Raw genomic sequence first — 57,671 nt, forward strand, 5'->3', positions numbered from 1 at the left:
ACCTCCTCTCTTTAAAATAAAAAAAGACGACAGAATTATTGCTTTCTATCGTCTACGGTTGTCTTATATTTATTTTTCTTCAAATTGATTTTATTGTATAGTTTAATAATTCTAATAATCCAATAACATATATACCTAATTTAGGTAATCCAAATGGACTAAATAAAAATGCTAATATTAGTGCTTCAATTACAATTTGCTTGTCTCCTTGAAAAATGCTAGCTATTCCAATTATAAAAATCAAAGTAGAAACTACGCTTAACAACGCAGTACTCAAACTTAATATGAAGGTTAAAAAAGCTATGAGCAAACTCAACACTAATCTTATCGGTAATAAAATTATTCTAATTATCCATCTCATACATACTCCTAAAAATTAAACTGGGATTCATAACAAACCCCAGTTTCATAATTAGCGTGTCCTTTAATATAATTTTGATCCTGCTGGAATATTATCATCCAACATTATTAAGTTAAGTTTTTCTTCTCCGTCATACTCACAAATTGCAGATATAATCATACCTTCTGAGTCGATTCCCATCATCTTACGAGGAGGAAGATTACAAATTGCAAGTAGTGTCTTTCCAATTAAGCTCTCTGCGCTGTAATATTCCTTAATACCAGATAAAATAACTCTTTCTTTTTCAGAACCATCATCTAATGTAAATTTCAATAGTTTTTTTGATTTTGGGACTTCTTCGCAGTTCTTAACTTTTACAACTCTAAAATCAGATTTTGAGAATGTATCAAAATCAACCATATCTTCAAATAATGGCTCTACTTTTACTTTTGAAAAGTCGATTTTTTCTGTCGTAAGTTTGTCGTAAGTTTCGTAAGTTTCTTTTGACGAATCCCTATTTTCTGCCTTTTCTAAGCCTATTGGCTTCATTGTTGGGAATAAAATTACGTCCCTGATTGAAACTTCGCCAGTTAAGAACATAATAAGTCTGTCGACACCGATACCAAGTCCGCCTGTTGGTGGGAGGCCAACTTCAATTGCGTTTAAGAAGTCTTCATCCATTGGATGAGCTTCGTCATCGCCAAGATTCTTGGCTTCCATTTGCGCTGTAAATCTGGCGCGTTGGTCGATTGGGTCGTTGAGTTCAGTAAAGGCGTTTGCAATTTCCTTGGTGGCCATAAATGCTTCAAACCTTTGTGTGTAGCGTGGGTCTGCTGGGTCGCGTTTGGCCAGTGGACTTACCTCTACTGGATGGTGGGTGACAAAGGTTGGTTGGATCATGTGGTCTTCGCAGAATTCTTCAAAGAATTCATTGATGATATTGCCCCTGTCCATCTTGGATGGTTCGAGTTCTAGGCCTTTTTCCTTGGCAATTGCAATTGCTTCTTCGTCTGTTTTTATTTCTTCAAAGTCGACGCCAGCATATTCTTTGATGGCTTCAACCATTGTAATTCTTCTCCATGGTGGAGTTACGTCAAGTTTTAGTCCATCGAATTCAAGTATTTGTGTGCCCAAAACATTTTGTGCAATGGTGGAGACCATATTTTCTGTGATGTCCATCATGTCCTTGTAATCTGCATAGGCAGCGTAGAGTTCGATAGCTGTGTACTCTGGGTTGTGGGTTTGGTCCATACCTTCGTTTCTAAACATCTTGCCCATTTCGTATACGCGGTCAAAACCACCGACAATCAATCTCTTTAGGTAGAGTTCGTTGGCAATTCTCAAATACATATCGATGTCAAGTGTGTTGTGGTGGGTGATAAATGGTCTTGCATTTGCACCACCTGCGATTGTATTTAGGGTTGGAGTTTCAACTTCTAGGAAGTCTCTATCGTCCAAATATTTTCTTATTTCTTTTAAGATTTTATTTCTCTTGATAAAGGTCTCTTTGATTTCTGGATTTACAATCAAATCCACATATCTTTGACGGTATCTGAGGTCTGGGTCCTTGAGGCCGTGGAATTTTTCCGGTAGGATTTGCAAGGATTTTGTCAAAATAACAAATTCTTCGCAGCGTACGGAAATTTCTCCCATCTTGGTCTTGAAAACTTCGCCCTTGATGCCGATGATGTCACCGATGTCAAGGAGTTTTACTTCTTCATAATCGTCTCCCAAATTGTTTTGGCTTACAAAGGATTGGATTGTCCCAGTTGAATCTAGGATGTCAAGGAAGGTAACCTTTCCGTGACCACGCTTGCCCATTACCCTGCCGGCGATTGATACGTATTTACCTTCATAGTCATCAAAATTATCTAAGATATCTTTGGCAAAGTGGGTCCTGTCGTAATTTGTAATTTCGTATGGATTTTTATCCATGTCTTTTAGTTTCTGTAATTTTTCCCGCCTCATCTGAAGCATTTCGTTTAATTCTTGTTCCATGATACCTCCTATGATTTTCTGATGCTTTTGATAGTGTATTTAATAATTCCGTCTGGAGCGTGAACTTCTACTATATCTTTTCTTCTCTTGCCAAGAAGGGCTGCTCCAAGTGGACTCTCGTTTGAAATTTTACCATTAAGCGGATCGCTTTCTGCTGAACCAACAATGGTGTAGATTTCTTCTTCGTCTTCGCCTTCTTCGATTATGGTTACCGTTGTACCAACATTTACTTTTTCGGTTGTGATTTCATGATCTTCTACTACAACAGCTTCTCTGATTAAATTTTCCAGCTTAACTATACGCTCTTCCAGTTGGGCTTGTTCGTTTTTGGCTTGGTCGTATTCAGCGTTTTCACTTAGGTCTCCAAAGCCAAGTGCAACTTTGATCCTGGCTGAAACTTCCTTGCGGCCAACTGTTTTTAATTCTTCGAGCTCTTCTTCAAGCTTGGTCAATCCATCTTTTGTTAAAAATACTTCTTTTTTAGTCATTTGTTCTAACCTCTTTTTCTATATTTTTAAAAAGTCTGTCTATAGTCTCGTTCATCTTGTCGATACTGTTAATCTCAGATAGACTTTTTCTTATCTTGGTTGCCTCTGGTCGATTGTTCAAATATTTTATCAAATGCTTTTTAAAATCGTTCAAAGCAACTCGTTCGGAAAAATCTTCCGTCATGTATTTAAAATGTTTCTTTATTATATCATATTTATCGTAATTAATCTTGTCCGGGGAAAAATAATTGTGAATATCTGCAAAAATAAAGGGGTTCCCAATAGCAAAACGTCCAATGGAAATGCCGTCAATATCATCCGACTCCAGTAGCTCTATCGCCCTTTCAAAGGAATCTATGTCGCCGTTTCCAATTACGGGAATATTGAGCTTGTCCCTGATTTCAAATATCTTTTCCCAATCGGCCTGGCCAGTATAGTGCATTTCACGAGTCCGCCCGTGGACGGTCAAGAAATCTGCGCCTGCATCTTCAATCCGCTGGGCGATTTCGATTGCATTGGATGAATTTCTTACCCCCAAACGCATCTTGGCAGAAACTGGCTTGTTGGAATATTTTTTGCAGGTCTTAATTATAGCCGCCAAGGTGTCCAGGTCATTTAATAATGCAGACCCGTCTTGATTTTTAAAAATCTTGGGCGCTGGGCAACCGAAGTTTAAATCAATCCAGAGAAAATCTTCCCTTGGGTTTAAATATCTCTCGATTGCGATTTGAAAGGCCTCTGGCTCGTGGCCAAAAAGTTGGATGCCAGTCCTGCCCACTGATTTTGAAATCTCAAGGGTCCTCTGGCTGTCATAATACAAGGCCTTGGCGCTTACCATTTCCGTTACCGCGTATGGGAGGCTGAGTTCAAAAGCGATTTTCCTAAAGGGAAAGTCAGTATATCCGGCCATGGGCGCCAGAAAAACTGGCAGCCTATCCCCTATGCTTAGCGTTCTTGTCATAGATCTTCCTTAGGCCCCATAGGGTCAGCTCGTCGTCGACTAAATCAATTACCTCAGTCTTTGAGGCGATGACCTTGGCCAAGCCTCCAGTTGCAATTACCTTAGCATCTATATTTTCTTCGGCCTTTAAGTGCTTAACTATATAATCAACCTGGCCAATAGCCCCGTACATAAGACCGGCCCTGATGGCGTCAACTGTATTTCTATTTAAAAAACTTTCCGGTACAGTAAGGTCAACTTTTGGCAGCTTGGCAGCCTTCATAAAAAGCGCCTCCGCACTTATGCCTATGCCCGGGCTTATAATGCCGCCCAGATAATTGGATTTTTCATCCACCACGCAATAGGTGGTCGCCGTTCCGAAGTCGATAATAATGAGCGGCGCACCATATTTGTCGATTCCACCAACTGCATTTACAATCCTGTCTGCCCCAACTTCTTTTGGGTCATCGTAGAGGACGTTGAGTCCAGTTTTTGTCCCTGGGCCAACTACAATCGGCTCAAGGCCTGTTAGCATTTTAACGGCCTCGATCATATTGTCAGTTACCATTGGCACAACTGAAGACAAAATCGCCCCTTGGATTTTCGTCACGTCCACGCCCCTAAGAGTAAAGATCTGGTCAATGAAAAGTGCAATCTCATCCACAGTTTTTTTACTATCAGATGAGATCCTGATGCTAACCTTTAGGTCATAGCCTTCGTATATTCCTAAAACTGTATTTGTGTTACCTATATCTATTGTTAAAATCATGATTGTTTTCTACTTAAAATTCCCCCTGTAATTAGTCCGGCAATAATTGCCTCAGGTATACCATTTAAAAATACCACTGAAATTATATAGTACAAGACACCCTTGCGGTCCATATTTTTGATGCCCATCATCTTATCTGAGTAGATTAAATAGATTGAGCCCATGACCATTGCCGTATGGCAAATTGTAGCTATAACTGCCGAGACGAAGCCCGGTGTAATTATATTTTCCTTTTTGATTGTCATAATCCAAATCATGACAATGAGCACGAGTGAGATTAATCCAATTACAATTCCCAGAGTCTTCCCATCTTTAAAAGCCTTTACAAGCGAGTAGATAATTTCGATTAGTAAAACTGAACTGATAATGCTGGTGATCCTAATCATTTGCTTGTGAGATTTTTCCTTCAAAGCCTTGTAAAGAAAATAAGCGATTAGTGGAAAAATTATCCTTGGTAGAACGCTTATGAGTGGGTTTTGAAAAGCAAAGCTCAAAACCGTTGGCTTGGTGTAGTTGGTCCAGAGGGAGTAAAGCCCAAAGGACAGGCCTAAAAATGTACCAACATAAGGTCCGTAAAGGATAGCCCCAATAATTACTGGGATGTGTAGGGTCGTTGCTCTAATTGGTCCAAATGGTATAAAACCTAACTGTGTCATTCCGAGAACCAAAATCCATGCTAAGAGGATTGCGGATACAACCAGTTTTTTTGTGTTATTCATAATTTAAACTCCTAAAATACTTCTAATTTTTCGTCTTCGAAGTCCTTGGGATCATAGTTCCCGCTGTAAATTGCTTCGAATTCATTCTTGTATACTGTTTCCTTGTCGATAAGGGCGCCTGCAAGTCTTTCAAGCGCATCGTCGTGGTCTCTCAAGATCTCCTTGGCCTTATCGTAACAATAATTAACTATGGCCCGCATTTCAGTGTCGATGTCTTTTAAAATTTCTTCGGAATACGCTTTGGTGTGACCAATAGTGTTTCCTATGAAGGATTGACCTTCGTCATCTGAATAATTGAGGGTCCCAATCTTTTGGCTCATGCCGTATTTTGCAACCATGGCATGGGCAATTTTTGTAACTCTTTCTATATCGTTTGAAGCGCCTGTTGAAATATCGTTTAGCTTCATATCTTCTGCAGCTCGTCCACCCAGGAGCATGATCATCATGTCAATCATCTTGGACCTGGTGTAAAAGCTGGTTTCTTCGTCAGGAACTGTATAGGTAAAGCCACCCGCATCTCCACGCGGTACAATTGTAACCATGTGAACAGGGTCGGTATGCTTCAAGGTCCGACCAATAATCGCGTGACCTGCTTCGTGATAAGAAACTAATTTCTTTTCTTCTTCAGTCACAACTGCCGATTTCTTTTCTGGTCCTGCCAATACCTTTACACTGGCCTCTTCTAACATATCTTTATTGATAGTCGTCCGCCCTAGTCTGGCAGATAAAAGAGCCGCTTCATTTATAAGATTTTCCAGGTCTGCAGGTGAAAAACCTGAAGTCCTCCTGGCTATATTATTTAAATCAACATCCTCACCCATGGGCTTGTCCTTGGAGTGGATTTTTAAAATTTCCTCCCGACCCCTTAGGTCTGGTAGACCGATTGTAATCTTGCGGTCAAATCTGCCCGGCCTTAAGAGTGCGTCGTCCAAAATATCTGGCCGGTTGGTTGCTGCCATTATAATAATGCTTTCGTTCTTTTCAAAACCGTCCATCTCAACTAGGAGCTGGTTCAAAGTTTGCTCGCGTTCATCATGGCCACCGCCAAGACCTGTCCCACGCTTCCTGCCCACTGCATCAATTTCGTCAATAAAAATTATGCAAGGGGCATTGGCCTTGGCCTCATTGAATAAATCGCGGACACGGCTGGCACCAACGCCGACAAACATTTCCAAAAACTCCGACCCACTTATGGTAAAGAATGGAACACCCGCTTCACCTGCAACAGCCCTTGAAATATAAGTCTTACCTGTTCCCGGTGGGCCGACTAACAAAACGCCCTTGGGAATCCTAGCTCCGACCTTGGCAAACTTGCCTGGGTTTTGTAAATAATCCACAACCTCATATAGCTCTGTCTTTTCTTCTTCCAGACCAGCCACGTCTTTAAAGGTAACTGGCTTAGAATTAGTTGGCTCAAATCTTTTGGCCCTTGACTTTGCAAATTGCTGGGCGTCTTTGTTTTGACTGCCAATCTGTTTGAAGATTAGATTAAAGATAAATATAAATCCAACCATCATTATAATATAGGGAACTATGGATGCCAGGAGTCCAGATTCTTGAACGCTGTGGGCATCGAAGACCGTATTTTTTGCATCGACTTGTGGACCTATATGTTTATTGTAAAAGTCCGCCTGCAAGGTTGCCGGTAAAATCGCCCCATAGGCCTTGTCCGCCTTGTCAGTCAAAGTTAATTTATCACCACTTATAGTTGCGACCTTGACCTGGCCCGCGTCCAAAAGTTCGCCTGCCTTGGTCAGCTCAATCTTCTCTTGGTTTTTGCCCATTAAAAGTGGCCAGAGGCTGGAGAGAATGAACACAGTCATTATTATTATAAAAAATGGCGATAGTCTTAATCTCCTCATATTTTATAAATCTCCTCCTTTAAGCTGGCTATATATGGGAGATTTCTATAGCTCTCCGCATAATCAAGTCCATAGCCAACTATGAAATCATTTGGCGCAATGAAGCCAACATAATCCAGCTGGACATCAGTTTTTCTTGCTTCTTTTTTATCCAAAAAGGTTGCAAACTTAACTGAATTTGCCCCACGCCTGGACAAATTGTCTTGCAAGTATTTTAAAGTGTAGCCAGTGTCTACAATGTCTTCGACTACAAGTACGTCCCTGCCTTCAACTGAAAAGTCCAGGTCTTTTAAAATCCTAACTTCACCAGTCGACTTAGAACTTGCCCCATAACTTGATAAGCTCATAAAATCAACCAATACTGGCAAATTAATTTGTCTGACTAGGTCTGCCATAAAGATAAAAGAGCCTTTTAAAATGCCGATTACCATTAAATCTTTATCCATAAAGTCGTGAGTAATTTCTGATCCCATTTCTTTTACTTTTTTTGAAATTTCTTCTTCAGTAAAGAGCATTTCTTTAATCGCCTTGTTCATAATACCTCCTTAAGTAAATTGTGTTTTTTGTATGGTCATCAGTGGCCACTCGTTTTGATAGCCACAGGTCTTGAACATATATAATTCCCGCCTCATCGCATGCAATGACCATGGAGTCACGCTTATACTTGGGAATTTTTTCATCTATTAATATTTCCTTGAGCTTTTTGGTCCGCCCACCCCTGGTCTCAAAAACATCTCCGGGCAAGCGTTTTCTAAATTTAATTTCTCCCTGGACTTTATCTCCATCGAGGGCAAGATTATCTTCGTCAAAATCTTTTGTCAGCTCGAATTTGCATTCGCAAGCATAGTCTTCATTCAAAGTGAAAATCAAATTATCATAGGATTTTATAATATAGATGCCAGAAAAACTGGTTCGCTTTTCGCCATCGCTAAAAATTATCTGGTCAATCTCCCTTAAATGATAAGAGTAGATGTCCTGCTGGTTGGGATTTAGTTTTTTTATTATGGCCATGTAAAGATCAGCCCGTGTATAAGGAAAAAGCTCTAGCATCTTTGAAATGGAAATGCTGATTGCATTATCACTAACATCCGCATCCTTCAAAAAATATCCAACCAGACCCTCTATCAAAAGCCTAGAGGCTTTTAAGTTTGCAATCGCAAGCTCTGCCCTGGCCTTAAAATCGGGCAAGATTTCCTCCAGCTGAGGAATTTTATTTATCCGCATGTCATTTCTGCTGACATCATCTATAAAATTGGTCTCATCAATGCAGTAGGGAATTTCATGGTCATCCAAATATTTTAAAATTTCGTCTTTGCTTATATTTAAAAGTGGCCTAAAAAATATCCCATCTCGGACTTTTATACCTGCAAGACCATTTAAACCAGCTCCTCTTTCAAAGTTCATAAGGACGGTTTCAATGTCGTCGTCCAAATGGTGGCCGGTTATAACTGTTGTCGTGCCGATTTCCTCGGCCAGTTTTTTTAGGTCTCCATATCTTTTGATGCGGCCAGCCTCTTCAGTGCCAAAGCCTTTCTCTTTTGCAGTTGTGGCAATATCTGTAGTCTCCAAATGAAGGATGATGTCATTGTCTGCACAGAGGCCTTTGACAAAGTTTTCGTCGTGGTCAGCACTTTCACGCAGCTGGTGGTTTAAATGATAGGCGTGAATTTCAAAATTAAAATCAGCCTGCAAGGCCTTTAAGACTTTTAAAACAAAAATAGAGTCAGGGCCACCCGACAGGGCAACCAAGACTTTCTTTTCATTTTTGAAGATCTCATCTTGACAAAAGCAAGTGAAATATTCTCCTATATTATTTTTTCGGTTTACCAGAACCTCTTCGTCTGGATGTTCTTTGATTAATGGATTGAATTTTTTCATTTGATTCCTTGACAAACTTAGACATTAGTTTTTCAAAGGCAGAGTCTTCGGGGCCCTTTTCAATAAATTTCGGTGCCGGTGGTTCCTCCAAGGCCTTCATAGAAAGTGCAATCTTGCCGTCTTCATTGCTGATAACCTTGGCCTTGACCAGGTCTCCAACCTTGACAAAGTCGTTTATATTTTCAACAAATTCATTTGACAGCTCAGATATGTGAACCAAGCCACTTTCATCGCCCTCCAAGTCTACAAAGCAACCGAAGTTTGAAACCCCGTTTACCTTACCCTCAATAATGTCTCCTACTTTTAATACCATAATTCCTCCCGTTTATCAGGCTTATTGTACAACATATGCCGTTAAAAGTCAATGAATCAAGGACTTTGCAAGACTTTTAAAATAAAAAAGACGACTAAAATTTAGCCGCCTAAAATTATTAATGATTTTGAATTTCATTATCACTTGGGAAATTTTTCCCAGCAGATAATTCATTTACAATAAAATCAATTTGTGACTTGGTCAAAGCCCCCTTGAAAACGCCAAGAGCCTGGCCATTTTTTGTGAAAACTGAATGAGGAACGGTCTTTACACTATAAGCCGCAACTATATCATAGCCTGAAGTCGCCTTAAAAACTGGGAGCTTCCAGCCATTTGCGTCGAATAGCCTCTTGACCTCAGATAAATCTTGGTCCAATGAAACTGCAATCACGTCCACGTCTGCCCTCTTGTTTGCCTCAGCCAAGTCTGACATTTCGCTTACGCAATATGAGCAAGAGCTTTGGAAAAAATTATAAATTTGAATCTTGTCCTTTATAAGTCTGCCAAGGCTTATATTATTTTCTGACCCGTCAATCATATCTACAGTAAACTTTGGCATGGTAGAACCGATTGCAAAATTGCTGGCAAAATTATATGAGCCTTCGCTAGGATTTATTAAATCTCCAGCAAGGGATATATAATTTTTATCTTTGCTATCATTGCCGTCATTTATAATAGGCTTTTGATCTTTGTTGTCATCTACAAGTAAGTCAATATTTTCTCCTGACCCAGTTGCCAGTAAAATTGCCCCAGTAGCTTCGTCCCAATCAACACCAAGGCCAATTAAACTGCCCAATTGTCTGAGCTGCAAATAATTGTTTTCATTTATCAGAACAGTTTCAATTTGCTTAGCTTGACCATTTAAAAGTAAATTAATATTGCCCTTTTGCCCAGTGATCTTGCCTCCCGTAAGTGGAGATAAATCTCCGGCGAGTTTTTGATAAGGGCTGCCAGTTATCACAATTACATTACCAGTTGCCTCGTCCCAGTCCACATTAAACTGTGAACCAGTTCCGTTTAAAAGGGCTGCCATGTCCCTTAATTTAACATAGTTTCTTTCATTTATAAGATAAGAACCGACCTTGACCTCTTGGCCGTTCAACAAAACCTTTTGAAAAGTCCTCTCGCCCGTCACATTTTCAGCAAAAATATTAGCCGAAAAAATTATTAAGCAAGCGATTAGAATAATAAATCTCTTTTTCATAAAATCCTCCTGCCCTAATTATACCATAGATAAAAAAACTTGCCAAGAAAAAAGCCCGATTAAAATCGAGCTAGTATCTAATCCTAAAAGTCTTGTGAGATTATCTCGCTATTTTTATGATAATTTCATATTCTATCGCTTAAATGCAAAATCTCCCATCAATAAACTATATTGTCTACTTTAGGGAGATTGTTAGTTTAACTACATTTGTCTAAAAATAGAAAATATCCTCAAATTTCTTTTCTAAAGCAATACAAAGTATCAAAGCTAACTTAGCGGTTGGGTTAAATTGACCGGTTTCTATTGAACTAATTGTATTTCTTGAAACGCCCACCTCGTCAGCTAACTGCTGTTGTGAATAGCCTTTCTCTTTTCTAACTTCCTTCAAATAATTTTTGAGAACTAGTTTATCATCCATGATTTATCACTACTTCAATGTTATAAGGTTAGCTGCAAATAAGGCAATCCCTATGATTGACATAAGCATGCCCATTAACAGCTGCTTTTTTTCTTTCAATTTTGCATATTTTACAAGTTCTTTAGTTGCTTCAATACTAAAATAAATACTTAGTATTCCATAATTATAGGAATTGAAGAAAAAGGCCTCAACTCCAAATAAAATGGCGGCAACAGCTAAACCAATTTGGCTAGAAACTTCGCCCGCTTTTTGTAAAATATCAACCATCATCTCATCGTTATGTTTATACTCCTCACGACTTCTTGCTAGAACTTCATCTCTGTTCATATTCATTCTCCTTTCTAATTTTTGCCAAGTTTACTTGGTATTTTTATTATAACATCTGCCAAGTAAACTTGTCAATAGTTTTGAATAAATATTTCAGCTTTTATATGATTTTCTTTAATACTTCCTTTGAACCCATCTTTATCCCTAATAAAATCGAGCTAATACCTAATCCTAAAAGTCTTATAAAAGTTTTTCCTTAAAACTATAAATTTCTTAAATAAATATTGTGGAGAGCCTTTGCATTTGCAAGGCTCTCCGTATTTTAGTATAATATGTTTACACAATTATAAATTTTTTTACACTTGAAGAATAACAAAGAACCTATATAGTTTTTAGCAAAAAGGAGTGATTTATTTTGCATCTACTTAATCATTTTAAAAACGATTCCAAAAGAAGTTTTAAGGATTGCTTAAGACTAATAATGTTTATATTTATTAACCACTATACTCTGTTCCTCTCCGTTTTTTGGTATGAACTTAATTTTAACCCTTATAATAAAGAAATATCCTGGTATTATGATGGTATGGAGGGCATTTGTAATTGGATCTTTTACTTCCAATTTTTAATTTATTTTCCAGGTTTTTTTGATCTCATAATTTTAAATCTTCTCTTCTATAAGACCTATATTCCAAACGGATATTTCGTCATTCATTGCATTATCTTGTTTTTTTCTCATTATTTATATTTCACAAAAGGTCTCGGCTGGCCCAATGATATTCAAATATATTTATTCACCGCCTATTTGTTTGAGTTCCTTATTTTCACTTATTTTAAAAACAAATCTTATCGACAAAAATTACAAATACAATTTGATAATGAATCACAAGCAAATCCTTGGACATAATCAGAAAGTCTTTTTTAGCTTAAGAAAAAAGCCCGATTAAAATCGAGCTAGTATCTAATCCTAAAAGTCTTGTGGAATTTTCTCCTTAAAACTATAAAGGCCAAGAGGGTTAGAATAAATATTCCCCCAACTGGATAAATAACCTTGGCCATATCCATTGAAGACATAAAGGATATACCAATGATTGTCATCATAATTCCTTGAATTGCCTTGTAAACAGGGCTCTTGTTTGACAGATCCGAGCTATAGGGGCAGAGTACATAATATATAATTATCTCCATAAGCTCCCTAGTTAACAGAATCATCGCATAGACAGCAAGGGTTAAGGGGATTTGTTTGAAATCAAAATCAACCTTATTTATCAGTCCAATCAAGCCAACAAAGACTATGGCCAGCAAGAAATTTGGTAAAACCATCTTGGCAATATATCTTATCCTTCTGGAGATGGATTTTTTTATGGCCTCACTATCATAAAGATTGTGGTACATAAGCGGCATATCAATATTTCTAAAGCACATCTGCAAATAAGTCCCTGCCATTGCAGAGGACAGAACCATTACAATGCCAAAGGTCTGCAGGCCGGCAAAGCCCTTGTTGCCAGCAGATATCCCCAGTTTAAAAAGTATGATATAAACCAAGGCTGTAAAAATCATTCCATTGGTCTTGGAGAAAAATTGTTTCTTTAAAATATCTTTAAACCTTGTCTCAAAGGCCTTTTCAATGTAAGCTTGTGAAGGCAGGTCCACATTTTCCTCTAAAAATTTAATATTGTCCTCAGTACTTATGCCAGCGAGCTCTCTGTAGTCTTCACTCATACTATTGGTGATTACAAAGCCAACCGAAAAAATATTGGACGAGCCTATCAGGGTTTTTATTTGGTTGTAGGATTTAAATTTGTAAAAGTAAATTATCCCTGCAAGTGAAATTATTAAAGATGCAAGAGACAAAATGTAATAAAAATTATTGGTCAGCTTAATTTCCAGTTTAAAATATACCAGCAAAAAGGCTAATACATAAAGGATAAACTTGTAAATCGTCCTTATCAACTTTTTTATCAATTTATCATGCTTTAAAAGATAGGATATATTTATTAGGTTTGAAATATAAGAGCAGGCCGTCATAAAAATAAAAATGCAAATGGCGACCAGGTAATTTTTAAAAATCAAATAAGAGATTATAAGGTGAACCAGGTTTTCCATTATAATGCCTTCTCTAATCTTTTGCCTATAAAAAATCCTTGGATCTACACCCATTATTCCCATAAACATATAGGCGTTTTTTGCATCAGACAAGAATGAAGGATTTGCAAAAGCCTGGGTCAGGCAAAAGATTATCAGATAAACAAGGACCCTCAGATCATACATAAAACTTATATCATTTACGCCCAAGAATTTATTTATCCCAACTACGATTACATAATAGGGCATTATCATCCTTAAAAATAAGGAAAAGGCAAAATGGATTAACGCTCCCAGGAAACTTAGCTTTGACTTTAAATTTTCCTTGGCAATTAACTTCTTAAAGCCCAGGTGTTTGAGGCCAGGAATCCTAGAAAGTATATACAAAAAAGCATTGAAATTTATAATGGACATTAATTTTGAAAATTTTATAGCCATTAGATCACTTCCATTAAATACTTTTCAAATTCAATTGGAGAATTGAAATCATTCCTGCACTTGTTTAAAAGACCGTCTTTTAAAATTGCCACTTCGTCGCTAACATCAGTTGCCAGCTGGACAATATGAGTCGACATTATAATAATATGGTCGTTTTTCATGGCAATCATCATCTCTTTTATATCGTGGCTAACGATTATATCAAGTGAGCTCAGTGGCTCGTCAAGTAAGATAATAAGCGGCTTTTTGATAAAGGCACACATCATTTGTATCTTGTTTTTCATACCAAAAGAATATTCTTTGATCAGCCTGTGCTTGTCTGCATCTTCAAAGTTAAATCTTACGAACAATTCATCTATATCAAAATCTTTTACCTTATTAAAATCCACAAAAGCCCTGATAAATTCATAGCCAGTTAAAAATTCTGGCAAGACTGGAGCTGCCGAAACCAGGTATACATCGTCATGGGCAATCGGTCGAAGCTTTCCATTTTCATCCACCAAAATTTCCCCACCATCAATTTTTTCTTGAAAGCTAATGCAGTTAAAGAGAGTTGTCTTGCCCGTCCCGTTCCTGCCGATTACACTGTATATAAAGCCCTTGTCAAAAGTGTAATCAATATCTTTAAGTACTTCCTTATCTCCAAAGGATTTTTTTAAATTTTTAACGATTAATTTCATAGATCCTCCTCATTTTTTGGACACCTTTTTATATGGCAGGCGTCACATAGCATTTGATTGCTGCAACCGTCCTCGTAAAACATATAGTCAACAAGGCCAAGGTTTATGGCGAATTGAATAAGCTGACGATTATTGCTTACACCAATTTTTTCATAAATTTTTGCCATATATTTTTTAATAGTATGCTTGGAATAACCAAGGTCCTCGGCTATTTTCTCCAAGCTCTCTCCGCGTATATACCTGATAATAATTTTGTATTCGGCCTTGTTAATCTTAACCAAAGGCTCATTCCTATCATCAGGCACTTCCTCCAAAGTATCCTTAATTCCAGCAAATAAATTGCCCTTGAACTTTGAAAGCCAGAGGTATTTTGTGGTCTTGTAATACTTGCAAAGCAGATTTAATCTAGGCTCATAATCCAGGCTTATTACCAGTAAATTTTTCTTGTCCTTATAGGAAGCAAAGAATTTCTTTATCTCATCCTCCGTCATCAGGTCTCTTGAGTACAAAAATATATCAAAGTCATCAGAAAAATCATCTTCATAGCCTTTAGCCTCAGACAAAATATAATCATAAAATAAATCTATCAGCCTATCGGTCTTTGCAATAATATTTATTTGTCCACAAAGCTTTTTCTTTTTCAAAATACCACTCCTAAGTTCGAACTAACCGCTTTCTATATATAGAGTATATAATAAAACAATAAAAAAACATACCCTTTTGGGTATATTTTAAAAATTAAATCATATTTAAATGTAACTTAAATATAAAAATATAAGTTGCGGAAACTAAGCTCAATCTAATCACCTCTTCTTATATTTAGTTGCCCTACCATCTCCTATCTGTTGGATTAATCCTTTATCTTTTAATTCTTTGAGTGCTCTTTCAATTGTTCTTTGTGAAATATCTGGACATAAAATTACTATATCTGATTTTGATAGGGGCTCTAAAGAGTTTTCAAAGACCTTCATAACCCTTTCTGCAGATGTCAATGTTCTTTCTCCAATAAGCTTAAATCTTTGATCGCACTCGCTATAGGCCTTATAAATAACCAAAAGCATATATCTAATAAAAGGGATTTCATCATTTGTTCCCTCATGCCAACCCTTACTCGAAGCCTGTAATTCATCATAATAGATATCCTTACTTTCCTCGATAATCATTTCCAAGGATATATATTTGCCTACAAAAAATCCATGTTGATATAAAAGCAATAATGTAAGAAGTCTGGACATTCTCCCATTGCCATCTGAGAATGGATGAATACATAGGAAATCATGGATTACAGTTGGAATTAACAATAAAGGAGGTACTTGCATTTCAACCGCCTCATTATACGCTTCAATCATTGCATATATATATTTCTCTGTTTCAAAAGCAGACACAGGTTGAAATCTAACTTTTTTCTCACCAAAGGCATTTGTCTCAACTATGCTGTTATCCATAGTCTTAAATTTCCCCTTGTGGCTTTCTCCGGAATAAGAATAGAGCTTATTGTGCAAGGTTAAAATATTGTTTCTTGTAAAATCTATATTTTCATAATTATCATGGATTGAATCTAAAACTTGTCTATAGCCATATATTTCTTCTTCATTCCTATTTCTTGGCTGACTTTTTTTGTTCATCAGCTCTTCAAGCCTTGTGTCATTGATAGAAATACCTTCTATGGCATTAGAAGACTTAGTGGATTGAATCTTTGCGACTTCAACCATTTTTTCTAGGATATCAGAAAAATTAACTACATATAATTCTTGCTTACCTTTAAATTCATATATACCTGCTATCAGCTGATAGATGTTCGTAGATAAATTTAAATCCATTAACTTTTTATAAGAAAATTCCCTCATATATTCCTCCTTTCTCGCCATTATACCATAAATGGCGTAGATAATTCAAGACTGGCGAGATTAATCTCGCCATTTTTTAGGATTTGGCGTAGATAAAATAAAATTGGCGAGATTGTTTTTTTATCCGAACAATAGCAAGGCTATCGGAATAATATTTTGCTTTTAGCGGAACAACAGAAATGAGATTTTATTTTAAAATAAAAATCCCACCTGGTCTCGGTGAGATTTCTAATGAATTATGACTATTTGACTGGTGTCAGCCTACATATTTTTTAAATCTTTGGTTAAAACATTTCTGAGTAAGAAAATTAAAACGATTGTGATAGCTAATTCAACAGCTAAAAATGTTCCGTTGTAACCGGCTGAATATGCCCAAACATTTTGTCCTTCTGGTGCATATGAGCCGAAGAAAATTACCCCTGTTAAAGTGTGGCAAATAAATCTGGCAAAAACACCCAAAACTGTTCCATAAATTACAGGCATTACATCGTTATTTTCAAAAAATTTCTTGGAAAATAATCCTGCTAGACCTAAGAATCCAAAGGCTGCTGGGTAGTCTAATATAGCTTGAACTGGATGATAAATGCTTCCGCCAATGGCCATATCCAAAAGTCCATAAGCAATACCCACTATAATTCCCTTGCCTGCTCCATGACGGATAGCAAAGAAAATTAAAGGAATCATTTGTCCGGCAGTAACGCTGCCGCCTTGTGGCATTGAAAATAATTTGATTCTGCCAAGTACAAAGGCAAGTGCCAAGCACAAACCTGCTTCAACTAGTGTTCTTGTGTTCCAACTTCTATTCATAAAAAAATACCTCCTTCACACATGCTTAAGAGGTACAATAAAAATACAACTTCCCTCCGCCAGCATTACCTGGATCAGGTTTAGGGTTTAATCTCAGCCCAATCGGGCACCCCTAGTGCAAATATATAATACAACAAGAGTGTCTATTTGTCAAATCATATATTAAAAATGTGTAGCATATATCACCACAAATTTTAGTATAAAGTCTAATTTATTTCCCACGCACAAATTTGTGTGATTATTATTTTACAATAAATTAATTTTTATATAAATAGGTTGAATTTCACCTATTTTGTGGTATAATTTTAGTAGGAGGTAGATTTTATGAAAATTAATACAAATTCTCTGGTATCCATTACTGAGGCAAACCAAAATTTTTCCAAGGTTACCCGTCTGGTTGATGAAAAAGGCTCTGCCGTTATTTTAAAAAATAACCATCCAAAATATATTATTCTTGATTACAATCAATTTGATTCTTTAAAAATTGCTGATGATGAAGATATAAATAGGATTTCCAAGCGACTTATAGAAAAAAATAAAAAAGCTTATGAGGAGTTAGCTAAATGATACGATTAAGTAAAAGTCAAATCATTTCCCTCCATAAGTCTTTAATTGAAGAATTTGGGGGAGAGTATGGGATAAGAGACGACAATCTATTAGATCTCTCTATTAACTCTCCCTTTCAAACATTTGATGGTAAAGAGCTTTATCTTGGACCTATTAATCAAATAGTTCATCTTACATACTCTCTAATTAAAAATCATCCCTTTATTGATGGCAATAAAAGAATAGGAGCCCATCTTATGCTTATTCTACTAGAGCTTAATGGATATTATTTAGAATATAGCCAAGAGGAATTAATTGAAATTATTTTGTCGGTTGCAGCATCAACAAAATCGGAAGAAGCCTTATTAAAATGGGTCAAAAACCACATCTTATAAGGTATATTTTTACAATAGTTTTGTTTCAATAGAAAATATTATGTATTATTTTTTAAAAATTTCCAATTTTTATTTCGAACAATTACAGCGCATCTAATAAGATACAAAAATACAGGAGCATATGATATGCTCCTGTATTTTTTAAATATATTGTTTACTTAAAGAATATATTATCACTAGATATACTTTTACTACTACGATTTACTTCTTCTTCCCACATGTTTTCTACATTTGAAATATCTTCCTTAGTAAATTCTTTACGACATATTTTGTGAAAATCTATTTTTTTCTTCACATCATTCACTTGATATATTTCTCTAGAGTAATCAAATAAATTATCATAATCCACTAAATGAATATCTAGGTTCAAATATTTTCCATAATCTACATCTAACCTGACTAATGTTGAAAACAACCTTATATCTGAGTCCGTTATGCCATCTCCAAAAATAAAACGCTTTGAACTTAATCTTTCTTCAAGATTTTCCATCCCATACTTAAATATATCATAGGCTTTATTATATTGTTCTTTATTTCTAGCAAAGCACATCTTATAAATGCCATTATTTATATTCTCATATAACCAAACACCCATTCTTTTTATTTCTTTCTCTAAACTATCTGGTAACAAGCTTGGAGCATCATGCTTATGAAAAGGCTTAAATTCTCTCTCCAAATAATATCCCATGTTTTCATAGTCATTATTAGCTATAATTTGCCTTTTATAATCATATAATACTGGTACTGCAGGCCTGCCTATAAAATTACTATCACTCCTATAATAAAGCTCACCGATAAATCTTGCCTTGCTTTCCGAGTTAATATTATTAGGAGAATTAACACATTCCCAGCCTACAGGTAAATCTAGGGAAGTCCAATCGACTACTTCTTCTTTGATAGCCTTATCAAGACCCAGCAATGAGTAAATAATAGCTATTCTATTAGACCAAGCGCAGTCTTTCGCCCAAAAAAGAGTGTATCGATCTTTCTCAATTGGATTACTATATTTTTTCCCAAAAGCTTCTCTAAACCATGGTATTTGTCTTTGATAAGCACCATTTTCATCTATTTCATAATCATCAACTGCTGGTCTTATGGATATTTTTCTACCTTCAAATTCAATATAATTCATATTCCCTCTATCATTATTTTACTTGAAATTTAGTTAAAAATTGCTTTAATCTCTCTGATTTAGGATTAGTAAAAATCTCCTCTGGATCTCCTTCTTCTATAATTTCTCCAGCATCTAAAAAGATAACCTTATCAGCAATATGCTTTGCAAAATTCATTTCATGTGTAGCTATAATCATTGTTGTATCTTTTTGTGCCAAATCATAAAGAAGTTTCAATACTTCTCCTACCAATTCAGGATCTAACGAAGACGTAGGCTCATCTATAAGCATAACTTCAGAATTGACCGCCATTGCCCTTGCAATCCCAATACGTTGTTGTTGCCCACCAGATAATTGTACTGGATAATTATCTTTTTTGTCCTCAAGGCCGATAGATTTTAAAATCTGTAGTGCCTTTTCTCGAGCTTCATTTTTTTTCATTCCCTGAACTGAAACCATTGGTTCCATAATATTTTCCAATGCGGTTTTATTTAAAAATAAGCAGTAGTTCTGAAACACCATTGAAGTATATGATCTAATTCTATACATTTCTTTTTTGGTTGCACTTGCACAATCCACACTAAAATTATCAATTTCAATTCTTCCGCTATCGGCTTTTTCTAGAAAGTTAATACATCTTAATAATGTAGATTTCCCTGAGCCAGAAGGCCCTATAAGTGCAATAACTTTACCCTTTTCTAATGTTAAGGATAAATCTTTTAGTACAGGAAAATCTCCAAAACTTTTATATAAGTTTTCTATTACAATCATAATTGCTTCTCCTATTTATAATTCAAATTTAATCTTTCCTCAAGCTTCTTTTGGCCGTAAGAAAGAATAGAAATGATTATCCAGTAAATAATTATAGCAACTGTATATCCCTCTAAAAATCTATAGACTTTTGATGTAGCTAGGCTAACTGCCGCCATCATATCCTTATAACCTATCATAAAGCCAATTGATGTAGATTTGAAAATTCCTATAAAATGATTTGATAACCCAGGAGCTGCAACTCTGGCTGCTTGAGGTATTATTATCCTTTTAATAACCTTTAAGGGTGGCATACCAATAGATAATCCTGCTTCATATTGTGATCTACTTACAGAGTTTAAAGCAGCCCTTATATCCTCAGACATAAATGCAGCGTAATTTAAGCTCATACATATAACTAAAGCTTGAAACTGATTTAATGATTTTATAGTGCTAGATACCTGAGCTAGACCATAATAAAACCAGAAAAGTTGTGCAACAAACGGGGTACCTCTAAAAAAAGATACATACACAGACGTAATGCCATATAACCCTTTTATTTTATACTGTCTAATAATAGCAACTAACAAGGCTAGAATCAAAGAGCAAAAAATCGTCACAACTGCTAGCTTTAATGTTTCTGGTAAGAATTTTAATATTTTAGGAAATAGTTCAAAAAATAAATTAATATCAAAACGATCCATAGATTATCTATTTTGCCATTGGATCAAATCCAAACCATTTAATAGCAGTCTTACTTAAAAATCCTTCTTCCTTTAATTCTTTTAAAACTTTGTTAGTTTCTTCACAGAGCATTGTTCCTCTTTCATCTTTATGGAATGGATATGCTGCATCCTCTGTATATACTGGATCTCCAACTCCTTTTATTTTTAATCCTGATTTTTCTTTTACGTCATTGATATGCATTGATGACATTAGTGATGCGTCAATTCTTCCTAAAGCAACGTCTGTGTGAACAGCTGTGCTAACATCATACTCAACGTATTCAATCTTATTATCGGGATCAAATTCATCTTTAAAAGCATATGCTATATCATTTGTAAGTAATCCTAATTTTTTCCCATAAACATCCTTTATTCCGTGAATTGTATCATTATCTTCTGCTACAACAACTCTATATGGTACATAAAAGTACACATCACTAAAATTATATGTTTTTTTACGTTCGTCAGTAACCCCAATTTGGTCTGCAACTGTATCTACACGACGTGCCTCTAATAATTCTAATATTCCTGGAAAACCTGCAATTTCCCATTGAATTTCCCATCCATTTCTTCTAGCTATCTCATTCCAAACATCAATTTCGTAGCCTTGAAGTTCTCCAGTTTCTTCATTAGTTTCAGAAAAGAAAGTATGGTTGCCAGTTGTAGAAATTTTAATAACTTCTTTTTCCCCATCTTCTTTCTTTTCGCCTTCAACATCTTTTGTTTCTTCCTTTGATACTTTTTCACTTACTTCTTCGTTTGATTTTGATGAATTAGCATCTTTATCATTTTTTGTTTTGCAGCCTACAAATGCTAAGCCCATTATTAATACTAATATCATTAAAATCTGTCCTTTGAAAATTCTTTTCATAATTTCCTCCTATTTTTTACTTAAGGTTGCTAAACCTCTAATATAGAATATATCACTCTTTATAAATAATATCCAATTAAAAATATCTATAATAAAATATTTATTATAGATATTTTTAATAGCTATATATTATCATTTATTCATTTTAAATTCCCCCATAAAAAACACAGGAGACTTGAGCTCCTGTGTTTTTCTTATCTTTATTTTTCTTTTGGAGGAGCGACAGCTGGACCAGTTCTTAAGGTTTCCATAGCTGCGTCTCTTTCTTTTTGTCTTCTAATGGAGTGCAAGATAAGTGTTATTGTAACAACTGCGTATGATACGAATGTTCTTAGATATTCACCGATCATTGCGTTTCCTGTGATATTTGCTCCTGCAGTAGGCATTACTATAAACATGAGGTGGAAGAGGATTGTACCTGTCAAGGCGTTTGTAATTGTTGCCTTGGATACACTTGCACCACCGATTAATAGAGCTGCTGCTGAATATAGAGCAACTTGGTCAGCACCGTTATAGGTGTTTAAGTTACCGATATTTTGTAGGTAAATGATTTGTCCAAAAGCTGCCATAACTGTTGACATAACGACTGCTTTCTTTCTGATTTTATCTACGTTAATACCTGCGTCTTCTGCTACTTTCATGTCTTGGCCAACGGCTTTCATGTCTTGGCCTAGTTTAGTTTTTCTAAACCAAACTATAAAGAGACATACTAGAGCAATTATTATCAGGGTTAGAATTGGGATTTGAATTCCCATTATAGAAATATCTGTGCCCAAAATTCTATCAAAGAAATAGTCTGTGGCCTTTTGTGATGTAAGGTCAATAGCGTTTCTTACACCATATCCACGAGATAGGATGATGTTTGGATCTTTAAATGGAATTATGCCACCAAAGATATAAAGAACTATAAATTGGTAAACACCTGTCATAAAGAACCCGAGCATCATAGATGTAATCATTTCTCTATCTTTTGCTCTGTTTAAAACTGCCCCTGCAAACATTCCTAGAATCCAAGCGATAGGTGTGGAAATTACAGCAGCAAGTAAGATTGCTGGTAGTCCAGTCATGCCCCAGTCTTGGATAAAGATGATTGCAATTTGTCCTGCCATGGCCCCCAAGGTCATACCGAAGTTAATACCAAGTCCAGCCATAATTGGTAGGAGAAGTGATAAAACTAGAAATGCGTTTCTGGCAAATCTGGTTAGTACTTGTCCGATCAAGAACTGTGCGGTAAATCCACTGTAGTAAATGGCGATCGCACAGATTATTATAAACATAACAGGGACTGTAAATTCATTGATAAGGCTAAATTTTTTCTTTTCTTTCATTATTTAACCTCCTTCCTTGTTAGAGCGTATACAATGAGTCCGTTTGATATGATAAGTCTTAGGACTTCTGATATATCAACTTTAATAGCTTGGTTGATGACGGTTGGTGTCATTGTTAAAATTGCTTGGAACAAAAGTGTTCCGATAATTACGTTCTTAACAGTGGCTTTATTTATAGAGGCACCACCAAGTAATATTGCAGCTACGCTCGGGAAAGCAAAGGCAAGTGGAGCGTTGTACATTTGAATAAATCCAAATGCTTGTTCATAGATAACCATACCTACAGCACCTAGTGCACAGGAGAGGATAACGGAAATTGTTCTATGTTTGTTTACATCGATACCAGCTGCTTTTGCGTATTTTGGGTTTGAACCTACAGCTGTAATTGCTGAACCTTTTTTGGTTTTAAAATATAGGTAAACCAAGTAAGCAAATAAAGCAAATACTATAATCATTCCAATTGGTACAAGAGTTTTAGTTCCAAGCTCTGCATCTGATGTGACTTCAAAACCTAGGATTCTTGAAATAGCCTTGTCCCAATATGCTTTTAGAGCAATTGTGGTACGCAAGCCTTCGCCCTTGAAACCCATAACCATTTCTGGATTTGAAAATGGAAGGATTACCCACATTATATTCATGAGAGCAACAAATGAAAAGCCAACATAAGTTGCAACTATCATTTCGTCGCCTTTTACCTTGTTTAAAATAAAGCTATATCCCCAACCAAAGATGGCTCCAAAAATCATACCTAGTAGTAAAGCTACTGTAGCACCTGGAAGTCCTTTTAGGTTGAATTGTACTGATATAGCAGCGCCTAACATACCGCCAATAAGGCCAACAGGTAAACCAAAGTTTAATCCGCAGCCCGATTGGATCATAGGGATCATGGCTAGAACCATAACGGCATTCATACCAAATCTGTTGATAACATTTATAAATGCATCTGTAAGATTTACACCTATAAAGCCCCCGACTATAAATAATGCTACTATAAATAGCAGAATTATAAATCTTGGAAGGCCGAATTCTCTAAAAAAATTACGCATCTATAACCTCCTTCGGATTTGTTCCCGCCATCATAAGTCCAAAATATTCTACTGGATCGTCTGGTTTTAATTCACCAAAGACCTTGCCTTCAAATATTACTAGGATCCTATCTGCTATACTCCTGAGCTCTTCAAGTTCACTACTTACAATGCAAATTGTAGTGCCGTAGTCTTCATTGTAACCGCGCAGGGCATCTAAAACTAATTTCTTGGCTCCAACGTCAATACCCCTGGTAGGTTCACTGACGAACAAAAATTCTGGTTCAACTGCAAAGGCCTTGGCCAAGCAAACTTTTTGTTGGTTACCACCACTTAGGTTTCTAGCTTTTTCGTGTGGGCCTTGAGTCCTGATTTCTAGATTTTCAATGTATTGGTTGGCGACATCTGTAAGTGCCTTATCATCTCTAAATACAACTGGACCGATCTTCTTAGTGAATTTATCGTGGACTTGCATGGCGTCAAAGCCAATATTCCAATCGATGCCTTCATCCAATAATAGTCCCATGCCACGTCTATCTTCACTTACAAAAGCAATATGCTTTTTAAGAGTTGAACGAGTATCTTTTAAATTCAGTGGCTCGCCATTATAAATAACTTCTCCACCTGATGGATACAAGCCCATAATTCCATTTGGAATACCCAGCTTGCCTTGGCCAGCTAGACCACAGAAGCCTAGGATTTCACCTTTTTTAACTTCAAAGCTAACATCGCGAACGGTTTCACCAGGCATATCTACATAAAGATTTTTAACAGTCATAGCTGCCTCATCACCTATTTCACGATAGCTTCTTTCTTCTTTTTTACCAGTCATATCGCGGCCAACCATCCAGCTGGCAATGTCTACGATATTTAGATCTTGGTTTGGTGTGTCCTTGACGATTTCACCGTCACGGAGTACGACGATCTTATCGCATACGTCTACAACTTCGCGAAGTCTGTGGGAAATAAATATAATAGCAATACCCTTGGCAGCCAAATTTTTCATGGCTTTAATAAGTATATCTGCTTCGCTTTCTGTTAGAACAGCGGTTGGTTCGTCCATAATAATCAGCTTAACATTGTCTTTGGAAAGTTCTCTTGCGATTTCTATAAATTGCTTGTGGCCAACAGGCATATCCATAACCTTGGATTCAACTGGAATTTCAAGTCCAAGCATATCGATGGCCTTTTTGGCGCTTTCGTTCATAGAATCATATTTTAAAGTTTCCAATTTCTTACCAAACAATTTGCTAAAAAAGTTTGGCTTAGTAATTTCACGGTTTAAAAGAATATTTTCTGTAGCTGTAAAGCCAGGAATAAGTGAAAATTCTTGGTGAACCATACCTAGACCTGCCTTTAGAGCGTCGTATGGGTCTTTAAAGTTTACAACCTCTTCATCTATTAAAACTTCTCCCTCGTAGCCGCCGGTCTCATGGATAAAGCTCATACCAAAAAGAATATTCATCATGGTTGACTTACCAGCACCGTTTTCACCTACAAGGCCAAGGATTTCTCCTTCGTTTAATGTGAAGTTAACATCTTTTAAAACGTGATTACCTGAGAAACTTTTTCCAACATGTCTAAACTCTAAAACCTGTTTCATATAATCACCTTAAATATAGTAAAGGCTGACCCAGCACTTTATTTGTGAGGTCAGCCTTGGGTCCCAATTAATAATTATCTCTTTCGACTAATCACTAATTAATTTCTATTTTTTATTTTGATATTCGTCTAACATCTTGTAGATATCTGGAACTTCTTCTTTTGTCATTCCTAGATAACCCTTGCCAAGTACGTATGTGTCTTGAAGTGTTAGATAGTGATTTTTCTTTTCTTCACCGGAAACTCTGTCAATGTAAGTTGAAACGCCCCATTGTGCTCCTGGTGTGAATTCTTCGATAACTTTCTTGTAATCTTCTATTTTTTTGTAGTCAGCTGTTCCTTCAACTGTTCTCTTACCTAGTTCAGCAAGAGTTTGTGTTGTTGAGAAACCAAATGAGAATGCCCATAGACCCATGTGACCTGCAGCGCCCATTTCTACAACCTTATCTTCAACTCTCTTTAGGATTTCTGGCCAGTCACCTGCAGCGTCTTTAACGTCGATGCCGAGTGCTCCTGGATATCCAAGAATTGGTGATGGTAAGTCTTGTTCTACAAAGTATGCGCCAAGTTCAGCAACCTTTAATAGCATTGGTTCTGTATGAGCGTCGTTTGTAGCGAAGAATGCAGAGTCTTGTCCATATTGTTTAACCCAAGCTGGCATTTGTTCAAGGATAAAGTTTTGAGCTCCTGGAATACCTACGTCACTCATTGGGTCTGGTGCAGTTTCCATTACAAATTCGATACCAATCTTATCACATGTTGCTTCCATGATGTCTTTACGTAAACTTAAAAGTTCAATTGACATGTGTCTTGGGAATGTAACGTGTATAAATTTCTTAGCGCCCATTTTCTTTGCAGCAAGTGGAATCAAGTATCCTCTTGTTACGTTGTCAGGGTCAACAACTAGGTCAGCGATACCTTCGATTAAGTTTGGTTCTTCTTGAGAGTTACCTACAAAACATAAAATGTCAGGTCTTTTTTCCTTAATTTGCTTAAATGCAGCTGCTGTTCCTGGAGGGCCTTGGTTAACTACGATAACCTTCATTTTTGGATCGTCAGCAAAAGAAACGATTTGTTGAATTGTTGTTTCTTGTTCAGCTGCGTAGTTGTCTGGATAGTTTTTAAGAGTAATGTATCCGCCATCTTTAGCATCGCCGTATTTGGCTAACATAGATTCAGCACCCCTTTGTTCGTCTTCTGTTTGAGAGACTGTACCGGTGCAGATTCCGATGTGGAATGGTGCTTCTTCACCGTCTTTTTTCTCAGTATTTCCAGTTGCAGGTGCATCGCCAGCAGGCTTTTTGCCACAAGCTGCTAATGAAAATACCATAGCCATAGCTAATAAAATCGCTAATAACTTTTTCATAATATCCTCCTAATTGTTTTATTTATTATAAGTTGTCAAATTGATGGCAACATATAAACTCCATAATTTTTTACCTGTAATTTTTAAGTAGGCAAGATGAAAATCATCTCTTATAAATATCTCATCGAAACCACCTGCTAAAAATAATCTTTAATTAAAACTAGATTCTTATAAATCTTTACTTATAAACCTTTGATCGAATTCGCTCTAACAACCATATTAGATTTCCTTTTACAAAAGCCTTGCTTTAACTAACTAAATACATTATAGCACATTGAAATCATTTTGTAAATACTTTTTCAAAAATATTTTATCAATAGCTTATTAAAACTTACTCTATATCAATCTAGATTTTAATAAAAGCGTCTAGTACTTAGCATCTACCCAAAACTTTTGCAATAGTCTTAACCTTGGAATTGCAAGTATCGGGAGAACTTTACTTTAAAAAGCATTTCTTTTGTTTGTTGTCAATCTCTATATATAAAATAATATAGTTTTTGTTTATCAATCGTATAAAATAATCCAATAAGTTTTCTTCTGTAATTTATCAGATTTTTTTAATAGGAGTATGCTTTTGAACCATAATTCTCCAGCCGCAAAAGAATTTTTGACATTTAAAAACCCCACTAAATATCTAAACTTAGTGGGGTTTTATTCGTAGCAACGGTCGTTTTTGTTTGGACTCATCTCCTGGCCTCCTTAATTCTTCTGTTGTTTACTTTAAATCTTTTGATCATTCTCATCAACTCCTTTTGGATTTGACTATTCTTTTGATTTTTGATTTTTTCCTTTGCTTTTATTAATTTGTCTAGGTTCTTACTTTTATTCCCTTTTATTTGCTTTTGAATCTTTAACTCTTCTTTAAGTTTGTGGGCGTTTAATTTTTAATTTTTCGCTTCCACCTGATTTTATTCTTTAGGGAATATTTTTATTTTTCTTTTAGTTGCTACGAACTATATTATCAAGGTAGACTTTATATTTTTCTTTACATTTTTTAGATATAATAAGTTTTTCTATAAAATCTTCTTCCTTGTGGTTATTATATACCCCCATATTTTTATTTTAAACACTACATTAAAGTATTTTTTAAATAAATTAATTATTTTATAAAGTTAAGCCGTGTTTGTTGTTGCCCCAGCCCAGTCTTTTCAACGTTTATAGGATTCGAAATTTATTTTAAAAAATAAAAAATATTTTAAAATTTTTTTATTTTTATGTTTTATTTTTCAAAGTATACTTGTAAGCACCTTTATTTTATATTTTTCTATCATAATCCACTTATACTCACCCTGTTTTTCACAAATAAAAACTGCCCTTGTCCACTTGGGACTGAGCAGTTAATAATGTCCTACTTATATTTACATATTATAATAGGCTTTTGTAAGTCTGTTATTTTAAAATCTTCTTCAATAATATACAGGCTCCAGGCATTCATATCTTTTGACTCACCATTTAATTCAGCCTTGTAATCTTCCGGTGAGAAGACATATAGCTTATAGCCATCAGCTTTTACTTCCTTGGCTTCCCTCACAATTTCCATGGTCGCATTGGATCCATTTCTAACTATGAAGTTATAGTCAAGGGTGTCTAGAGAATTTTCTGAATAAGTTTTCCACCTGCCGTCGAAGTATTCCACTTCAAAGGGCTCTAAGTGGCGGTTATATAATCCCTCATACTCGACATCAATAAATCCTTGGAGTGGAAGTATATACCTTTGATAACCAGAAAAATCTGAAAAGTTTGAGCTGGTGTCTGTAAAACTTGCAGAGGATATCCTAAAATCAAAATCTCTTTTTGAAAAATCAGCACCCTCTGGCAAGATGTATAGCTGAGTGGTCTTGCCACCCGACCATTCTGTCACTTTAAAATCAGTCTTTTTAATTTCTCTCATATTAGTTTATTTTCTCCACGAATGTTTTGATAAACCAAATTGTTTGAGGTTGGTAGATAATATCTACAAGGAAAGCACCAACGATTGGTACAATCATCATAGCTTTTCTACTCATACCGTATTGTTCATTAACAGCTGTTAGGTTAACGATAGCTGTTGGAGTAGCGCCAAGTGCGTGTCCAAGTAGACCTGCACACATAACTGCTGCGTCGTAGTTTTTGCCAAGTATTCTGAATACTACAAAGTAAGCAAATAGTACCAAGAAAATTACTTGAGCAAATAGGACTACAAACATCTTGCCTGCTACGCCAAATAGTTGCCATAACATCAAGGACATCATAGCCATGGATAGGTATAAACCTAAAGCTACATCGCCAATTCCATCAACTAAACCGAAGTCGAATTTATAGAATTTGAATTTTTCATTTAAGTTTCTCAAGATAACTGCAACGAACATAGCGCCAACGTATGTTGGGAAGTCCATGTTAATAAGTTGTCCAAATTTCTTTGAAAGTACAGTTCCTAGAGCCATACAAAATAGGATAGCTGTTACGTTTTTAGTAACGTCAAGACTTGATAACTTTTGTCCAGTTGAGGCGTTGATGTTTGCAATGCTTTCATCAATATCGCCAGCGTTTTCAGATTCGTCTGGTTTTAAATTGTTTTTAACAATCAGTCTACGAGCAGTAGGGCCACCAACCATAACTGCTATAATTAAACCAAATGTTGCTGCTGCTGCACCAACTAGTGGGGCTGCTTCATAACCCATGCCAGCAAAGGTATTCCCATAGCTAAGGGCTGCTCCGTGTCCACCGATCAGTGGTATAGCACTAGTTAAAAGTGCATATGGAGCTTCAAGTCCAATTAGTTTACCAACTCCAATTCCAATTGTGTTTTGGAAAATGGAAACTACGCCTGCAACCAACCAATAAATGATTAATAAAATTCCGCCCTTCTTAAGGATAGCTAAACTTGCTCCAAGTCCAACTGTTGTAAAGAATGCAAGCATAAAGAAGCTTTGTAGGGTTGTGTCAAAGTTGAAGTAAAATGTACTAGTCAAGTGACCAATCATTGTTACAAACATAAATATGAATCCGCCAACAACAGGTGCTGGGATACAATATTTTTTTAGGAATTTGACCTTGTCCCTTACAAAATAGCCGAAAACCAATAGCAGAGCTGCCATAGCCGCTGTCATTGTCATGTCCGCATTAAAGTTTAAAATGCCGTCTATTCTTTCAATAGTCATATCTTTCCCTCCCTTTAAGTTTACCAAGCCCAAGTGTATGGACCCAGTATTTTTATCTACAACTTTACTTTAACACATTTGCTTAAAAAAATCAACAAATTTTTAACAAATAAAAAGTTATTTTGTATATTTTTTTTAAGAATTTACATTTAATTATCTTTACATAAAAAATCACAGGTAAAAATTTAATTTATATAAATCTACCTGTGAGAAATATTATCTGTCCAATTTTACTAGGGTTAAATGCAAAAATTATAAATCATTAACTATATAGTTTTCATAGAAGTATTCTGTGAACTTTCTGGCCCCACTGCCAGATAAATGCAAAACATCAAAATAATCTTTTCCTTCAAAATCAATTTCTTTAGAAACTTTTGTGAGATCGAGTAATTTTGATCCTATACTTTGTAGGTAGTCATCAAGTGGGCCTATATTTTTGTCATATAAATCCTCCAGGTATACAGGAGTTTTTAGAAAAACCACTTTTACTCCCTTTTTATTTCCATAATCATATATTTTCTTTAATACTTCATATTTTTCTTGTCTAAAATTATTGTCCCCAGCTTTTGAAACTGCAGTAGCCAAAATTTCATTGAGCTCAGGATCATCTTTGACTCCATTTTTATCATTTGTCAATTTTACAAATCCATTTAAATCGTCATGATAATCTTTCCACTTAGCAAAAATATCAGTCCTATCAAGCTCTTTCCATCTTGAATGGTATTTAATAAGCGGCATTAGGTGCTCTGCCCATTGATCTTTGGGTAGAGTTTGTTTTATCATCAAGAGTTTATTTACAGACATAGGAAAATAATCCGTATAAGAATGTGATATTCCCTCATCTACCTGATTAAATGTAAGGACATCCAAAACATCTATATAAATAAGCTTGGGACTGGATCTTTTTATGGCCTCCCTTATATAATAATAACTCGCCTCTATAGGCTGTTGCTGAGTAGCTAGCACATATGATGATAGACCCTTTTCGGCTAAAAACTCCGTGTCAAAAGAAGTATAGGCCTGAGAAGTTCCAAAAAATAGGACATCGTGCTTTTCTTTTTCATTAAAATATCCTACAATTTTATTCATCATATCCATGGGCTTGACATTGGCTTTCCTGATAAATATTAGATTCAGCCTTGCAAAAATCAGGCCAAGTATAAATAAAAAACCTATTACTTTTAAAATTCTTTTTCCTTTTTTCATCTCTTCACCTGCCTAGAATTGAAAATAAATGAATTGTATTTCACTATATCCAGGTCCATATACGCCAAAAATTACAGTTACTACTATTAAAGCAAGATATATTATCCACCTTATGTACAAGGCCTGTTTTTCTATTATATCTACAAGTTTGATTTTATTATAAGTAAATATATCTACAAAGAGTAATACTGCCAGTGCACAAAGCAAAACTCCAGCATCTTTGAGGTAGAGGGCTTTGTCAATATCGATTGTAGATCCCTGCCTCCTTAGAATTCCAAAAAGAAATTCCCCTGCTTGGCCAATATTATTGCTCCTAAATATAACAAAACTTATAATAGCTATAATAAAAGTAATCAGCCTTCTAAGGTTCCTGTAGATAAAATTATTTCTAAATTGTTTTGTAAAAGTTTTCAAACTGTCTTCTAAAATATTGAAAAAACCATGGATTAGTCCCCATAAAACAAAGGTCCAATTTGCTCCATGCCAAAGTCCACTTACCAAAAATACTACAAGAACATTAAAATGCTTCCTCAAAGACCCTCTCCTATTGCCACCCAAGGGTATATAAAGATAATCTTTAAACCAGGTTGAAAGGGAAATATGCCATCGTCTCCAAAATTCTGTAATGGATTTTGAAAGATAGGGAGCCTGAAAATTATCCATCAAATCATATCCTAAAATTTTTGCCGACCCCTTGGCGATAATTGAATAAGAGTAAAAATCGCAGTAAATTTGAAAGGAAAATAAAACTGCAGCCAATATTAAATAAATATAGGAATAGGCTTGGTATCCGCTATATATTTGGTTTACAAAAATTGCTGACCTATCTGCGATAACAAGTTTTAAGAAAAATCCCCATAGGATATATAGAAATCCCTTGGATAAATTCTCGTATCTTCTGTTTCCAAGGCTGTCTATTTGCCTCAAGAGATTTTTTGACCTCTCAATTGGACCAGCAACTAATTGTGGAAAAAAAGAGACAAAGAGGGCATAATTAATAAAATTTTTCTCGACCTCTATATCTCCCCTGTAAATATCTATTATGTATCCAAGCGCCTGAAAAGTATAAAAAGAAATCCCTACAGGAAGCAACAAGTTAAGCGGGCCAATATCTAAGTTTAAATTTAATAGGCCAAGAATTTTATTTAAAAAATTTACTGAAAATGTAAAATACTTAAAAATATAAAGTATAGAAAGATTTATAAAAAAACATAGACCAAGAAGAAATTTTTTTCTCTTGATTGAATTTTCTCTTACCATAAATTTTCCAGTAAAAAAAGTCACCACCGTGCTAAAAAGCATTAAGAGTGAATATTTAAAATTCCAGCAAGAGTAAAAGAAATAGCTCGCAGCTAATAAAAATGGCCTTTTAAACTTGTCCGCCAACAAAAAATACACCAAGCATACAATTGTGAAAAAAACAATATATAAAATTGAATTAAACTGCATAAATAATCTCCTTAAATATTTTATAATTACGAAAATTTATTTTTCCAAATGTAAATCCTTAATTTAAGAATACATTATTATAAATCCTTTTAAAATGAATCATCTTATTAAAGAGATACATTTAAATTCAGTTTCAATATACCATATACGTATAATAATATCAAGATAATTTGCAAAATAAAAATCCACAGGAAAGACTTATAAATTATATAAGTCTGCCTGTGGAAAATATTTTTATAATTATTCAGCAGCTAAGCTGTCGAAATATCCTTGGATTAAAATAATTGGTGTGCCCTTGTCTCCAGATCCACTTGTTAGATCACAAAGGCTGCCGATTAAGTCCGTAAGCTTTCTTGGTGTTGTACCAAGTCTAGCGTTTTCATCTAGGGCTTGGGCTTCCTTGTGCTTGATTGCATCTACAATCGCGTGGCTTAAATCATCGCCCTTCAAATCTTTAAAATCGTTGTCGGCCAAGTATTTTAATTTCAATTCATTAGGAACACCTTCCAATCCCTTGGTGTAGCCAGGGCTTACAACTGGGTCAGCTAGCTCCCAAATTTGTCCAACTGAGTCCTTAAAAGCACCGTCACCGTAGATCAAGCATTCAATATTTTTACCTGTTCTTTCTTTGAAGGCTGCTTGCAAGTCGTTAGCAAATTTAAATGATTCGCGTGGGAAGAGTTTAACCTTGTCTTCTGTGGCCATGTTTGCACCAAGTAGACCATATTCTTCATTATAACCGCTGCCGTCAACGCTTTCATTTAAAATATCTGCAATTGATAATACATTTGCTCCTTCAACTTCTAGAGCTTTCTTGGTCCTCTTTCTAGAATGGATATCTGCAGTCAAAACATTATTTGTATATTTTAAAATATCGGTTGGTTTATTGGAGAAAATAATTTCACATTCACAACCTTCAGCTTCAATTAAGTCGTGATAGAATTGAATGTAGTCGACATTTGTAAATGGGTGCTTGCTTCTTCCAAAAAGTTTGGTGTACTCTTCTTCGGTAAAGAGCTTACTATAATCATAAATTCCAGCCTTTTCCAATTGCTCATAGGATAGCAAGTGGTTGCCAACTTCGTCTGCAGGATATGATAGCATGAGGGTAATCTTGTCCACGCCCTTGGCTATGCCCTTCAAACAAACTGAAAACCTATTTCTACTTAAAATTGGATGGATAAGACCAATGTGGCCACCGCCAAATTTATTTCTAACATCCTTGCCAATTTGATCGGTAGTTGCATAGTTGCCTTGGCTCCTAGCAAGTACTGCTTCGGTTACACCTACTATATCTCTATCGTGCAAGGGGATATTATCAGCAGCAACAGCATCCATTACTGAGTTTAATACAATATTAACCAGGTCATCGCCTTGTTTAATAATTTTAGTCCTAATTCCTCTTGAGACAGTTCCAACAAATCTTGACATAATATCCTCCTTATATATCTAGTACCTTTGTTTCGGTAACTATGGTTTGCACTTTTTGATCATATTCATCTGGTGCTAACTTCTCAGTGCGTTGAATATCATAACAGATACCAACTGTTTTAGCATCAGACCTAAGCTCAGGAAGCAGTCTATCGTAATAACCGCCACCATAGCCAATCCTATAACCAAAATCATCAAAAACAGCTCCAGGAACAATGCAAAGATCAATTGCCTCTGGGCCAACAATATTTTCCTCTTTAACTTCTGGTTCCAATATGCCCATGTAGCCCTCTTTGAGTTCCAAAAAACTCCTTATTTCGCAAAGGACCAAGGTGTTTGTAGCTTTATCTACAACTGGCACCAAAACTCTCTTGCCCCGTCTGAGTGACTCCTCTATAAAGTCATGAGTGTCAACTTCTGACCTAAAGCTTACAAATGAACAAATTGTATTTGCATGCATGTAGGATTTTAAACTGAGTAACTTGTCTAAAATTTTCTCATCAGCTTCAAACTTATATTCAGAATCAAGTTGGTCTCTTTTTTTCAAAAAAGATTCTCTTAGCTGTTTCTTATCCATAATGTTCACCTCGACTATATTATACTACATCTGAGGGAATTTTAACAGTAGCGACAAAAATTTTTTTGAAAAGAAAAAGCACCTGCATCTATAAAAGAGCAAGCGCTGAATATATTTTCTTTAATCACTTAGATTAAATTATATGAAATTTTATCCCGGAAAAGCGAGTGAGCCTGGTGCCTTTGGATCAAACTTTTTGTATACAAAGGTTTGTCCTTGATAGAAGGAATAAATTTCTCCTGTGTACTTGTCTACATAAAAATCATAGACAACAGGGATTACATAATATCTATCATTTTCAGCTTTGACTTCTAGGCCTTCGTTGATTTTAATTCTCCATTCATCTTCACGGCTTGGATTCATCCTATCGATGCTATCATCTGGAGCCTTGTATTTTTTGTTGAAGTTGGCCTTGTAGGCAACTTTTAATTCATCTTGAACTTTTTTGATGGCCTCTTCTTTTGTAAGAGCTTTCTTATTTGTGTCATACTTGTAAACCATTAGCTGTTGGTAAAGTGGAATTACTGGGAATTCATCAACCTTAACCTTCTTGCCATTTGTATAGGTTACTGTATAGCCATAGGCTTCAAAAAATGACTTTACAGGAAGGTAAACGGTTCTGCCATCACGAACAGGTTTACCAGCCATAAATTCTGATTTAGCATTGATTTCATAGCTTCCGTCATTTAGCCTAAAGGTCACTCCTGGTAGGCCTTTTTTCTTGTCAGCCTTTAAATTAAATTCATCGCCATTTTTTTCAGAAACCACAAGTTTTGCACCAACGATTTCTGCAAACTTTTCGGCAGGTATCATAGCCGAACCGTCAATGGCTTTGATGTCTGGATTTTTAATTACAGACCCATTTACAATAAGAAACATAGGAGCTGGATTAGAGAGTCCAACCCTGTCATTATCAGCAAACTTTATATAGCTGTCAGCTGTGTCCGTATTAATTTCAATTCCGTCTAGGTTAGTAGAATCTAAATCTGACTTTGTCTTTGGTCTAAAAATAATAAATAGGGCTAGTATTAAAATTACTGCCAATACCAAATAAACTTCTTTTCTAAGCCTCATCCTTTTCCTCCTCTTGTTTTCCATCTAAAACTTGCTTGGGCTTGGTCATAAAAATCTTGACCTTTTTTATCCGCCTGTCTTCAACTTCCAAAATTTTAATTCTTATTCCGTCGTAGTCAATCATATCGACCTTGTTATCTTCAGGTATAAAGCCAAGCCTGCTGATAATAAAGCCCGCAATTGTGTCATAGTCGTCCGTATCGTCCGGGAGATTTATCCCCAGCATATCGTTTACATCCTTTATACTTGTAGTTCCTTGGATAACCGCTGTATTTTGCGTGAGCTCGTACCAGTCTGGTTCGTCATCGTCAAACTCGTCATCAATCTCACCCATAATTTCCTCAGTTAAATCTTCCATTGTAAGTATACCCGAAAATCCACCATATTCATCCATCAAAACCGCCATATGTTTATTGGACCTTTGCATTTCTTGGAATAAAATGTGAATATTTTTTCTCTCAGGCATAAAATAGGCAGGTTTAATCAGGCGTTTTAAATCAATATTGTCAAACCCCTTTTTGTAAGCCATAGCCAAAAAGTCTTTCAAGTAAAGAACTCCCACAATGTTATCTATGTCTTCATCATAAACGGGAATCCTCGAATACCTATGATTAACCAAGTCATCCAAGTATTCTTCTGGCTCTGCATTAATATCGATCATAAAGACTTCAGTACGCGGGGTCATAATTTCTTCGGCTACGGTTTCGTTAAATTCCATAACCCCTTCTATCATTTCCTTCTCAGCAGTATTTATAATCCCTTGCTTCTCACCGACTTCAACCAAAACTTTTATCTGATCAATAGTAACCTTGCTAGTAACCTTTGGCAGGCCAATTAGTTTGGCAAAGAAATTGCTCAAAGTCACATGGAGCTTGTGAATTGGCTCCATGATAATCATCTTTATAACCAAGAAAAATTGCAAGGTTCTCAAGCTTTGGTTTGGCCTATAAGCCCCATACCTATCTGCAAATTCAATTGTAATTAAATTATATATAAACATGGCGGCTATGGTTGAGCAAATAAAAATTGAAATATCTATTGCCCTATCAAAATCAGCCTTGTCCAAATTCCTAATCACCAGAGCTGTAAAAACCATAACAAAAATTATCTTTAAAAGCTCGTAATTGAGCTGAAGTTTAGAAATTACATTTTCTCTGTTCTTAATTTGGTACTGAAGTCTCTCATCTAACTTAGTAGAATCCGAAGTCATAACCGCTGTTCTTAACATCCTCGTGATTATTGAAAGCACTAGGATAACAAATAGTGAAATCAAATACCCCGTACTCGATCCTGGGTCCATTATCTTTTATCTCCTTTTAATATGTCTCTAATTCTAAGTGATGCCTTGCCGTCTCCGTATGGATTTACAGCGTGGCTCATCTTCTCGTACTCGCTACCCATTTGCAGGAGCTCGTCTAAATTTTCATAAATTGCCTGGTATTCATTGCCCACCAGCTTACAAGTGCCAGCTTCAATGCCCTCTGGTCTCTCAGTTTCCCGTCTGATTACCAAAACTGGTTTTCCAAAGCCCGGTGCCTCCTCTTGAAGGCCACCCGAGTCTGTGACCACCATATCCACTTGATTTATCAGGTGAACCATGTCGTAGTAGCTGATTGGTTCAATCAAAGTAAAGTTGTCGCTCGGGGCCAAATATTTGTCTGCAGCCTCCCTAATCCTTGGTGTCAAGTGCATAGGAAAGATCACATGGGCATCATTTTTTACAGCAGCGTCTCTAATCGCCGTAAAAATTTCCTCTAAATTATCTTGGTTTTCCCTGCGATGGGCTGTCATCAAAACTTTTTTGCCAGCTGGCAGATTGTTTAAAAATTCATTTTTAAATTTATAGTCTTCACGGTAGCTTAGCTGAAGTGCATCTATTACAGTATTACCCGTTACAAATATAGAATTCTCATCTATGCCATCGTGAATTAAATTTTCCCTGGCTGCTTCAGTTGGTGCGAAATTTAAGTGGGCAATTTGACTGACCATCTTGCGGTTTGCCTCTTCAGGATAAGGGCTGTAAATATTTTCTGACCTTAAACCTGCTTCAATGTGGCCCACCTTAATCTTGTTGTAGAAGGCCCACAGGGCTCCTGCAAAGACAGTTGTGGTGTCGCCTTGGACTAAGCAGTAGTCAAAGTCGCGTTCCTCCAAAGTATCAAGCGCTTCAAGGGCGTGGGATGTAATTTTTGAAAGGCTCTGCCCGTCTTCAAAAATCCTTAAATTTATATAATCGTCAATGCCAATATCTTCGATCATCATATCCAAAAGCTCCCTGTGCTGACCAGTAAAGACCACTCGCACATCAAAGTCCTCGTCTTCTCTGAGGGCTTTAATAACTGGGAAACATTTAATTATCTCCGGCCTTGTGCCGATTATCATTAAAACTTTTATCAAACTATTCTCCTTTTTGCCTATCCTTGTCCCCTTTAAAAAATCCAAAGAGAAAACCAAAGAGCAATACAATTACAAAGGCTAAAACTGCAATTATAATTGCCATCGATGGTTCAACCTCAGATATAACGAAGCCGAGGATTGAAAACAAAATGCTAATAACATATAAAATCAAAACGGTTTGCCTGACGGAAAAACCCTTTTGAACTAGCCTATGGTGAAGATGGCCCTTGTCGGCTGTCATTATTTTTTGATTGTTTGCCATCCGCCTTACAATTGCAAAAAGCGTATCAAAAACTGGTAGGGCCAAGATAAATATTGGAATTATTATACTCATGGCGGCTACTGATTTGACAACGCCTTCTACCGATATGCATGCCAGCATGTAACCGAGTAATAAGGCTCCTGTGTCTCCCATAAAAATTTTTGCTGGATTAAAATTATAGGGCAAAAATCCCAGTGCAGCCCCAGCCAAAGCCAAGGCAACTTGCGGTACGAAAGAAACAGTTTCCGATGCAAAGTAAAAGGTCAGGGCAGATATAGCAGAAAGACCTGCACACAAGCCGTCTAGTCCATCTACAAAGTTAAGGGCGTTGGTAACTCCAACTATCCAAAACATTGTAAGGATTGGTCCAACAATTCCCATATTGATTATCTGACCTACATGGAAGGGGTTTGAAATCATATTAATGCTGATCCCCCCATAAATGGCAAGGCCAGCAGCGATTATTTGACCCAGCATCTTGTGCAAGGGTTTTATATTTTTTATATCGTCAATCAGACCTGTTATAGCAATTACAGTCGCTCCCGCGAGCATAAAGGCGAGTTTTCTAGACATGGGAACAAAGATCAATGTCACTGCCATAAGGGAGATAAAGATACTTATCCCACCCACTGTTGGCACAGCATCCTTGTGCATCCTACGATTGTCCTTGGGCACATCCACCAGGCCAAATTTTTTTGAGGCATAAATATTAAATGGCAGTAAAACAAAAGATGTAAGTGCCGCCACTAATAAAATGTAAAAATCACTCATTATTTTGTACCGAAGAGCCTATCTCCTGCGTCTCCAAGTCCAGGTATAATATACTTGTGGTCATTTAATCTTTCGTCAATTGAAGCTACAAAAATATCTACGTCAGGGTGAGCTTTTTGTACAGCTTCAATGCCCTCTGGAGCTGCAATAATATTTGCAAGCTTGATGGACTTAACACCCATTTCTTTGAGCTCATTTATAGCATCAATTGCAGATCCACCTGTTGCGAGCATTGGGTCTATAACAATAATTTGTCTCTTGGTTACGTCCTCTGGCATCTTGCAATAATAAGTAACAGGCTTAAAAGTTTCTGGGTCCCTGTACATTCCAATGTGACCAACCTTTGCAGCTGGGATTAAATTTAAAAATCCATCTACCATGCCAAGGCCAGCTCTTAAAATTGGAACGATGCCGATTTTTTTGCCAGAAATCATATTGACTTCAGCATCTCCCATTGGGGTTTTTATTGTTCTTTTTTCCAGTGGCAAATCACGTGTTACCTCGTAACCCATAAGCATGGTAATTTCAGTAACCAATTCTCTAAAGTCTTTGGCACCTGTGTTTACATTTCTAAGTATAGCTAGCTTGTGTTGAACTAGCGGATGATTGCATTCTATAACTCTGCCCATTATCTTTCCTCCATTTTTGAAATTTTATCAATACGCTTTTGATGACGGTCTCCTTGGAATTCTGCTTGTAAAAAGCTCTTTACTATATCAATTGCTAGGTTTGGTCCAATGGTCCTGCCACCCATGGCTATGCAGTTGGCGTTGTTGTGTTCCTTGGCCATCTTGGCTGAGTAGCCCTCAGTCAAAAGTGCGCACCTAATGCCCTTTACCTTGTTGGCTGCAATCGAGATGCCAATACCTGTTCCACAAAATAACATGCCCAGGTCCACATCTCCTGCCACTATAGCCTCACAGGCCTTTTTTGCATAATCAGGATAATCTACCCTTTCGCCTTCAAAAGATCCATAGTCAAAGCATTCGTATCCCATGTCTGCCACGGCTTTCATAACTTCTTTTTTGAGCTCGTATCCACCGTGATCGCTAGCAAATCCAATCTTCATCCTTGTCCTCCATAACTTTTCCTGAGGCTGACTTTTTCATTCTGTTGAACAAAGCCTCGCCAATGCCTTCCTTCGAAAATCCTTGTATAACAATCATATCTCCATCCATCATGTCAGCGTCCCTCAGTGATTTAAAATAATGTTTGGCTGCCTGGTCTGGATCAAAATATGAACCAATTACTATATTCTCTTTGGCTTGATATTTATTTTCCTCTGCTGATATAAAAATCGCATTGGGTTTTATTTTTTCCAAAAGCTGGTCTGCATCATCTGGCTTCATATCCAGTAAAACCGTTGGCTTCTTGGCCATATAATGTCCATACTTTTGCCCCGGGCTCCTTACAACAGTCTTATCGACCGCTCCCACAATAACATCTCCGACCACGCGTTTTATATCATTTTCGTCAATCTTGCCTGGTCGTAAAATTTGTGGCGGATACGAAGTGCAAAGTATAACCGTGCTTTCTATACCAATATCTGTCTCGCCTCCTTCAAAGACGTAGACATCCTTGTCCTTTAAGTCATTGTAGCAGTCGCGAAAATTGGTTGGACTTGGCCGGCCAGATAAATTTGCCGATGGAGCCGCAATTGGAACCCCGGCTTCAGCAATTATTGCTTGGGCAATTTTGTGATTTGGAAATCTAATTGCAACTGTATCCAGACCAGCTGTTGTAGTCCGTGGAATTTCAGCCTTGGCCTTTAAGATTATACTCATGGGCCCCGGCCAAAATGCATCCATTAATTCATTTACATATTCGGGAATCTCTTCAGCTATATCAGTCAGCCAAGACTTATCTGCTATGTGCAAGATCAGCGGATTATCCTGGGGCCTGCCCTTAGTTATAAAAATATTTTTTACCGCTTCTTCATTTAAGCCGTTGGCGCCCAGGCCGTAAACAGTTTCGGTTGGAAAGGCTACAAGTCTGCCTTCACGCAAAAGCTTACCAGCCTTTTTTATCCCCTCTTCGTCATTTGTAATAATAGACATCTTAAAAATCTACCTCGTCAAATCTCCTCAAATTTTGTTTTTCTATAATGTTAATTAACTTGCCTGGGTACTTGGAGTCCGTTGCATAACCTGCACGCCTAATTGCCCACGCACCCCTAATTGGGTCGTACATAACATCTCTAAATATTTGATAGCGTTCTTTCTTTAAAAGTAAATCGTTGTGGTCATTCCATGATTCATTCAGAGTATTGTAGGCCCTAAAGTTATCATCAATCCTGTATTTTACACCGTTGTATTCTTCCCATGTGTTTGAAAGAACAGACCCATTTGAGGACTTGCCCTTGATACCAAAGAGGTTTCTGGAAAGTTTACCTGTGTATTTGTCAACTGGCACATATTGTCCCCAACCGGTTTCCAAGATTCCTTGGGCCATTTGTATGGAGGCTGCCATATTGTATTTGTTAAAAGTATCCACAGCCATCTTTGAAAAGACATTTATAAATTCGTCTTTTTGAACAACTGGGCGTGGTCCAAAGGTCTTTGCATTGTGAATTTTAACATTCACAGCTTCGCTCTTAACCTTGCCTCCTGCTGTATCAACCTCTGCGTAGACCTTGTACTGGCCATCTTTTTTGCCAGCAGGATTAAAGTCAATTTTGCCCTTTAAAATTCCGTCTACAACGAAATTTTCAGGTCCATAAAATACATATCTCACTGCAGAGTGGTCGATGTTGCTGTCATATTTTAATTCGATTGGCTCTGAGATTACAGCATTTGGTCCAAGGCCTTGAAGAAGCAATCTGGAGCCAGGAATAATATTCACATTTATCCTATCAGTTGACATAGTTGTGCCGTCTGGCAAATCAACTTCTGCACGCAGATAATAAGATCCGCCTAGGTCAGCTGCCGGATTAAATATATGGGCCCCGTATGGCTTTTCTTCCAATAGGCTTTCCCCTGCACCATTGCCCAGATAATATCTGGTAGATTTTACATCAAAATTTCTGTTTACATTTACATTAAAAGTCCTGTCAATCTTTTGACCAGCCTTGATACCAGTTAAGCTAAGTTTTTTAGGTGTGGTCAGATTAAAGGAAATGGAATTTGATAAATAATTGTTGCCAGCCATGTCCACAGCATTCATAGTTACCATAACGCTCTTGGACTCTCCACCATTTAGTGTGAGTGCCCATGAAGCATAAGGATCTCTATCGTCATAGGTTGTAGCAACATTTGTAGCGAGATCAGTCACCGTATATGAAACTGTCTTTGCCACAAAGTTTATGCTAGGAGTGATTTCAACATAGTCGTTGTTGTCGCTGCCTTCTCCTGGCCCTGTAATTTGAACACGGGGCATAATTTTGGTTTGGACTTTCTTTCCCCTGCCCGCAACAATATTTCCGTTGGCATCATAGCTTACAAGGGCTAAGATTTTAAAAGACGAAGTCTCCCATGGCAAATATTTTACAGTCATAGTATTTGAAATGTCGTTAACCAATCCCTTTCTAGTAATGGGATCGATTACAAATAATTTTGTGGTCTTAATTCTTGGAGCCAAATTTGATCCAGCCTCTGCAGTTAATGTGATCGCATCAGTCACTTGGTCAGTAAGGCCATTAACAGAATACTTATCGGCTGGGTTTTGACTGCCGTTTTTTATGGTAACTGTATTGGTTTGAAAATCGTAGCCAACAAAAAGGTCAAAGGCCTCTGCAACTGCACGTACAGGCACGTAAGTCCTATCGTTTTTTGCAATAGCCTTGACGTCTGAAATAATAAATTCTCCATTTGATTTTTCAATGAGGGAGCTATTTATTCTAAGCTTTACTTTTTTCTCACCTTCTGAAATAACAACTTCTTTTAAAGCTTCGTTATAAGTTACTTCTTTGCCCAAGGCTTCAGAAACAAATCTAATTGGAACCATTACCCTGTCGTTTACAATTAGGCTCTGGCTTTTATCTGATATATCTTGTTCATTAACTAGGATTGTGAGCTTGCGTGCATGGGCGTTGGTGGTCAAAATAATTACTGCAAATACAAGCATTAATCCTGAAAAAAATCTCTTCATAGTATTCTCCTTTCATGTAAATACATCTCCTTATAGTATATACAAATCAGGCATTTTTTTCAAGTTTTGCTAGACAAAAGTCCATGGATTTTACCAATAAAAAAGAGGAGATAAAAATCTCCTCTCATCAATTAAAAATTTTAAATTTTATTTGCTGATGAATTTTAATTCATCATTTTCTACATCGATTACAACCTTGGTGTTTTCCAAGATGTCGCCCTTGATAATGGCCTTAGCAAGTGCGGATTCCAGATTTTGATTCATAAATCTCTTGATCGGCCTTGCCCCATAAGCTGGGTCGTAGGCAGATTCAATAATGAAATCTTCACATGCATCTGTAATTTCAAGTGTAATGTTCCTGTCCTTTAGACGTAAATTGATATTTGCAAGCTCAAGGTCAATGATGGCCTTCATATTGTCTCTTGTAAGTGGCTTAAACATTACAATGTCGTCAATTCTGTTTAAAAACTCTGGCCTAAAGGAAGCTTTTAGAGCATCGTTTACTTGGTCTTCGGCTTCTTTTGAAATTTCGCCGTTTGCGTCAATGCCGTCTAGCAAATATCTGGACCCAATATTTGAAGTCATAATCAAAATCGTATTGGTAAAGTCGACCACCCGGCCACGGTTATCAGTTAACCTGCCGTCGTCAAGAACTTGCAAGAGCAGATTGAAAACATCCGGATGGGCCTTTTCAATTTCGTCAAACAAAACTACTGAGTATGGTCTCCTGCGAACAGCCTCTGTGAGTTGGCCGCCTTCTTCGTAGCCAACATATCCTGGAGGCGCACCAATTAGACGAGATACTGAAAACTTTTCCATATACTCACTCATATCGATACGGACCATATTCTTTTCATCATCAAAAAGATATTCTGTAAGGGCCTTTGAGAGTTCCGTCTTACCAACACCAGTTGGACCGAGGAAGATAAAAGAACCCACAGGACGATTTTGATTTTGCAATCCTGCCCGCGACCTTAAAATTGCATCAACAATTGCATCTACTGCCTTGTCTTGACCGATAACCCTCTTGTGGAGTTCGTCACCTAAGTTCAAAAGCTTATCCTTGTCGGTTTGCGAAAGCTTGCTAACAGGTATACCTGTCCATTCGTTTACAACTTTTGCAATTTCGTTTTCAGTGACTTCGACATTGAGCATAAGGTCACCGGATTCTTTTTCATTTAATTCCTTTAACTCTTGTTCAAGTCTTGGGAGTTCACCATATTTTAACTCTGAAATCTTTTCTAGATTATAATTTCTTTCTTCGCGTTCGATTTCAGTTTTGACTTGGTCGATCTTGGCCTTAAGCTCTTTGGACTTTTCAATCTCAGCCTTCTCTGCTTCCCACTTGTCTCTTAGGACTTGGTGTTTTTCCTTGTCAGCCTTCAACTCACCTTCCAAAATTTCAAGACGCTTCTTGCTCTTGTCGTCTGTTTCTTTTTTCAAAGCTTGAGCTTCGATTTCCAATTGCAAAATTTTTCTTTCCAGCTCATCAATTTCCACCGGGCTCGAATCAATTTGTGTCCTAACCATGGCGCAGGCCTCGTCCATTAGGTCGATGGCCTTGTCCGGTAAAAACCTGTCCGTTATATAGCGGTTGCTCATTGTGGCAGCTGCAATTACTGCCCCGTCTGAAATTCTAATCCCGTGGTGGACTTCATATTTTTCCTTGATTCCCCTTAAAATTGAAATCGTATCTTCAACCGTCGGCTCGCCAACGTAAACTTTTTGGAAACGCCTTTCAAGGGCTGGATCTTTTTCTATATATTGCCTGTACTCATCCAAAGTCGTGGCGCCAATCATGTGGAGCTGACCACGAGCCAGGAGCGGCTTTAACATATTGCCGGCATCCATGGACCCTTCGGTCTTGCCAGCGCCAACTATAGTGTGGATTTCGTCCACAAATAAAATAATTTGGCCGTCTGATTTTTCAACTTCATTTAAAACGGTCTTTAATCTTTCTTCAAATTCGCCCCGATACTTGGCCCCTGCAATGAGGGCCCCCATATCGAGCTCATAAATTGTCTTATCCCTCAAACCTGTTGGCACGTCGTTTTTAACAATTCTTTGGGCAAGCCCTTCGATAATTGCAGTTTTACCTACGCCGGGTTCGCCAATTAAAACAGGATTGTTCTTGGTCCTTCTTGAAAGGATTCTAATTACGTCTCTAATCTCATCATCACGGCCAATTACAGGATCCATCTTACCGGATTTTGCCTCTTCAACCAGATCTCTGCCAAATCTTTGAAGGGCATCCATGGTTGATTCAGGATTATCTGTATTTATATTTTGATTTCCTCTAATATCCATAAGCACCTCCAAAATCTTATTTTTATCTACATTATATTTATTTAAAATCTTTTTTATGTCTGGAGATTTTTCAACCATCGCCAGCAAAATATGTTCCAGGCTCAAATAGGAATCCCTAAAGTCCGATCTGATATTGTCGGCCTGACCCAAAACATCTGACATCTCTTTTGACATGTAGGCGTTAACCTCTGAAGCCTGTGGGAGTTTCATAATCTCCGCCTTGACATCTGCCTCCAAAGCTTTTGCGTCTACATCCAGTTTATTAAAAATTAAATTTACCACCGAGTCGCCATTTAACATTGCCAAAAGCAAATGCCAGGTCGAAATTTCAGGATTTTTATATTCCTTTTGATATTCAACGGATTTATTAATGGCCTCGATGGTTTTAATAGTCATCTTGTCGTTCATATTCATCTTATTCACCCAACTTTCTTAACAAATCCTCCTTTTCTTTGGAAAGATTAGTCGGATTTACAATATTTACTACGGCGTAAAAGTCGCCCGTGTTTTTCTTTAAATCAACAAAACCCTTGCCCTTTAGCTTAATCTTTTTTCCAGTTTGCATATTAGGCGGAGTCTTTAATTTAATCTTGGTTCCCAAAATATCAATTTCTTTTTCTACTCCAAAATAAGCTTCCCACGGATAGAGTTCAATATCCTCGTAAATATCCAAGCCCTTCAGCTCATAAGGATAAGGATTTACCTTAACTTTAAATAAAATATCCTTGTCTATGCCCCACTTGCTGCCGCGGACACGAATTTTTTTGCCATCGGTTATGCCGCGTGGAACCTTTACTTCGATATTTTTAACTTGACCACCAACATCTAGGCTGAGTCTCTTAGTCGTCCCAGTCATGGCCTCATAAAGGGTGACGTCCAGGTCCATCTCATAATTTTGTGGACCCCGACTTGACCGCCTGCCGCCGCCAAACAAGTCTTCAAAACCAAAGCCAGAGCCAGAGGATGTATAAGTCCTTGAGCCGCCTCCGCCGCCAAAGAACATATTAAAGAAATCGCTGAAGTCTGCATTGCCCGATCCACTAAAGCCACTGTAGCCGTAAGCATTTGGATCAAAGTTTTGTCCGCCGGTAAAATTATTTGTCGTACCAAAACGATCGTAAGTTTTACGCTTCTTTTCGTCGCTTAAAACTTCGTAAGCCTCGTTAATCTCCTTAAATTTTTGTTCTGCTTCCGCATTGTCCGGATTTAAATCCGGATGATATTTTTTTGCCAGCTTTCTAAAGCTGGATTTTATTTCATCAGCTGTGGCATTCTTATCCACGCCTAAAATTTTATAATAATCTTTATACTCCATAAATTCACTTCCTTTTTCGTCTTTGACCTTTCTTGACCTACAATTATTATACCCAGCCCACACGCTTTTAAACAATTTATATTTTCTTTTTAAAATTTCTTGCAGGCTCTAATTATTGAAAAAATTACAGAAAAATTTTAAAATTAATTTAATTTTCTTCCAAGCAATAAAAAACCTGCAAGAATTTTCCTGCAGGCAAATATTTTTTAGTCCCAATAACCCCTTCTATCGGAGAATGAGAAGTTTTGCGTAAAGAAAGTCTGATAGCTACCTGAATTAACATAAGCTGACCCAACTCCCAGGGTCTGATAACTATCATTTAACATATTGTCTCTGTGGCCCTCAGAATTAACCCAGCCATTGTAGGCTTCAAAGGCCCCTGCATAACCAGCCGAAATATTTTCTCCGGCCCCATAGGAAACACCCTGAGCCTTAACCCGGTCGCTTGGACTTCTGCCATCCAGGCTTGTGTGGTTAAAATAATTATTTTTTCCCATATCTTCGCAGTGGAGGCGGGCTGCTGTTGCTAACCTATCATCCCATTCTAAAGGAGCCTTGCCATGATAAACCCTAAAGGCATTTGTAAAATGGTAGATGGCCCTGTCTTGGCCAGATAAATCTTGATACTGCTTTTCGTTATTCACCAACAAGAAATAAGTGTACATGCCGTGGACCCTGTCTCCATCATTTTTGTCTTCATAAAAAACGTCAAAGGGAACCACTCCATGGTTGTCATTTGCATAATCGCCGGCCCTCTTTCCATTAAATTCAAAGCCAGAACCAATAGCCGCCAGCCCAAAAACATAATTGTCCTTTACCAAAAGGGCATAGAAATTTTCGTAATTACTGGTATTATAAAACCACCAGTCTGTACCCTTCCAAGTTGAAGGTGCCGTTTCATCTGGTCTAGGCAAAAGATTTGTATCCATGCCAATTTCAATTTTTTCAGAACCAACTTTAATATCTTTATAGGAATCGTATTTAAAAACATTGCTAATAACCTGACAAACATCAGCCCGGCTAGCATTGTTGGAGCCGTAGATTTTTAAATCAGCAAGTCCCATGGCCTGGGCAGTGTGCGAATAACCATTTGGCCAACCACCCATTAGCTTGGCCAAGTCATCCTTACCCATAATCGAAATTGCAATTTTCAAAATCTCATCGTAAGTAATATTTTGCATAGGGCCAAAATTATCGGAGCCCACGCTACCCATTACACTGGCATTAGCAACCCTCATTACATAAGGATGAAGCCATGCATCGGCAGGCACGTCCAAAAAGTTAGTAAGGGCGGTTGTATCATCGTAATCAAAAGCCTTGGAAATCATGACGGCAACTTCGCCACGAGTAATGGAATTTTCTGGCTTAAAAGTGCCGTCATCATAGCCATTTATAATTCCGCGATTGTACAAGTCCATAATTGCGTCAACATTTTTTGTGGTCGAATCCACGTCAGTAAAAGCCTCTAACTCTGGGCTAAAGGCGAATACACAAAGACCTACAAGTGAAAAAAATGCAATAAATTTAAAAAATGATTTTATATTCACAAGAACCTCCTTTAGTTTTATATTAACTTTATTATAGCATATTGCTATTTTATTTCAAGAAAAAAGCCCTCTTAAAAGGGCTAAATTTTAATCGAGTTTTAAATCAAAACCTTGGTCCTTGATATATTGGACCATTTTTTGTCTTTTTTCACTTGTGTTTTCAAGTCTGGCTACAACTTGCTTGGAGAAAGAATCCAGCGGCTTGTCCGCCTGCCTTGTGTCATAATAATTTTGCATTTCCTTATCATAATCTGCAATCTCGTCAAGCATATTGTCAAATTTCTTGTAGCCGTCTTCAAAAAATCTTAAATCCATATTCATGCGTGGTTTTAGCATTGGATCTTGGTCAGGATAGCCAAAGGCGAGACCTAGAACTGGGAAAGTGTATTTAGGTAAGTCTAAAATTTCAATTAGCTTTGGCACATCATTTAAAATAGATCCCAAGTAAACTGCTCCCATGTCCATGGATTCAATGGCGTTGGTCAAATTTTGTGCAGCCAGGCAAGCATCGGTAAAGCCTTGGAAAAATCTCTCCATGTCTCCTGCGTTTGCAAAGTCATCGCCAGTCAGCTCTTTGGCAATCTGCGCATTCCTATAGGCGTCTACAATAAAAATAAATAATTCAGGTGCAGTCCCCACATAGCTTTGAGTCGTAATATCTGAAATAGCCTTTTTCTTGTCTGCGTCTACTACGCGAATTACAGAGTAAGTTTGCATGCCAGTTGAGGTCGCTGTCCTTTGGATAACTTCCTTAAAAACTTCCAGGTCTGCATCCGAAACTTTTTTATCCTTCCAAGCCCTTATGGTCCTGTGGGCCAATTGTTTTTTAATCATGTCGTTCATAATAATCTCTCCTTATCTTTACAAAATAAACTCTCCACTTATTTTAATATTACCCATTAAAGTGAAAACAAAAAACACCTGCATTTTTTGCAAGTGCTTTAGCTGCTTTCATATTCTTATTTATTTTTTAAATCTTCTAGATTTTTGTTGATTTCTCTTAGCTCTCTTATTATGATAAAATTTTGCTCAATTACTGCTTGCAAATAGTTACTCTGCCTCAACTTATACAAGGCTTCAATATCTTTTTTATCCAAATCTTGCAATTGATAGCGGCCAATAAAATCCTGTATTTTTTCTTCCTTTGTTTTTCTCTCTCCAAATAATCCCATAAAATTCTCCCTTCTAGAAATTTTATACCCAAAAATAAAACAAAATTTTCTCCTTGAGACTCTTGCCAATCGGTCAATTTTTTGTCCGAAATAAATCGGCCGCTACAATAAAATTTCGAGGCTCGTCTCTTGGGCGTGGCTGCAATCGGACGCTACAGAATTTTTTTCTTGAACAAGAGATTACATGAGTCACTGCATACCAATCGGTCAATTTCTTGGCGACCATAAAGGATCGCCTCTACAGGAAATTGACCTCTTGGGCAGGGCTGCAAGTGGACCCTACACGCTTCGCTAGATTTTTTTCTTCGTGAACAACAAGTTGCGTGAGCGTATGCCAATCGGTTTTGGCTAACATAAAGTTAGCCTCTACGGACCGATTAGCATCGTAATCACTCGCTCTCTTGGACAATAAAGATCCGTGAGCAAAAACTCACGGACTTTCAAATTTTATTCATTTTCAACCAAATAGGCCTTGACTAGAAGTCTCTCATAATCATAAGGATATGGATGGCAGGTCATGAGGACCAGCTTGGTCTTGTCCTCCTCGCGATTAAACTTGGACCAGTCATCAGGTTTTATAATTTCCTTCTCATAAACCTTGTAAGTCAGAACTTCTTCAGCGGTTGTAATTTTAATCTCGTCGCCATCCTCCAACTTATCTATGTGGAGAAAAGAATCCTCTTCGTTATAACCACCGCGGTGGCCAGCAAGGGCACAGGTCGTCCCGGATTCGCTCACCGGCTTGTCGGTCGTTTCGATTATGCCAACCCCATCCATCAAATATTTCTCCCTAGTTGACGGATAAATGGGGAGGAGTATATCCAGCTTATCAATCCTAATAACAGCCAGGGCATCCTCCTTGTCCAAAAGGTCCGTGTCGCCTTCGTCAACAATTTCAGTGTCTGTTGTCTCATCCTTTGACTCATCCTTATTAAAACCAATAACATCTAGCTTTTTATTTTCACTGGCCTTCGCCTGCATCCGCTCTTCCAAATCCTTGGCCGCCTTATTTCTCTGGGCCAACCTGTACTTTTGGTAGCCGATAAAAGACAGGCCCGCAATGATAAATATCAGACCTATAATTATATAAAATTTTCCTCTATTGTTTTTCCTCTTCATAAAATTTATTTCTTTTCACCTTTCAAGTTTTTCCTAGTATATATTCTTTTTTACCCTTATCAGCCTATTAATTATCATTTATAAATTTTTGCCAAATAAAAAAGCGATATGGATTCATATCGCTTGAATTTATATTTTGTTTTTATGAGGACTAGTCCAAATCGCTTTCGTCGATTTCGTTCATAAGTCCTTTGAGGGCGAGGAATTCTTCTTTTGATAAGGAGATGCCCTTACCCATTCTGGAGTGGTCAGGATTCCAGGTTCTAATATCAATTTTCCCTGGTCCTTCATTCCAAGAAATAATATTGATTTCCTTGGTCCAACCGTTTTTTGCCTCAGCAAAAACTCCGAGTTCATTTAATACTTCATATTTAAATTCTGCCATTATTTATTTCCTTTCTTTAAAACTTCAATCGCCTTTTGCAATTGTAGGTCTTCGTCCAAATAATCAGTGCCGATGCCTTCTACATCTTCATCAAGTTCAACAATAATATCTGGTTCGATGCCAATGCCGTGGATATTTTTGTCGTTTGGTGTAAAGTATTCGCTAACTGTTACCTTTAAAGCTTGGCCGCTATTAAGATCAAAAATTCTTTGAACTATGCCCTTACCAAAAGTTTGTGTGCCGATAATTTTTGCGCGTCCCCTGTCTTGGAGGGCACCACTTACGATTTCACTGGCACTTGCAGATCCGCCGTTTACAAGAACGACCATAGGTATGTCTTCTTTTTGAGCGTCTGAATAATAATAATCTTTTTCTCCGTCTTTATACTTGGTGTAGACTATAGTTCCTTCGTCTAGGAAGAAATCAGCTAGGTCAGCACAGACGTCCAAAAGTCCGCCTGGGTTGCCACGCAAGTCTAAAATCAAAGATTTCATTCCGTCTTTTTTCAACTTTTTATATTGGGCTACAAAATCTGTGTACGTTGGTTTATCAAACTCAGTTATGCCAATATAACCGATCTTGTCATCCAGCATTTCACCAAATACGGTTTCTAATTTAATTTTCTTTCTAATTATATCGTAATCTTTTTCGACAAAGCCATTCTTCTCATTTCTGCCGATTGTTAGAGTTACTTTTTCGCCTTCCTTGCCACGCATAACGCTAACAGCGTCGGACATTTTATCGGCTGAATACTCTTGGCCGTTTACTTTTAAAATCTTGTCGTCTGTTTTGATGCCAGCCTTTTCCGCTGGGCTCCCCTTTACAGGAGACACAACAGTTATATAGCCATCCTTGCCAGGAGATACAACTAAGCCAACGCCAACGTATTCTCCATCAGAGCTTTCCATAAACTTTTTATATTCTTCTTGGTTCATATAAACCGAATATGGGTCGCCCAAACTTTCTACAACGCCACGAAGGATTCCTTCGTTTAACTCATCGTCTGTAATATCCTTATAGTAATTTTCTTGAATTGTATTTACTATTTCATTTAAAGTTTTTTCTGTTTGCTTGTCCATTAGCTTGGCGATGTCTCCATCAGTCGAGCTTTCATTGCCTATTGAATAATCGTTTAAATCACTTGCGCTATTTACTCCAAAAATATAGGAGCCAAACATTGCAAGCACTATGCCTATTATTAATAAAATTCTTTTTACATTTTTCATTATCTCACCCATCCCATTGCGTTTTGAGCCTTTCCATTTACCCTGACTTCGAAGTGCAAGTGAGGTCCCGTGGAATTGCCCGTGCTTCCTACTCGAGCAATAGCCTGTCCCTTGCTTACAACTTGTCCTACGCCCACATTTATGCTTGAGCAGTGGGCATATGCTGTTGAAATTCCATTTCCGTGAGAAATTACAACCAGCTGTCCATATGAACCCAGCCAACCTGCATGGGTAACTCGACCCTCTTCAGCTGCAATAATAGTTGTCCCAGTTGGAGCTGGTATATCTGTGCCCGTGTGAAAGTTCTTGCGTCCATAAAGCATCCTGTAGCCAAAAGGACTGGAAATCCTTGTGTAACCAGGCAGGGGCCAACCAAGTCTGCCTCCTGTGTAAGATCCCCCTTGGTATTGCTGAGCTGCTTGAATAAGGGACGCCACTCTTTGACTGTCTTTTTCCAATTCTTTTTGCTCTCTTTCAAAGGCAGCGTCATTATTTTTCAGTTGAGCTATATAAGCATTTTTTTGTGCAACTGCAGCCTCAGCTTGAGCCTTTATCTGTTCTTCTTTTTCCTTTTCATCATCCAAAGCCCTCTTATCATCTTCTAGCTGGTCTTTTTTTCTTTCAAGCTCCAGCTTGGCATCGGAAATTTCCTTTATAAGTCTCTTGTCCGATTCCAAAAGCATCTGCATCATGGAAGTATTGGTCAGAGCCTCGTGGACGTCCTTTGAATTTAAGAGGACAGACAGATAATTTACATCACCCATTACATACATGGCGCGAATCCTTTTGGCAAACATTTCGTTTTTCTGTTCGATATTTGCTTCCATCTGAGTGATTTCCTGGGTGGTGTTATTTATATTGCCCAAGAGCCCTTCGATTCTTTCATAGAGGTCATTTAGCTTAGCCTCTTGAATTTGAACATTTCGATTTAGCTGGGCCAAGTTTACGCTTTCGTTTTTTATTGCTTCTTTATTCTCTTTTTGCTTTTCCTTGCTTGCCTTTAATTTTTCTTTGATCTCTGCATTTCGCTTCTTCAAAGTCTCAACATCATCTGCAAATAAATTTACAGATGAAAATGCAAGTAGGATTGCCAAAAGTATACAAATTTTCTTTTTCATTATACCCTCAAAAATCTCTTCAAGGAAATGAGTGAGCCAAGGGCTGCAATGCCAATGCCCAAGGTGGCAAATATAACTGCCATATCGCTATAGAAAAAGCTTGGCGGTACTATTGCCGATGACAGGAGACCGGTTACATTGTTAATGGCCTCCAGGTAAAAATACCTATAGCCAAAGGCCACGATTAAAAATGCAATCAAGGACCCAATAAAGCCCATAAGGACACCTTCGATAAAAAATGGTCCCTTGATGTAAGCATCTGTTGCCCCAACCCATTTCATAATGGAAATTTCTGTCCGTCTGGAATTTACCGCCAGCCTAATGGTGTTTGACATCAAGAATATTGAAACCAAACTCAAAAAGCCAACCATAAAAATTCCGCCAATTTGAATGTATCTTGAAATTGCAAGCATCTGCTCGATTTCCTTAGAAAAGTAATTGACCTTCCAAACTCCGTCCATCTTGCCCAGTTTTTTTGCAACTGCCTCAGCGTCTTCGATATTGTTGACCCTGATCTCAAAAGACTTTGGAATCGGATTTTTTTCTTCGTCTTCGTACTCATCTAAGAGCCAAGCGTTTTCGCCCCAGGAACTCTTGAGTTCTTTTAAGCCCTCTGCTGGTGACTTAAACCTGATTTTTTTTATGCCACCAATAGCTGATATCTGATCTGCCATAGCTTCTATATCGGGCACATCAAACTTATCTTCTATAAATATATCAATTTGGTCCATCTTTTTGTTGGTATCCATTACCAATTGATTGATTGACAAAACCATTATTAACATTAAGCCAAGTATTACAAGGACTATTGCGATTGATACAATGCTTACCATACCCATAGACCTGTTGCGGTTTAGACCTTGGAAGCCTTGCTTGATCATATTTGCAAAAACTCTAAATTTCATCTTCCACCTCGTCTATCATTTCCACTTCAGCCTTGGCCATATCTTCTTCAAGCTCTTCTTCTGGAGCTTTTGATTCGGCGTTTTCTTCTATAGTCCTGGAAAAAACTTCTTCTTTTAAATCAGCCTTGTCTTCATCAGTAAGCTCATCAATTTCGCAAATTTTTTGGTTACCGTAATCCACATCGTGCTTGTCGATGTCGCTAACCTCTTCGCCTTCGTTTGCCGTATCTGTTACGACTTTTCCATCTTTTAAGACAACCACCCTGTGGGGCAAGAGCTTTACAATATCTTTGGCGTGGGTTGCCATCAAAATTGTCGTCCCACGATTATTGATATCTGTTAAGACTTGCATGATTTCAAGACTGGTTTCAAAGTCCAAGTTCCCGGTAGGTTCGTCTGCAATCAAAATATGGGGTTCATTTATAATGGCCCTTGCAATTGCAACCCTTTGTTTTTCACCGCCAGAAAGTTCGTTTGGAAAATTTTTCGCCTTGTCACTAAGACCAACCAAGCTCAAAATAATAGGAACCCTCCGTCTGATTTCCTTTCTCTTTACACCCAAAATTTCCAGAGCAAAGGCCACGTTTTCATAAACTGTCTTTTGCTCCAAAATTCTAAAGTCTTGAAATATAGTACCAATATATCTTCTGATATAAGGGACTCGACGTCTAGACACATATGTTATATCCTTACCATTTAAAAGAATTTTGCCTTCTGTTGGTTCGATTTCTTTTAAAAGTAATCTGGTCAAAGTGGATTTACCTGCCCCCGAGTGGCCCATTAGATAAACGAATTCGCCATCGTCTATCTTTAGACTAACATCGTCTAAAGCAGCAATCCCCTTCTCGTATTCTTTAGTAATATTCTCTAAGACAATCATATTCTTCTCCTATTCTAAAGGTTATTATACACGATTAAATTCTATAATTCAAATTTAAAAAAATCTTTGCTAGGTAAATTATAGCACAAAGATAGCTTTAATAAAACAGATCTCCTTGACATTCATATTCATTAATAGTATACTAAAAGTAATAACAGAGTAGGTGTAAAGCGTAAAGTGTTTAGAGATGGGACGTAGCTCTAAAACGAAGGATAGTCCGCGGCTTATACATCGCGTTCGCTATATTTAAATAGCTTCCTTTTCTGTTATTAAGGAGGTTTTATATGAAAAAATTATTAAAGTTCAACACAAAACCTGCCAACATAATCGCAGCAATAGTATTTGCGATTGCAGGTTTTTATTTAGTTGTAAACACAACTAATCCCCTCTATATGGGAATCTGTGGAGCGCTATTTTTGGCAACAATCCACGGGGCTCTAAATGGAGCTTGCGTTGGAGGGGTGGTTTCTGGAGGAGCAATCCTTGCTGGTATCCTTTACAGGGCAGCAAATGTTACCCTAAAGATCGGTAAGAAATGGTCACCAGAAAAAATTGCACAAAAACAAGCTGAGTTTGATGCACACATGGCAAACTTAAACAAGTATATGATTTTATATGTACTTGGAGCTATTGCACTAGCATTCTTGGGCAGGTACATCTATCTAAAACTTGCCAACTACAAGCACGAAAACTCTCACACAGGTGCCAGAAAAATTACCTATTTTGGAATGTTTATCGCACTTGGCGTTGCAGTTAACTCACTTCGTGTTGGCCCACTAAGCTTTGGTGGCTTCCCAATCATCTATTCAGGTATGGCACTAGGACCTATTTCTGGATTTATCATTGGCGGCATCACAGACGTAATCGCCTTTTTGGTAAGACCATCTGCAAATGCTTTTAACCCACTATTTATCCTAACAAGTGCACTTACAGGTGCGATTCCAGCTTTTATTATCCATGTATTACCTGGAGAAAATAGCAAGTTAAAACACAATTTCTGGTATGTATTAATGGCCTTTGCCCTTGGTCAATTTATAACATCAGTTATACTGGTTCCACTCTTTAGGCAAATGCTATTTGCTCATCCATTTGTTGCCACAGCATCAGCTGCAGCGCTCAGACAATTGTGGCACGTTCCTCTATACGCATTCTTGTATATGAACACACAAAAGGTTGTGGAAACACAAATCGATTTTACAAAAGTAAAAGAAACAAGAGAAGAAGTTTAAATTTTATCCCAAGCCAATCGTCATCCGGGCTTGGGATTTTTTATTGGAAAAATCAAATTGTGCTTATTATTAGAATTAATAATAACAAGTGCAGGCTAAATTAAAAATCCAAAATTTTCTTGTAAATATTTTATCAGATATAATCAAAAATATTTTTGCAGAAAAATTCTCGCAAATAATTTGCAAATAGAAGAGGCAGTACAATACCTCTTAGTGTTTTACTCCCCAACAAATATTTTTCAAAGAAAAAAGCTCTAGGCCTTTAAAGCCTGGAGCTTAATTTTATTTGTCTTCTGAATCCGTAGAGTACTCTATTTTTTCTACAAATTTATTGTTTTTATAGTCAATGAGCAAATGCTTTACATCCTCTTTGTCTGGGAATTCATACATATATGGCAGCATTACCTTTTCCATAATAGACCTCAGGCCCCTTGCTCCAGTTTCGCGAGCAATGGCTTCTTTGGCAATGGCTTTCAGGGCACGTTCGGTAAATTCCAAATCGCAGCCGTCCAGTCTAAAGAGCTCTTGGTATTGGCTGACAAGAGCGTTCTTTGGTTCAGTTAAAATCCTAATTAAAGACGCCTCGTCCAAGTCATTTAAAGAAACGTGAACTGGCAGCCTACCGACAAGTTCTGGTATCAAACCAAACTTAACCAGGTCATGGGCTTCCATGAGTTCAAAGAGCTCGCCAGTCTTCCTATCTTTTTTGGCCTCATGTTCTTGGTTAAAACCGATCACATTTTTGCCCAAACGCTTTTCAATAATGGATTCCAATCCGTCAAAGGCCCCGCCAACTATAAAGAGGATATTTGTTGTATCCACTTGAATCATCTCTTGTTGTGGATGCTTGCGACCGCCTTGCATGGGGACTGAGCAAACATTGCCTTCAACTATTTTTAAAAGAGCTTGTTGGACTCCCTCGCCACTTACGTCACGAGTTATGCTTACATTTTCACTCTTACGAGCAATCTTGTCGATTTCATCGATGTAAATTATCCCCCGCTCTGCAGCTTCTATATTAAAATCTGCCGCTTGCAGGAGTTTTAAAATTACATTTTCGACGTCTTCTCCAACATAGCCAGCCTCAGTTAAGGTTGTCGCATCCGCAATTGCAAATGGCACTTCAAGTATAGTCGCAATGGCCTTGGCAAGTAAAGTCTTACCAGAACCTGTTGGTCCCAGCAAAAGCACATTGCTCTTGTCCAGTTCAACCTCTGATTCCACTTGCCTAAAGACACGCTTGTAGTGGTTGTACATGGCCACTGACAAAACTTTTTTAGCTTCCTCTTGGCCAATTACATACTC

Annotated in this window: 54 protein-coding genes, 1 pseudogene and 2 riboswitches (1 of these 57 running past the window's edge); of the genes and pseudogenes, 3 read left to right on the forward strand and 52 right to left on the reverse strand. The window is 37.2% G+C overall.

Annotated features, from left to right (window positions below):
* Positions 1-79: 79 nt before the first annotated feature.
* The 18 genes from AC6FXG_RS05950 to thiT all read right to left on the reverse strand — a co-directional run bounded on the left by AC6FXG_RS05950 (position 80) and on the right by thiT (position 17,050).
* Positions 80-361 (reverse strand): CD1845 family protein, encoded by a 282-nt coding sequence (locus tag AC6FXG_RS05950; protein ID WP_001267200.1) that lies wholly within the window; start codon positions 359-361, stop codon positions 80-82.
* A gap of 63 nt (positions 362-424) precedes the next feature.
* Positions 425-2,338: a lysine--tRNA ligase gene (gene lysS, locus AC6FXG_RS05955; protein WP_500571941.1), complete on the reverse strand. Its 1,914-nt coding sequence runs from the start codon at positions 2,336-2,338 to the stop codon at positions 425-427.
* Positions 2,339-2,346: 8 nt separating this feature from the next.
* Positions 2,347-2,826, reverse strand: coding sequence for a transcription elongation factor GreA (gene greA / locus AC6FXG_RS05960; protein ID WP_500571942.1), 480 nt, complete (start codon positions 2,824-2,826; stop codon positions 2,347-2,349).
* Positions 2,819-3,787: a tRNA dihydrouridine synthase gene (locus AC6FXG_RS05965; protein WP_500571943.1), complete on the reverse strand. Its 969-nt coding sequence runs from the start codon at positions 3,785-3,787 to the stop codon at positions 2,819-2,821. The genes greA and AC6FXG_RS05965 overlap by 8 nt, the downstream gene beginning before the upstream one ends.
* Positions 3,759-4,535 carry a type III pantothenate kinase gene (locus AC6FXG_RS05970; protein WP_075574722.1) on the reverse strand — a complete coding sequence of 259 codons (777 nt, stop codon included), beginning with the start codon at positions 4,533-4,535 and terminating at the stop codon, positions 3,759-3,761. The genes AC6FXG_RS05965 and AC6FXG_RS05970 overlap by 29 nt, the downstream gene beginning before the upstream one ends.
* On the reverse strand, positions 4,532-5,254 hold the full coding sequence (locus tag AC6FXG_RS05975; RefSeq protein ID WP_500571944.1) for an ECF transporter S component: 723 nt from the start codon (positions 5,252-5,254) through the stop codon (positions 4,532-4,534). The genes AC6FXG_RS05970 and AC6FXG_RS05975 overlap by 4 nt, the downstream gene beginning before the upstream one ends.
* 11 nt (positions 5,255-5,265) lie before the next feature.
* A complete protein-coding gene (ftsH, locus tag AC6FXG_RS05980) occupies positions 5,266-7,116 on the reverse strand; it encodes an ATP-dependent zinc metalloprotease FtsH (RefSeq protein ID WP_500571945.1) in 1,851 nt (616 codons plus the stop codon).
* Positions 7,113-7,652: a hypoxanthine phosphoribosyltransferase gene (hpt, locus tag AC6FXG_RS05985; protein WP_075574719.1), complete on the reverse strand. Its 540-nt coding sequence runs from the start codon at positions 7,650-7,652 to the stop codon at positions 7,113-7,115. Before hpt ends, ftsH begins: the two co-directional genes overlap by 4 nt.
* The gene (gene tilS / locus AC6FXG_RS05990) at positions 7,636-8,994 is read right to left on the reverse strand and encodes a tRNA lysidine(34) synthetase TilS (protein ID WP_500571946.1); all 1,359 of its coding nucleotides are present in this window, start codon (positions 8,992-8,994) and stop codon (positions 7,636-7,638) included. Before tilS ends, hpt begins: the two co-directional genes overlap by 17 nt.
* Positions 8,927-9,307, reverse strand: a complete 381-nt coding sequence (locus AC6FXG_RS05995) for a S1 RNA-binding domain-containing protein (protein WP_099950909.1) — start codon at positions 9,305-9,307, stop codon at positions 8,927-8,929. The genes tilS and AC6FXG_RS05995 overlap by 68 nt, the downstream gene beginning before the upstream one ends.
* Before the next feature lie 118 nt (positions 9,308-9,425).
* Positions 9,426-10,511: a redoxin family protein gene (locus AC6FXG_RS06000; protein WP_500571947.1), complete on the reverse strand. Its 1,086-nt coding sequence runs from the start codon at positions 10,509-10,511 to the stop codon at positions 9,426-9,428.
* Positions 10,512-10,722: 211 nt separating this feature from the next.
* Positions 10,723-10,929: a helix-turn-helix transcriptional regulator gene (locus tag AC6FXG_RS06005; protein ID WP_075574715.1), complete on the reverse strand. Its 207-nt coding sequence runs from the start codon at positions 10,927-10,929 to the stop codon at positions 10,723-10,725.
* A 9-nt stretch (positions 10,930-10,938) separates the two neighbouring features.
* A complete protein-coding gene (locus AC6FXG_RS06010) occupies positions 10,939-11,256 on the reverse strand; it encodes a DUF6442 family protein (protein WP_075574714.1) in 318 nt (105 codons plus the stop codon).
* A gap of 891 nt (positions 11,257-12,147) precedes the next feature.
* On the reverse strand, positions 12,148-13,716 hold the full coding sequence (locus tag AC6FXG_RS06015) for a hypothetical protein (RefSeq protein WP_500571948.1): 1,569 nt from the start codon (positions 13,714-13,716) through the stop codon (positions 12,148-12,150).
* Positions 13,716-14,396 (reverse strand): ATP-binding cassette domain-containing protein, encoded by a 681-nt coding sequence (locus tag AC6FXG_RS06020; protein ID WP_500571949.1) that lies wholly within the window; start codon positions 14,394-14,396, stop codon positions 13,716-13,718. The genes AC6FXG_RS06015 and AC6FXG_RS06020 overlap by 1 nt, the downstream gene beginning before the upstream one ends.
* The gene (locus AC6FXG_RS06025) at positions 14,393-15,040 is read right to left on the reverse strand and encodes a helix-turn-helix transcriptional regulator (protein WP_500571950.1); all 648 of its coding nucleotides are present in this window, start codon (positions 15,038-15,040) and stop codon (positions 14,393-14,395) included. Before AC6FXG_RS06025 ends, AC6FXG_RS06020 begins: the two co-directional genes overlap by 4 nt.
* A gap of 159 nt (positions 15,041-15,199) precedes the next feature.
* On the reverse strand, positions 15,200-16,243 hold the full coding sequence (locus AC6FXG_RS06030; RefSeq protein WP_500571951.1) for a Fic family protein: 1,044 nt from the start codon (positions 16,241-16,243) through the stop codon (positions 15,200-15,202).
* Positions 16,244-16,504: 261 nt separating this feature from the next.
* Positions 16,505-17,050, reverse strand: coding sequence for an energy-coupled thiamine transporter ThiT (gene thiT / locus AC6FXG_RS06035; RefSeq protein WP_500571952.1), 546 nt, complete (start codon positions 17,048-17,050; stop codon positions 16,505-16,507).
* A gap of 34 nt (positions 17,051-17,084) precedes the next feature.
* Positions 17,085-17,174, reverse strand: a riboswitch (TPP riboswitch).
* 200 nt (positions 17,175-17,374) lie between these two features.
* Here thiT and AC6FXG_RS06040 point away from each other — a divergent pair.
* Both AC6FXG_RS06040 and AC6FXG_RS06045 read left to right on the forward strand, forming a co-directional pair.
* Complete coding sequence (locus AC6FXG_RS06040) at positions 17,375-17,617, forward strand: type II toxin-antitoxin system Phd/YefM family antitoxin (RefSeq protein WP_500571953.1); 243 nt, start codon at positions 17,375-17,377, stop codon at positions 17,615-17,617.
* A complete protein-coding gene (locus AC6FXG_RS06045; RefSeq protein ID WP_500571954.1) occupies positions 17,614-17,991 on the forward strand; it encodes a type II toxin-antitoxin system death-on-curing family toxin in 378 nt (125 codons plus the stop codon). The genes AC6FXG_RS06040 and AC6FXG_RS06045 overlap by 4 nt, the downstream gene beginning before the upstream one ends.
* 154 nt (positions 17,992-18,145) lie before the next feature.
* On the opposite strand, the gene AC6FXG_RS06050 is transcribed toward AC6FXG_RS06045, so the two are convergent.
* The 33 genes and pseudogenes from AC6FXG_RS06050 to ftsE all read right to left on the reverse strand — a co-directional run.
* Positions 18,146-19,123 carry a glutathione S-transferase C-terminal domain-containing protein gene (locus AC6FXG_RS06050; RefSeq protein ID WP_500571955.1) on the reverse strand — a complete coding sequence of 326 codons (978 nt, stop codon included), beginning with the start codon at positions 19,121-19,123 and terminating at the stop codon, positions 18,146-18,148.
* A gap of 13 nt (positions 19,124-19,136) precedes the next feature.
* Entirely contained in the window at positions 19,137-19,874 is a 738-nt protein-coding gene (locus AC6FXG_RS06055) for an amino acid ABC transporter ATP-binding protein (RefSeq protein WP_500571956.1), read from the reverse strand.
* Positions 19,875-19,885: 11 nt separating this feature from the next.
* Positions 19,886-20,557 (reverse strand): amino acid ABC transporter permease, encoded by a 672-nt coding sequence (locus AC6FXG_RS06060; protein ID WP_500571957.1) that lies wholly within the window; start codon positions 20,555-20,557, stop codon positions 19,886-19,888.
* Between the two features lie 7 nt (positions 20,558-20,564).
* Positions 20,565-21,449 carry a transporter substrate-binding domain-containing protein gene (locus tag AC6FXG_RS06065; RefSeq protein ID WP_500571958.1) on the reverse strand — a complete coding sequence of 295 codons (885 nt, stop codon included), beginning with the start codon at positions 21,447-21,449 and terminating at the stop codon, positions 20,565-20,567.
* A gap of 200 nt (positions 21,450-21,649) precedes the next feature.
* Positions 21,650-22,777, reverse strand: coding sequence for an ABC transporter permease subunit (locus AC6FXG_RS06070; RefSeq protein WP_500571959.1), 1,128 nt, complete (start codon positions 22,775-22,777; stop codon positions 21,650-21,652).
* The gene (locus AC6FXG_RS06075; protein ID WP_500571960.1) at positions 22,777-23,823 is read right to left on the reverse strand and encodes an ABC transporter permease subunit; all 1,047 of its coding nucleotides are present in this window, start codon (positions 23,821-23,823) and stop codon (positions 22,777-22,779) included. Before AC6FXG_RS06075 ends, AC6FXG_RS06070 begins: the two co-directional genes overlap by 1 nt.
* Positions 23,816-25,405: a sugar ABC transporter ATP-binding protein gene (locus tag AC6FXG_RS06080; RefSeq protein ID WP_500571961.1), complete on the reverse strand. Its 1,590-nt coding sequence runs from the start codon at positions 25,403-25,405 to the stop codon at positions 23,816-23,818. The genes AC6FXG_RS06075 and AC6FXG_RS06080 overlap by 8 nt, the downstream gene beginning before the upstream one ends.
* 105 nt (positions 25,406-25,510) lie before the next feature.
* Positions 25,511-26,770, reverse strand: a complete 1,260-nt coding sequence (locus tag AC6FXG_RS06085) for a DUF3798 domain-containing protein (protein ID WP_500571962.1) — start codon at positions 26,768-26,770, stop codon at positions 25,511-25,513.
* A gap of 1,348 nt (positions 26,771-28,118) precedes the next feature.
* A complete protein-coding gene (locus tag AC6FXG_RS06090; protein ID WP_500571963.1) occupies positions 28,119-28,661 on the reverse strand; it encodes a HutD family protein in 543 nt (180 codons plus the stop codon).
* Between the two features lies 1 nt (position 28,662).
* Positions 28,663-29,910, reverse strand: a complete 1,248-nt coding sequence (gene gltS, locus AC6FXG_RS06095; protein ID WP_500571964.1) for a sodium/glutamate symporter — start codon at positions 29,908-29,910, stop codon at positions 28,663-28,665.
* 252 nt (positions 29,911-30,162) lie between these two features.
* Positions 30,163-31,116, reverse strand: coding sequence for a hypothetical protein (locus AC6FXG_RS06100; RefSeq protein ID WP_500571965.1), 954 nt, complete (start codon positions 31,114-31,116; stop codon positions 30,163-30,165).
* A 12-nt stretch (positions 31,117-31,128) separates the two neighbouring features.
* Complete coding sequence (locus tag AC6FXG_RS06105; RefSeq protein ID WP_500571966.1) at positions 31,129-32,565, reverse strand: MBOAT family O-acyltransferase; 1,437 nt, start codon at positions 32,563-32,565, stop codon at positions 31,129-31,131.
* Positions 32,566-32,805: 240 nt separating this feature from the next.
* Positions 32,806-33,996, reverse strand: a complete 1,191-nt coding sequence (locus tag AC6FXG_RS06110) for a coenzyme F420-0:L-glutamate ligase (protein WP_500571967.1) — start codon at positions 33,994-33,996, stop codon at positions 32,806-32,808.
* A gap of 10 nt (positions 33,997-34,006) precedes the next feature.
* Positions 34,007-34,573, reverse strand: a complete 567-nt coding sequence (locus AC6FXG_RS06115) for a 5-formyltetrahydrofolate cyclo-ligase (RefSeq protein WP_075574696.1) — start codon at positions 34,571-34,573, stop codon at positions 34,007-34,009.
* Positions 34,574-34,723: 150 nt separating this feature from the next.
* Entirely contained in the window at positions 34,724-35,647 is a 924-nt protein-coding gene (locus AC6FXG_RS06120; RefSeq protein ID WP_500571968.1) for a stalk domain-containing protein, read from the reverse strand.
* Positions 35,637-36,947 carry a hemolysin family protein gene (locus AC6FXG_RS06125; RefSeq protein WP_500571969.1) on the reverse strand — a complete coding sequence of 437 codons (1,311 nt, stop codon included), beginning with the start codon at positions 36,945-36,947 and terminating at the stop codon, positions 35,637-35,639. Before AC6FXG_RS06125 ends, AC6FXG_RS06120 begins: the two co-directional genes overlap by 11 nt.
* Positions 36,947-38,044: a non-hydrolyzing UDP-N-acetylglucosamine 2-epimerase gene (wecB, locus tag AC6FXG_RS06130; protein ID WP_500571970.1), complete on the reverse strand. Its 1,098-nt coding sequence runs from the start codon at positions 38,042-38,044 to the stop codon at positions 36,947-36,949. Before wecB ends, AC6FXG_RS06125 begins: the two co-directional genes overlap by 1 nt.
* 1 nt (position 38,045) lies before the next feature.
* Positions 38,046-39,077 (reverse strand): glycosyltransferase family 4 protein, encoded by a 1,032-nt coding sequence (locus AC6FXG_RS06135; RefSeq protein WP_500571971.1) that lies wholly within the window; start codon positions 39,075-39,077, stop codon positions 38,046-38,048.
* Positions 39,077-39,706: a uracil phosphoribosyltransferase gene (gene upp, locus AC6FXG_RS06140; RefSeq protein ID WP_075574692.1), complete on the reverse strand. Its 630-nt coding sequence runs from the start codon at positions 39,704-39,706 to the stop codon at positions 39,077-39,079. Before upp ends, AC6FXG_RS06135 begins: the two co-directional genes overlap by 1 nt.
* The gene (gene rpiB, locus AC6FXG_RS06145) at positions 39,706-40,146 is read right to left on the reverse strand and encodes a ribose 5-phosphate isomerase B (RefSeq protein ID WP_500571972.1); all 441 of its coding nucleotides are present in this window, start codon (positions 40,144-40,146) and stop codon (positions 39,706-39,708) included. Before rpiB ends, upp begins: the two co-directional genes overlap by 1 nt.
* Positions 40,127-41,134, reverse strand: a complete 1,008-nt coding sequence (locus AC6FXG_RS06150) for an L-threonylcarbamoyladenylate synthase (protein ID WP_500571973.1) — start codon at positions 41,132-41,134, stop codon at positions 40,127-40,129. The genes rpiB and AC6FXG_RS06150 overlap by 20 nt, the downstream gene beginning before the upstream one ends.
* A 1-nt stretch (position 41,135) precedes the next feature.
* Positions 41,136-43,163 carry a stalk domain-containing protein gene (locus AC6FXG_RS06155; protein ID WP_500571974.1) on the reverse strand — a complete coding sequence of 676 codons (2,028 nt, stop codon included), beginning with the start codon at positions 43,161-43,163 and terminating at the stop codon, positions 41,136-41,138.
* A 147-nt stretch (positions 43,164-43,310) separates the two neighbouring features.
* Positions 43,311-45,884, reverse strand: coding sequence for an ATP-dependent chaperone ClpB (gene clpB, locus AC6FXG_RS06160; protein ID WP_500571975.1), 2,574 nt, complete (start codon positions 45,882-45,884; stop codon positions 43,311-43,313).
* Between the two features lies 1 nt (position 45,885).
* Positions 45,886-46,785, reverse strand: coding sequence for a DnaJ domain-containing protein (locus AC6FXG_RS06165; protein WP_500571976.1), 900 nt, complete (start codon positions 46,783-46,785; stop codon positions 45,886-45,888).
* A gap of 206 nt (positions 46,786-46,991) precedes the next feature.
* A complete protein-coding gene (locus tag AC6FXG_RS06170; protein WP_500571977.1) occupies positions 46,992-48,332 on the reverse strand; it encodes a CAP and S-layer homology domain-containing protein in 1,341 nt (446 codons plus the stop codon).
* An 87-nt stretch (positions 48,333-48,419) separates the two neighbouring features.
* Entirely contained in the window at positions 48,420-49,175 is a 756-nt protein-coding gene (locus tag AC6FXG_RS06175; RefSeq protein WP_500571978.1) for a nitroreductase family protein, read from the reverse strand.
* Between the two features lie 116 nt (positions 49,176-49,291).
* Positions 49,292-49,504 (reverse strand): hypothetical protein, encoded by a 213-nt coding sequence (locus AC6FXG_RS06180; protein WP_500571979.1) that lies wholly within the window; start codon positions 49,502-49,504, stop codon positions 49,292-49,294.
* 447 nt (positions 49,505-49,951) lie between these two features.
* Positions 49,952-50,623, reverse strand: coding sequence for a class C sortase (locus AC6FXG_RS06185; RefSeq protein ID WP_500571980.1), 672 nt, complete (start codon positions 50,621-50,623; stop codon positions 49,952-49,954).
* Positions 50,624-50,774: 151 nt separating this feature from the next.
* Positions 50,775-51,008 (reverse strand): YdbC family protein, encoded by a 234-nt coding sequence (locus AC6FXG_RS06190; RefSeq protein ID WP_500571981.1) that lies wholly within the window; start codon positions 51,006-51,008, stop codon positions 50,775-50,777.
* Positions 51,008-52,234 carry a S41 family peptidase gene (locus tag AC6FXG_RS06195; protein WP_500571982.1) on the reverse strand — a complete coding sequence of 409 codons (1,227 nt, stop codon included), beginning with the start codon at positions 52,232-52,234 and terminating at the stop codon, positions 51,008-51,010. The genes AC6FXG_RS06190 and AC6FXG_RS06195 overlap by 1 nt, the downstream gene beginning before the upstream one ends.
* Positions 52,234-53,352, reverse strand: a complete 1,119-nt coding sequence (locus AC6FXG_RS06200) for a murein hydrolase activator EnvC family protein (RefSeq protein ID WP_500571983.1) — start codon at positions 53,350-53,352, stop codon at positions 52,234-52,236. The genes AC6FXG_RS06195 and AC6FXG_RS06200 overlap by 1 nt, the downstream gene beginning before the upstream one ends.
* Positions 53,352-54,257 (reverse strand): permease-like cell division protein FtsX, encoded by a 906-nt coding sequence (ftsX, locus tag AC6FXG_RS06205; RefSeq protein WP_500571984.1) that lies wholly within the window; start codon positions 54,255-54,257, stop codon positions 53,352-53,354. The genes AC6FXG_RS06200 and ftsX overlap by 1 nt, the downstream gene beginning before the upstream one ends.
* A 220-nt stretch (positions 54,258-54,477) precedes the next feature.
* Positions 54,478-55,137 (reverse strand): annotated as a pseudogene (ftsE, locus tag AC6FXG_RS06210) (cell division ATP-binding protein FtsE); the annotation flags it as partial.
* Positions 55,138-55,290: 153 nt separating this feature from the next.
* A riboswitch (THF riboswitch) is annotated at positions 55,291-55,382 on the forward strand.
* 39 nt (positions 55,383-55,421) lie between these two features.
* Between ftsE and AC6FXG_RS06215 the strand changes: the two are divergent.
* A complete protein-coding gene (locus tag AC6FXG_RS06215) occupies positions 55,422-56,366 on the forward strand; it encodes a folate family ECF transporter S component (RefSeq protein WP_500571985.1) in 945 nt (314 codons plus the stop codon).
* A gap of 282 nt (positions 56,367-56,648) precedes the next feature.
* On the opposite strand, the gene clpX is transcribed toward AC6FXG_RS06215, so the two are convergent.
* Positions 56,649-57,671, reverse strand: the 3' portion of a protein-coding gene (gene clpX / locus AC6FXG_RS06220; RefSeq protein WP_500571986.1) for an ATP-dependent Clp protease ATP-binding subunit ClpX. Its footprint extends 201 nt past the window's final position; 1,023 of the gene's 1,224 nt are visible here — the last part of the coding sequence; the start codon falls outside the window, past its right edge; the stop codon is at positions 56,649-56,651.

It is taken from the genome of Ezakiella massiliensis, from assembly GCF_059862345.1.

Bases quoted from the DNA above. Each gene is read 5' to 3' on its own strand.
- AC6FXG_RS05950 (WP_001267200.1), bottom strand. From the start codon at position 361: ATGAGATGGATAATTAGAATAATTTTATTACCGATAAGATTAGTGTTG.
- lysS (WP_500571941.1), bottom strand. From the start codon at position 2,338: ATGGAACAAGAATTAAACGAAATGCTTCAGATGAGGCGGGAAAAATTA.
- greA (WP_500571942.1), bottom strand. From the start codon at position 2,826: ATGACTAAAAAAGAAGTATTTTTAACAAAAGATGGATTGACCAAGCTT.
- AC6FXG_RS05965 (WP_500571943.1), bottom strand. From the start codon at position 3,787: ATGACAAGAACGCTAAGCATAGGGGATAGGCTGCCAGTTTTTCTGGCG.
- AC6FXG_RS05970 (WP_075574722.1), bottom strand. From the start codon at position 4,535: ATGATTTTAACAATAGATATAGGTAACACAAATACAGTTTTAGGAATA.
- AC6FXG_RS05975 (WP_500571944.1), bottom strand. From the start codon at position 5,254: ATGAATAACACAAAAAAACTGGTTGTATCCGCAATCCTCTTAGCATGG.
- ftsH (WP_500571945.1), bottom strand. From the start codon at position 7,116: ATGAGGAGATTAAGACTATCGCCATTTTTTATAATAATAATGACTGTG.
- hpt (WP_075574719.1), bottom strand. From the start codon at position 7,652: ATGAACAAGGCGATTAAAGAAATGCTCTTTACTGAAGAAGAAATTTCA.
- tilS (WP_500571946.1), bottom strand. From the start codon at position 8,994: ATGAAAAAATTCAATCCATTAATCAAAGAACATCCAGACGAAGAGGTT.
- AC6FXG_RS05995 (WP_099950909.1), bottom strand. From the start codon at position 9,307: ATGGTATTAAAAGTAGGAGACATTATTGAGGGTAAGGTAAACGGGGTT.
- AC6FXG_RS06000 (WP_500571947.1), bottom strand. From the start codon at position 10,511: ATGAAAAAGAGATTTATTATTCTAATCGCTTGCTTAATAATTTTTTCG.
- AC6FXG_RS06005 (WP_075574715.1), bottom strand. From the start codon at position 10,929: ATGGATGATAAACTAGTTCTCAAAAATTATTTGAAGGAAGTTAGAAAA.
- AC6FXG_RS06010 (WP_075574714.1), bottom strand. From the start codon at position 11,256: ATGAACAGAGATGAAGTTCTAGCAAGAAGTCGTGAGGAGTATAAACAT.
- AC6FXG_RS06015 (WP_500571948.1), bottom strand. From the start codon at position 13,716: ATGGCTATAAAATTTTCAAAATTAATGTCCATTATAAATTTCAATGCT.
- AC6FXG_RS06020 (WP_500571949.1), bottom strand. From the start codon at position 14,396: ATGAAATTAATCGTTAAAAATTTAAAAAAATCCTTTGGAGATAAGGAA.
- AC6FXG_RS06030 (WP_500571951.1), bottom strand. From the start codon at position 16,243: ATGAGGGAATTTTCTTATAAAAAGTTAATGGATTTAAATTTATCTACG.
- thiT (WP_500571952.1), bottom strand. From the start codon at position 17,050: ATGAATAGAAGTTGGAACACAAGAACACTAGTTGAAGCAGGTTTGTGC.
- AC6FXG_RS06040 (WP_500571953.1), top strand. From the start codon at position 17,375: ATGAAAATTAATACAAATTCTCTGGTATCCATTACTGAGGCAAACCAA.
- AC6FXG_RS06045 (WP_500571954.1), top strand. From the start codon at position 17,614: ATGATACGATTAAGTAAAAGTCAAATCATTTCCCTCCATAAGTCTTTA.
- AC6FXG_RS06050 (WP_500571955.1), bottom strand. From the start codon at position 19,123: ATGAATTATATTGAATTTGAAGGTAGAAAAATATCCATAAGACCAGCA.
- AC6FXG_RS06055 (WP_500571956.1), bottom strand. From the start codon at position 19,874: ATGATTGTAATAGAAAACTTATATAAAAGTTTTGGAGATTTTCCTGTA.
- AC6FXG_RS06060 (WP_500571957.1), bottom strand. From the start codon at position 20,557: ATGGATCGTTTTGATATTAATTTATTTTTTGAACTATTTCCTAAAATA.
- AC6FXG_RS06065 (WP_500571958.1), bottom strand. From the start codon at position 21,449: ATGAAAAGAATTTTCAAAGGACAGATTTTAATGATATTAGTATTAATA.
- AC6FXG_RS06070 (WP_500571959.1), bottom strand. From the start codon at position 22,777: ATGAAAGAAAAGAAAAAATTTAGCCTTATCAATGAATTTACAGTCCCT.
- AC6FXG_RS06075 (WP_500571960.1), bottom strand. From the start codon at position 23,823: ATGCGTAATTTTTTTAGAGAATTCGGCCTTCCAAGATTTATAATTCTG.
- AC6FXG_RS06080 (WP_500571961.1), bottom strand. From the start codon at position 25,405: ATGAAACAGGTTTTAGAGTTTAGACATGTTGGAAAAAGTTTCTCAGGT.
- AC6FXG_RS06085 (WP_500571962.1), bottom strand. From the start codon at position 26,770: ATGAAAAAGTTATTAGCGATTTTATTAGCTATGGCTATGGTATTTTCA.
- AC6FXG_RS06090 (WP_500571963.1), bottom strand. From the start codon at position 28,661: ATGAGAGAAATTAAAAAGACTGATTTTAAAGTGACAGAATGGTCGGGT.
- gltS (WP_500571964.1), bottom strand. From the start codon at position 29,910: ATGACTATTGAAAGAATAGACGGCATTTTAAACTTTAATGCGGACATG.
- AC6FXG_RS06100 (WP_500571965.1), bottom strand. From the start codon at position 31,116: ATGAAAAAAGGAAAAAGAATTTTAAAAGTAATAGGTTTTTTATTTATA.
- AC6FXG_RS06105 (WP_500571966.1), bottom strand. From the start codon at position 32,565: ATGCAGTTTAATTCAATTTTATATATTGTTTTTTTCACAATTGTATGC.
- AC6FXG_RS06110 (WP_500571967.1), bottom strand. From the start codon at position 33,996: ATGTCAAGATTTGTTGGAACTGTCTCAAGAGGAATTAGGACTAAAATT.
- AC6FXG_RS06115 (WP_075574696.1), bottom strand. From the start codon at position 34,573: ATGGATAAGAAACAGCTAAGAGAATCTTTTTTGAAAAAAAGAGACCAA.
- AC6FXG_RS06120 (WP_500571968.1), bottom strand. From the start codon at position 35,647: ATGAGGCTTAGAAAAGAAGTTTATTTGGTATTGGCAGTAATTTTAATA.
- AC6FXG_RS06125 (WP_500571969.1), bottom strand. From the start codon at position 36,947: ATGGACCCAGGATCGAGTACGGGGTATTTGATTTCACTATTTGTTATC.
- AC6FXG_RS06135 (WP_500571971.1), bottom strand. From the start codon at position 39,077: ATGAGTGATTTTTACATTTTATTAGTGGCGGCACTTACATCTTTTGTT.
- upp (WP_075574692.1), bottom strand. From the start codon at position 39,706: ATGGGCAGAGTTATAGAATGCAATCATCCGCTAGTTCAACACAAGCTA.
- rpiB (WP_500571972.1), bottom strand. From the start codon at position 40,146: ATGAAGATTGGATTTGCTAGCGATCACGGTGGATACGAGCTCAAAAAA.
- AC6FXG_RS06150 (WP_500571973.1), bottom strand. From the start codon at position 41,134: ATGTCTATTATTACAAATGACGAAGAGGGGATAAAAAAGGCTGGTAAG.
- AC6FXG_RS06155 (WP_500571974.1), bottom strand. From the start codon at position 43,163: ATGAAGAGATTTTTTTCAGGATTAATGCTTGTATTTGCAGTAATTATT.
- clpB (WP_500571975.1), bottom strand. From the start codon at position 45,884: ATGAATATGAACGACAAGATGACTATTAAAACCATCGAGGCCATTAAT.
- AC6FXG_RS06165 (WP_500571976.1), bottom strand. From the start codon at position 46,785: ATGGAGTATAAAGATTATTATAAAATTTTAGGCGTGGATAAGAATGCC.
- AC6FXG_RS06175 (WP_500571978.1), bottom strand. From the start codon at position 49,175: ATGAACGACATGATTAAAAAACAATTGGCCCACAGGACCATAAGGGCT.
- AC6FXG_RS06180 (WP_500571979.1), bottom strand. From the start codon at position 49,504: ATGGGATTATTTGGAGAGAGAAAAACAAAGGAAGAAAAAATACAGGAT.
- AC6FXG_RS06185 (WP_500571980.1), bottom strand. From the start codon at position 50,623: ATGAAGAGGAAAAACAATAGAGGAAAATTTTATATAATTATAGGTCTG.
- AC6FXG_RS06190 (WP_500571981.1), bottom strand. From the start codon at position 51,008: ATGGCAGAATTTAAATATGAAGTATTAAATGAACTCGGAGTTTTTGCT.
- AC6FXG_RS06195 (WP_500571982.1), bottom strand. From the start codon at position 52,234: ATGAAAAATGTAAAAAGAATTTTATTAATAATAGGCATAGTGCTTGCA.
- AC6FXG_RS06200 (WP_500571983.1), bottom strand. From the start codon at position 53,352: ATGAAAAAGAAAATTTGTATACTTTTGGCAATCCTACTTGCATTTTCA.
- ftsX (WP_500571984.1), bottom strand. From the start codon at position 54,257: ATGAAATTTAGAGTTTTTGCAAATATGATCAAGCAAGGCTTCCAAGGT.
- AC6FXG_RS06215 (WP_500571985.1), top strand. From the start codon at position 55,422: ATGAAAAAATTATTAAAGTTCAACACAAAACCTGCCAACATAATCGCA.